The following is a 55,863-nucleotide window of genomic DNA, read 5'->3' as shown; positions in this document are numbered from 1 at the left end:
GCCGCGGTGAAGTCGATGAACACCGACTGGCGCGCGGTCAGCGCCGCGTCGAGACGGGCGCGCGAATAGCGCTCCCAGCCGTCGAATGTCATGGACGAGGCCGCGCCGCCCGACGAGGAGGCCGCGGTCGCCGGGCCGTCGTCGACCTTGAGCACCGCCGCGAACGCCAGAAGCACGGCGGAAGCGGCCACACCGCGGCGCAGCCAGCTGCCGACCGTCGCCGCCCCATCGAGGCGCAGCAGCCAGGCGGCGAAGGCGATCAGCACCATGCCGCCCAGCGCGTAGAGCACGCCGTCGGCGCCGGTCTGCTGGGTCAGGACCCAGATCATCCACACCGCTGAGGCGTACATCGGAAAGGCCAGGAACTGGCGCAGCCGGTCCATCCACGGACCGGGCCGGGGCATCAGGCGATGCAGGGCAGGCGTGAGCGTCAGGGCGAGATAGGGCAGGGCGAGGCCGAGCCCCATCGCCATCATCACCGCCACGGTCTGGGGCGCGGGCTGGCTGAGCGCGAAACCGACGGCAGCCGCCATGAAGGGCACGGTGCAGGGTGTCGCCACCACGACCGCCAGCACGCCGGTGAAGAACGCGCCCGTGGTGCCGCCGCGCGACGCCAACCCGTGGCCGACGCCGGCGAAGGCGCCACGCACCTCGAAGACGCCCGACAGGTTGAGGCCGACCGCGAAGAAGAGATAGGCGATCAGCAGCGAGAAGATCGGCGACTGGAACTGGAAGCCCCAGCTGACGTCGCCCAGGCTCGCCCGCACCGCCAGCACCACAGCGGCCATGGCACCGAAGGCGACCAGCACGCCGGCCGTGTAGGCAACGCCGTCGCGCGTCAACTCGGCGCGCTTGCGTCCGGCGAGCTTGGCGAAGGAGGCCGCCTTCATCGCCAGCACCGGGAAGACGCAGGGCATCAGGTTCAGGATCAGCCCGCCCAGCAGCGCGAAGGCCAGCGCTTCGAGCAGCGACAGCGACGGCGCGGCCGCAGGCAACGCGGCCGGCACGAAGGAGGGATCGAAGCGCGCCTGCAGGTCGAACGCCTGGCGATGCTCGCCGTCGGCCGTCTTCTCGGTCAGCACCAGGGTGCCGGCGAGCGCGTGCGGCGTGCCCGCCTTGCCCTCGCCCTTGCGCAACGGGATATGGATGCCGTCGCCGTCGATGCGCGCGTTCTGTCGCGCCATGTGAGCAACCGCGCCCCATTCGGCCGGGAAGAAATAGACGCCGCGAATCGTCTCGGGCTTCAGGCCTTTGGCCTCGACGATGAGCGTCGCGTCGCCCGACTTGGCGAGGCCGAAGCGCGCCGGCCACGGGCTCTCGGTCGGCACGTTGCGGCGCGCCGCGTCAAACAAGGCACGCGTCGGCGCATCGGCTGGAATCGCCGTGCCGGCGACCGGCAGGTCGAGCGCGAACGTGCCCTGCTCGGGAATGCACACATCCTCACAGACCAACCATTCGGCCTCGGCGACGAGCTTCAGCGACGGCGTCGCCAGATCGGCCGGCGGCGTGAGGCGCACCAGCAACAGGATGTCGCCGTGGTAGCCGTAATTGATGATGCCGCCGACATCGATCACCTCGGGCGCGGGCCAGACGATCGGATCGGCCGTGACGCCCGCCGGCAGCGTCCAGCGGATCTCGGTCGGCAGGCCCGAATCGCCGGCATTCTTCCAATAGGTGTGCCATTTCGGGCGGAGGGTCTGCCGCAGGCCCACCCAGAACGGCTCGCCGGGCTTGACGGTCGCCGTCTCCGAGACCAGCTCGGCGCGGACATTGTCCGTCGTCACCACGGACTGCGCGAGGACCGGACCGCCTAGCACCAGGGCGGACAGGAGGGTGAGCAGACGCAGCATGAGGCCTAGTAAGTGACCTTCCGGCCGGCGTCTGGCAAGGCAATCCGGATCAACGCGCCGTGATAGTCTAAACACCCGGTGCGATTGGGGAATTCGATGCCGCCACGTCTGTCCGACCGCCATCTTTTTGCCACGCTCGACGAGCTCGCGCGGGTCGGCGCCATCGAGGGCAGCGGCTGCGCGCGGCTGGCGCTCAGCGACGAGGACAAGGCCGGGCGCGACCTCGTCGTCGGCTGGATGAAGGAACTCGGTCTGGCCGTCCAGATCGACGCCATCGGCAACGTGATCGGCCTGCGCGCCGGCCGCGAGAAGCTGGCGCCCGTGATGACCGGCAGTCACATCGACACGGTCCGCACCGGCGGCCGCTACGACGGCAACTACGGCGTACTCGCCGGCCTCGAGGTCGTGCGCGCCCTCAACGAGGCCGGCGTCGTCACGCGCCGGCCGATCGCCGTCGCGTTCTTCACCAACGAAGAAGGCGCGCGCTTCCAGCCCGACATGATGGGCAGCCTGGTCTATGCCGGCGGCCTCGGGCTCGACGAGGCCTATGCCGCGATCGACAAGGACGGCATCCCGGTCGGCGACGAACTGCGGCGCATCGGCTATCTCGGCTCGGCGACACCCGGCGCGCTCAGGCCGCACGCCTTCGTCGAGCTGCATATCGAGCAGGGCCCGATCCTCGACGAGGAAAAGGTGCGGATCGGCGTGGTCGAAAGCGTGCAGGGCATCTCGTGGACCGAGTACGCGGTGACCGGCGTCTCCAACCATGCTGGCACCACGCCCATGCGGTTGCGTCGCGATGCGGGCTACCTTGCCGCGTCGGTCAACCTGTTCGCGCGGAAGCTCGCCTGGGAGATGGGCGGCAACCAGGTCGCGACGGTGGGTGCGCTGTCGCTCAGGCCCAACCTGATCAACGTCGTGCCGAACAGCGCCGTCTTCGCTGTCGATCTGCGCAACACCGACGAGCAGAAGCTTCGACAAGCCGAGGCGCATGTCGCCACGCATGTGGCCGAGGTCGCGGCGGCCGAACGCGTCGAGGTCGAAAGCAGGGTGCTGGCGCGCTTCGAGCCGGTGATCTTCGACGGCGGCCTCGTCGATCGCGTCGAGCATCATGCCCGCGCCCTCGGACTCAGCACGCGCCGCATGCCGTCGGGCGCCGGCCACGACGCCCAGATGATGCAGCGTCTCTGCCCGACGGCGATGATCTTCGTGCCATCCGTGGCGGGACTGAGCCACAACGTGAAGGAGCACACCGCGCCTGCCGATCTGGCGGCGGGCGCTCAGGTGTTGCTGAACTTGCTGATCGAACTGGCCGACGGCGCGTGACGGTCCGACATCGCCCGACCTCTACAGGCGCAACAACCAAGCCTCGACGCTGCCCTTGCCCTTGACCTCGACCGGACCACGCGCCTCGAAGGCGAACTGGTCCTTGAGCTGCTCGTAGACCGAGCGGGTGACCTGGATGGCGCCGGGTACACCTCCCGATTCCATGCGGCTCGCCAGGTTCACGGTGTCGCCCCACAGGTCGTAGATGTACTTGCTCTTGCCGATGACGCCGGCGACCACCGGCCCGCTGTTGATGCCGACGCGCAACTTCATGTCGACCTTGTTCTCGAGGGCGTGCTCGCGCGCGATATGGACCATGCGAATCGCCATTCGCAGGACGCGCACGGCATGGTCGGGAACCGGATCCGGCAGGCCGCAGACGGCCATGTAGGCATCGCCCACAGTCTTGATTTTCTCGATGCCGAGTTCGTGCGCCGCCTGGTCGAACCGCGTGAACAGCCCATTGAGCAGGGCCACGACGTTCTGCGGCGGCATCTCGGAGGAAAGTTGGGTGAAGCCGACGATGTCGGCGAACAGCACACTCACGTCTGCAAAGCCGTCCGCGATGCTCTGCTCGCCCTCGCGCAGCCGGTTGGCGATGGGAGCCGGCAGCACGTTCAACAGCAGGTCTTCGACCTGGCGGCTCTTGGCCTCGATCACGGCGTCCTTGGCATTGATGTCGTCGATCATGCCGTTGAAGGCGACGCAGAGTTGGCCAACCTCGTCCTGTGTGCGCACCCGCACGTGCGCCGCCCGATCTCCGCCCGCGAAGCGCCGCACGCCCGACGTCAGGTCGCGCAGTGGGCCGAGCAGGTGGCGCGAAAGCCAGGCACCGACACCGATCACCATCAGCAGGACGATGCCGCCGATGACCGCGAGCGTGCGTTCGAGCCGATAGACCGGAGCAAATGCCTCGGACGCGTCGATCTCCGCTACCAGCGCCCATTTGACCCCCGGGATGGCCAGCGGCCCCCAGGAGGCGAGCGTGAGCTCGCCGCGCGGCCCGATCACTTCTCCGGTTCCTTCGATGCCGGCCAGCGCCGCTCGGGTGGCCTGCGTGTCGATGCGGCGCACCAGGACGGGCGATCCGTGGCGGCGAATCGCCTCGATTTCCTCCGGCGGATGGCCGGTCTCCCGCAGCTCGGCGAAGTAGGAGTCGCGGTTCTCGTAGAACAGCCGCTCGCCTGACCGAACGCGCGAATCGGGACCGACCAGATAGGTCTCGCCGGTCGCGCCGAAGCCGTCGTGCTGCCAGCGGCGATCGCCGGTGACCACGCGGTCGATCTCGGTGATCGACAGCTGGGCGACCAGAACGGCGATCACTTTCCCTTGGTCGATCACGGGTGCCGCCATGAATGCCGACGGTTCGCCGTCGGCGGGAAGATAGGGGGAGAAGTCCTCCAGGCAGCTCGCCGAGGGATCGGCCTGGGCCGAGCACTGCGCCGCGGCTGCCGCGAAGTGCGATTGTCGATAGGGGCCGGTGCGCAGTGACGTCGCGAAGTCCGGCTCCTTGGTCATGCCATAGGTGTTTCGTCCGCTGTGTGCATCGACGAGCATGAAATCGAAGAAGCCGACGGTCGTCGCGGCGCTGCGCAACAGCGGGTGGAAGACGGCGTGGAGGGCGCTGTAGGCGCTGCCGTCGCCGGCATCGTCGAGCAGGTCGCGCCGCGCCGGCGGATTGGGGTTGGCGACGATGTAATGGTACTGCAGATAGATCGCGGCCGGCCCATCGGGCAGGTAGTCCGCCGCCACCGCCGCCGTTCCCGTCAGACGGCTCACGTCCGGCAGATAGTGCGCGGCGTACCACTGCTCGACCTTCTCGCGCAGGTCGTCGTTCACACCCTTATGCTCGAGTTCCTCGAAGGCCGTCCGAAAGCCCTTGGCGGCATCGACTACCATCCGGGTGCTGGCGAGCAGGCGAAGCTCGTTGCGCACGGTGCGGAAGTAAGCTTCGACCTGGCGGGCCTTGGTATGGCGAGCCGAGGTCAGCTGCCTGAAGATGGCATCTTCCAGCGCGGCACGCGAGCTCGTGTAGCTCAGGATCGCGGTGACGGCGACGGCGACCGTGCCCAATAGCGCCAGAATCGCGAAGAGCTTCGTCCCCAGGCCCCATCGAGAAGAGGGGACCGGGTCTGTCGGTGCGGTGGCGGCCATCGAGGCCGACTATAGCCGAGTGCCGCCGGGTCGGAGAACCGCATGGAAGATCAACTCTCCCCTCGGGCTGGTGCCGATCGCCTGCCATCCCGCCGCGCGATAGAAGCCCTCCGCCCGGGTACCGGGCGACGTCGTCAGCAGGGCGGTGCGATGGCCATTCTCAAGCAGCACGTCGCACGCCTTGTCGAACAGGGCACGGCCGATGCCGCGGCGCTCATGGCCCGGAGCAACGAACAGCGCCCAGATCGAGCCGTCGCGTGTATCGGCGGCGGAGAATCCCAGGATCGTGCCGTTCTCCTCCCATACCCAGACGCCGGGACTTTGCTCGAACCACCTGTAGTCCTCGACGGTCACCTGACCGGGATCGCTCAGGACATTTTCGCTCACGCTGTTGCGAATCGCGGTGATACGCGCATGGTCCTCGGGGCGGGCGCGACGGATGGAACCGGCCATGCCACAGTGTATCGCCGCAACCGACCGAGAGAGGCAACAATGACCGAGCCGCTGGACCCGTCGCGCCGCATCGTGTTGACCGGCGCCGCCGGCGGCATCGGCACGATGATACGACCCCTGCTCGCGCCACTCTATCCGGGGCTGGTGCTCAGCGATCGAGCGCGACCAGACGGCCTGCAGCCGCACGAAACGTTCGTTCCCTGCGATCTTGCCAGGCCCGACGAGGTTGCCCGCGCGGTCGAGGGCACCCACAGCATCCTGCATTTCGGCGGCTTTTCGGTCGAGGGACCATGGGACGCGATCCTGCAATCCAACATCGTCGGCTGCTACAATCTCTTCGAGGCGGCGCGGCTGGCCGGCGTGGCGCGCATCGTCTTCGCCTCGTCGAACCACGCCGTCGGCTTCTATCCACGGGCACGCCGTATCGGACCCGACGTCACGGTGCGGCCCGACAGCCGCTATGGGGTCAGCAAAGCCTTCGGCGAGGCATTGGCCGCACTCTATGCCGACAAGCACGGCCTCGTCGTGACCTGCCTCAGGATCGGCAACGTGGGGCCGAGGCCGATCGACAGGCGACGCCTCTCCATCTGGATATCGCCCGAGGATCTGGTCCAGCTTCTGCGCATCGGCCTCGAGCATCCCGACATCCGCTACGACATCCTCTACGGCGCCTCCGACAACGAAGCCTCGTGGTGGGACAATGCGCGCGCCTATCAGCTCGGCTACAGGCCGACCGGCCGCGGCGAGGAGCATCGCGCCCATGCCGAGGCCGAGCAGGCGAAAGTCGGGCCCGACCCGGTCGGCGATGTCTTTCAGGGCGGGGCCTTCTGCTCGATGGAGTTCACCAACGACGTTGAGCGGGCCGGGCCGTCGCGGCCATAATCGACGCCGTAGAGGTGACGATGTCCCGAGTACTGACGGTCGGCGCGGCCCAGATGGGCCCCATTCAACGCAACCACACGCGGCGCGACGTGGTCGAGCGGCTGATCGCGCATCTGCGCGAGGCCCGCCGCATGGGGTGCGACTTGGTCGTGTTCCCGGAGCTGACGCTGACCACGTTCTTCCCGCGCTGGTGGATGACCGACCAGGCCGAAATCGATTCCTTCTTCGAGCGCGAGATGCCCTCCAACGAAACGGCGCCGCTCTTCACCGAGGCGAAGCGGCTCGGACTCGGTTTCTGCCTGGGCTATGCCGAGCTCGCCAGCGAGGATGGCCGGATGCGGCGGTTCAACACCTCGATCCTGGTCGAGCGCGACGGCCGCATCGTCGGCAAGTACCGCAAGGTCCATCTGCCCGGCCATGCCGAGCACGAGCCGGCGCGGCCCTTCCAGCATCTCGAGAAGCGCTATTTCGAGGTCGGCAATCTCGGTTTCCCGGTCGCCAAGGCGTTCGGCGGCAACATGGGCATGTGCATCTGCAACGATCGGCGCTGGCCCGAGACCTACCGGGTCATGGGTCTGCAGAACGTCGAGATGGTCATGCTGGGCTACAACACGCCGCTGCACAACGCGCCGTCGCCCGACCACGACCAGCACTCGTGGTTCCACAACCAACTCTCCATGCAGGCCGGTGCCTACCAGAACGGCACCTGGGTGGTCGGCGTCGCCAAGGGAGGCACCGAGGAAGGCGTGCCGTCGCTGGCCGACAGCATGATCGTGGCGCCCTCCGGCAAGGTGGTGGCGCGCGCCCATTCCGACGACGACGAACTCATCGTACATCGCTGCGACCTCGATGCCGGGCAGAGCTACAAGCGCACGACCTTCAACTTCGCCGTCCATCGCCAGCCGGACCAGTACCGGCTGATCGTCGAGCGCAAGGGCGCGATCGATCCGTCCTAGGGCCCGCTGAAGGTTCCGTAGCTCTGGTCGGGCGTGCCGCGGAACAGCGACATGTGCGTGTGGGTGGCGACGAAAGACTCGCCGACCTTCCGGCGACCCAGCACGACCGTGGTGCGGCCCGGCCGATCGAATGGATCGCCGTTGGGATGGAAGCCGTCGGACTGCCATACCGCCATGCCGACGGCGGTCAGGCGGTCGGCCGAAACGATGGCCTCGACCTTCGACAGATCGTAGCGGAAGTTGCGGATGGTGCCCCACACGTTGCGCCACTGCTTCTGCTCGGCGAGTTCGCGGCCGATCATGAAGTCGGTGAAGGTGCCGAAGGCGATCATGTCGTCGGCGAAGATCGGCCGTGCGCCCTCGTAGTCGACGGCGCGGCAGTGCCGGGAGAGCGCGTCGAACCAGGTTCGCACGGCGGCGAGGTCGTCGGGATGAATGGGATCGCGCAGCTTCATGGTCGCTCCTAGAGTCCATAGCGCTGCCAGTGCAGCCGCTCCTCCACCGCCGCCAGCGCCGCCGGACCGACCGATTCGATCGAGGCGCCGAGACCGAGGCGTGAGAGCAGACGGCGGCGCGGCGCGATCACCGGCAGCCGCACCCTTGGCCCGTAGCGTGCCTGCAGGGTGGCACGGATCTCGCCGACGCCGTCGACCAGCCCAAGCTCCACGCCGCGGCGGCCGGTCCAGAACTCGCCAGTGAACAGCAACGCCGCGTCGGCCTTGAGCCGATCGCCGCGGCGCTGGCGCACCCACTCCTTGAAGCCCTCGTGGATTTCCGACTGCAGCCGCTCCAGCCGCTCGACGTCGTCGGGGTTCTCCGGCCGGAAGGGATCGAGCATGGACTTGCGTTCGCCCGACGTGTGCACGCGACGCTCGACGCCGAGTCGCGCCAACGCGTCGGGGAAGCCGAAACCTGCCGAGATCACGCCGATGGAGCCGACGATCGACGCGGCATCGACCAGGATCTCGTCGGCGGCGCAGGCGAGCCAGTAGCCGCCCGACGCCGCGACATCCTCGACGAAGGCGATTACCGGCAGATTCTTCTCGACTGCCAGCAGACGAATGCGCTGGGCGATCAGGGACGACTGCACCGGCGAGCCGCCGGGGGAGTTGAGGACGAGCGCGACCGCCCGGGCGCCGCGCAGGGCGAAGGCGCGCTGCAACAGCGGGGCGACCGTCTCGATCGACAGGCCGCGCGGCCCGAGCAGGCCCGACGAGGCGATCACGCCCGACAGGCGCACGACCGGCACCAGCGGCGTGCGCGCGAAGCGATCCTTCAACCAACCCAGCATGGCTTGCACTGTCGCGGTCGGACGTTCAGAAGGCAAGCGGCGCGGCGTGACGCAGGATCGCCTCGGCTTCGTCGGTGTAGCCGCCTCCCGCTCGATGCAGGACGAGAGGCGGCGAATCGTGCCGTCGCGCGGCGGTGGCCCTCCGGGCGCGCACCAGGACGCGGTTGGCGGGCGGCAGCTTCTTCGCCGCGACGTCGCGCCAGCCCAGCCGGTCGAGCCGTTCGACGATCTCGCACAGGCGGTCGGCGCGATGGATCAGGACCAGCGTGCCGTTCTCAGCGAGCGCCGAAACCGCGACCTTGAGCCAGCGGGCGAGATCGACGCTCGATTCGACGGTGGCGAGCGCCTTCACGGGATCGGGCGAGGGATCGGCGACCGCCGCCGCGAGGTACGGCGGGTTCGTCGCCACATGGTCGAACAAGCCGAGACTGCCGGGCAGCGGCCGGGCGAGATCGTGAACGATCGTTCGCACGCGCTCCTGCATCGCGTTCAAAGCGGCGTTGCGCTCGGCAAGCTCGGTGAGCGCCGGTTGGAGTTCGATGCCGACAATCCGGCATCCCGGTACGCGAGCAGCGAGGCACAATCCGACGGCGCCGACACCGGCGCCCAGGTCGAGCACGCGCTCGCGGGCCCGGGCGTCGACGGCGGCGGCCAACAGAAGCGCGTCGACGGCGACCCGATACCCGCGCTGTGGCTGCAAAAGCCTGAGCCGACCACCCAGCAACGCATCTTCGGTCGGGCTCGTTTCCGTGCTAGGGACGGCAGACATAGAACGACACCTCAAGTCGCAACAAGCAAACTGGATGGGGATCCGCTTCCGATCATGGCCACCGTCGTCTCCCTGGAAGACAAGCGCAAGACCCCTGGGCTCGAGCCGTTGCTCGCCTTGTGCGCCGAGGACATGGCGCGGGTCGATCGCGAGATCCTCCTGCGCATGCGTTCGCCGGTGTCGTTGATCCCGGAACTCGCCAATCACCTGGTCGGCGCCGGCGGCAAGCGCATGCGGCCGTTGATGACGGTGGCCGCGGCGCGCCTGTGCGGACACAATTCCGCCGACGACCGGCACATCAAGCTCGCGACCTGCGTCGAATTCATCCATTCGGCGACGCTGCTGCACGACGATGTGGTCGATGTCAGCGCGCTGCGCCGCGGCCGGCCGACCGCCAACACGGTGTGGGGCGACAAGGCGTCGGTGCTGGTCGGCGACTTCCTGTTCACGCGCGCTTTCGAGCTGATGGTCGAGGTCGGCTCGCTCGGCATCCTCGGCGTGCTGTCGCGCGCGTCCTCGACGATCGCCGAGGGGGAGGTGTTGCAGCTCGTCACCCAGCGCGACATCAGCACGCCCGAGGCGACCTATCTCGAGGTCATCAAGGCCAAGACCGCGCGCCTCTTCGCCGCCGCCGCCGAGGTCGGCGCCATGGTCGCGGGTCGAGGCGGCGCCGAGCGGGTGGCTCTCGAGAGCTTCGGCATGAATCTCGGCATCGCCTTTCAGCTGGTCGACGATGCGCTCGACTATGCCGGCCGCGAGGCCAAGCTCGGCAAGACCGTCGGCGACGATTTCAGCGAGGGCAAGATCACCCTGCCGGTCATCCTCGCCTTCCTGCGCGGCGGTGTGGTCGATCGCGAGTTCTGGAAGCGCACGATGCAGGCGCTCGACCAGAAACCCGGCGATCTCGAGCACGCCCAGACACTGATCGAGCGCCACGACGCGATCGCCGACACCTTCGAGCGGGCACGGCACTACGGCGCCATGGCGCGCGACGCGCTCGGCCTGTTCGGCGACAGTCCGCTGAAGGCGGCGCTGCTCGAGGCCGTCGACTTCGCCATCGACCGCGCGCATTGAGCGATGGCGACCAAACACGTCCTGGCCATCGATCAGGGCACGACCAGCACGCGCGCCATCGTTTTCGACAGATCCGGGCGGCCCGTCGCCTCGGCGCAGAAGGAACTGCCGCAGATCTTTCCCAAACCGGGCTGGGTCGAGCACGATCCGGAGGAGATCTGGCGGGCGACCGTCGAGGTGTGCCGCGGTGCGTTGGCCGACGCCAAGCTCGATGCCCGGGCGATCGCCGGCATCGGCATCACCAACCAGCGCGAGACCACGGTGGTGTGGGATCGCGCCACCGGAAGACCGGTCCACAACGCCATCGTGTGGCAGGACCGGCGCACCGCCGACCGCTGCGCCGAGCTGCGCCAGGCGGGCCACGAGAAGGCGATCGGCGAGCGCACCGGCCTGCTGCTCGACCCTTACTTCGCCGGAACCAAGATCGCCTGGATCCTCGATCACGTGGCCGGCAGCCGCGCGGCGGCGGAGAAGGGCGCCCTGGCTGCCGGTACCATCGAGAGCTTCCTGCTGTGGCGGCTGACCGGCGGCAAGGTGCATGCCAGCGACGCCACCAACGCCAGCCGCACCCTGCTGCTCGACATCCGCAAGGGCGCCTGGGACGGCGAGCTCGCGACCCTGCTCGGCGTGCCGCCATCGATGCTGCCCACCGTCGTCGATTGCGCCGGCGAGCTCGGCGTGACGACCGCCGATATCCTCGGCGCGCCAGTGCCGGTGCTCGGCATGGCGGGCGACCAGCAGGCCGCGACCATCGGCCAGGCCTGCGTGAAGCCCGGCATGATCAAGGCGACTTACGGCACGGGTTGCTTCGCGCTGCTCAACACGGGCACGCTTGCCGTGCATTCGCGCAGCCGGCTCCTGACCACCATCGCCTACCAGCTCGCCGGCCAGCGGACCTATGCCCTGGAAGGCAGCATCTTCATCGCCGGCGCGGCCGTGCAATGGCTGCGCGACGGGTTGCGCCTGATCGCCAAGTCGTCGGAGGTCGAAGCACTCGCGCGCTCCGCCAAGCCGGACCACGGCGTCTACATGGTGCCGGCTTTCGTCGGTCTCGGTGCGCCCTATTGGGATGCCGAGGCGCGCGGTGCGATCCTCGGCCTGACGCGCGACTCGGGACCGGGCGAGATCGCCGCCGCCACCCTCGATTCGGTGTGCTACCAGACGCGCGACCTGGTCGAGGCGATGCGCGGCGACGGCGCGCAGATCGACGAGTTGCGCGTGGACGGCGGCATGGTGGTGAACGACGCCCTGATGCAGCGCCTGGCCGATACGGCCGGCGCGCCCGTCGAGCGGCCGAAAGTCACCGAGACGACGGCGCTGGGGGCGGCCTTCCTCGCCGGCCTGCAGGCCGGCCTGTGGCCCTCGCTCGACGCCCTGGCCTCGACCTGGGCGCTCGACCGCGCCTTCCGGCCGACGGAGGACGCCGCCTCGCGCGACCGCCGCTACGCCGGCTGGCAGGACGCCGTGAGAAGGGTGCGCAGTTCCTGATTGCTGCCAATGGGGGCGCCCTTTAGGTTGCGCCCCGCATGCGGACCCGCGCCAATCCCGTCTATTGCGGCATCGACACCACCGATCTCGCCCAAGCCACCCGGCTGATTCAGTCCATCGCCGGGGGCCCCAGGCCGGCGGTCGGCGGCATCAAGCTCGGGCTGGAGTTCTTTCTGGCGCATGGCGCGCCGGGCGTGCGCTATGCCTTCCCGACGCCGGTGCGAGCAACGGGCGTCGGCTTCTTCCTCGATCTCAAGCTGCACGACATCCCCAACACGGTCGCGGGCGGCATCCGTGCCGTGGTCGAGCTGGCGCCCACCTACATCACCATCCATGCGAGCGGCGGCCGCGAGATGCTGAAGGCGGCAGTAGCCGAGGCGGCGGCGCAGGCGGCCAAGCTCAACCTGCCGCGACCCAAGCTGCTCGGCGTGACTGTGCTTACATCGCTCGACCGCTCGGATCTCGAAGCGACTGGCGTCAATGCCGATCCGTCGGATCAGGTGGTGCGTCTTGCCGGCCTCGCAAGGGAGAGCGGACTCGACGGCGTGATCTGCTCGCCGCTCGAGATTGCCGCCCTGCGCAAGCAATGCGGTCCCGATTTCGTGTTGATGGTGCCGGGCATCCGCCCCGTCGGTAGCGCGGCCAACGACCAGAAGCGCGCCATGACGCCGCGGCAGGCGGTCGATCTCGGCGCCACGCATCTGGTCGTGGGACGCCCGATCTACCAGGCAGCCGATCCGCGGGTCGCGGCCGAGGCCATCGCGCGCGAAGCCGGCGTCAACGACCTATGACGGTCGAAGTCAAAATCTGCGGGTTGTCGACGCCTGAAACGGTCGATGCCGCCGTCGAGGCGGGCGCCGACTACGTTGGCTTCGTTTCCTACCCCCCGTCGCCGCGCCATATCTCGGCGGACACCTTGAAGGCGCTGGGCAAGCGCGTGCCAAAACTCGTGGTCCGCGTCGGCCTGTTTGTCGATCCCGACGACGCACTGCTCGCCGAGCGCGTCGGCACCGGCGCGCTTGACATGCTGCAACTTCATGGCTCCGAAACGCCCGAGCGTGTCGCTGACATCAAGGCACGTACCCGCTTGCTGGTGATGAAGGTGATCAAGGTCGGCAAGGCGTCGGATGTGGAGCAGGGCATCAAGCGCTATGCCCGCGTGGTCGACCTCCTGATGTTCGACACGGACGGGGGCACGCTGCCCGGCGGCAACGCCAGGAGCTTCGACTGGAGGGTCCTGTCCGGCCGCAACGTGCCTGTCCCGTGGATGCTGGCCGGCGGTCTCACGCCCGACAACGTCGCCGAGGCCGTGCGTGTCACCGACGCACCCATCGTCGACGTTTCCTCTGGCGTCGAGGCGACGCGCGGTGTGAAATCCGTGAAGTTGATTCGCGCCTTTCTGGCGCGCGTGGGGGAGATCGCATGAAGACCGAACAACGGCTGAAGCAACTCGGCATCGAGCTCTCGGCGCCGACCTCGCCGGTGGCCAACTACGTCAATGCCGTGCGCACCGGCAACCTGCTGTTCCTCGCCGGCAAGGGCCCCGGCCTGCCCGGCAAGCCGCTGCCGGTCGGCAAGGTCGGCCGCGATTTCACCGTCGAGCAGGCCTACCAGTGCGCCCGCGAGACCGGGCTGAGCCTGATTGCAGTGATGAAGGCGGAGCTCGGCGACCTCGATCGCGTCAAGCGTGTCGTCAAGGTGCTGGGTATGGTCAACGGCACGCCCGAGTTCGGCCAGCAGCCCGAGGTCATCAACGGCTGCTCCGATCTCTTCGTCGAGGTGTTCGGCGCGCGCGGCAAGCACGCGCGGTCGGCGGTCGGCATGGGCTCGCTGCCGCGCGGCATCCCGGTCGAGATCGAGGTCATCGTCGAGGTCGAGGATGCACCGGCGCGCAAAGCGGCTGTGACGCGGCCGACAGCGAAGGCCAAGAAGAAGTCGGCCGCGAAAAAGAAGAGGTAGGGCTTTTGACCGCGCCCCGCCGGGACTGCTAAGTCCGGCCGATGGCAGCCTCACCCAACACCTTCCGCAGCGGACCCGACGAGCGCGGGCATTTCGGCATATTCGGCGGCCGCTACGTCGCCGAGACCCTGATGCCGCTGATCCTCGAGCTGGAGAAGGCCTACAGCGAGGCCAAGGCCGATCCGCAGTTCCAGGGCGAGCTGAAGTATCTCTTGACGCAGTATGCCGGCAGGCCGAGCCCGCTCTACTACGCCGAGCGCTTCACCCGCCGTCTCGGAGGCGCCAAAGTCTATTTCAAGCGCGAGGAGCTGAACCACACCGGCAGCCACAAGATCAACAACGTGCTCGGCCAGGTGCTGCTCGCCAAGCGCATGGGCAAGACGAGGGTCATCGCCGAGACGGGCGCCGGCCAGCACGGCGTGGCGACAGCGACGGCTTGCGCGCTGTTCGATATTCCCTGCGTGGTGTTCATGGGCGCGGTCGACGTCGCCCGGCAGGCGCCGAACGTGGCGCGCATGAACATGCTGGGCGCCGAGGTCCGGCCGGTGAAGGCCGGCGCGGCAACGCTCAAGGACGCGATGAACGAGGCGCTGCGCGACTGGGTCGCGACCTGCGAGACGACCTTCTACTGCATCGGCACCGTCGCCGGGCCGCATCCCTATCCGGCGATGGTGCGCGACTTCCAGTGCATCATCGGCGAGGAGGTGCGCCGGCAGATGATGGAGATGGAAGGCCGGCTTCCGGACACGCTGGTGGCCTGCATCGGCGGCGGCTCGAACGCCATGGGCCTGTTCCATCCCTTCCTCGACGACAAGGCGGTGCGCATCGTCGGTGTCGAGGCGGCCGGCAGGGGGCTCGACACGGACGAGCACGCCGCGTCGCTCACCGGCGGCCAGCCCGGCGTGCTGCACGGTAATCGTACCTACCTGCTGCAGGACGACGAGGGCCAGATCAAGGAGGCGCATTCGATCTCCGCCGGCCTCGACTATCCGGGCATCGGGCCGGAGCATTCGTGGCTGAAGGAACAGGGCCGCGTCGAATACGTCTCGGCGACCGACGATGAGGCGGTCGCGGCGTTCCAGCTCCTGTGCAGGCTCGAGGGCATCATTCCGGCGCTCGAATCGTCGCACGCGCTCGCCCATACCATCAGGCTCGCCCCGACCTTGCCCAAGGACAATCTCCTGGTGGTCAACCTCTCGGGACGCGGCGACAAGGATGTGCCGCAGATCGCCGAGCGCCTGGGCATGAAGGCCTGAACATGAGCCGCATCACCAAGCGCTTCGCCGATCTCAAGGCCGACAAGCGCGCCGGGCTGGTGGCCTACATCACCGCCGGCGACCCCAACGTCGAGGTCAGCTACCAGATCCTCAAGGGATTGCCAGCGGCCGGCGCCGACCTGATCGAGCTCGGCATGCCCTTCACCGATCCGATGGCCGACGGTCCGTCGGTCCAGCTCGCCGGCCAGCGCGCGCTCAAGGCCGGCATCAAGGTCGACGCGACCTTCGACATGGTTCGGCGCTTCCGCAAGGACACCGGCGACAACGATACGCCGATCCTGTTGATGGGCTACTTCAACCTGCTCTATCGCCGCGGCGTCGAGCGTTTCTGCAAGGAGGCGGCGGCGGCTGGTGTCGACGGATTCATCCTGGTCGATCTGCCGCCGGAAGAAGCCGACGAACTCAAGCCGCACGCATCGCGCGTCGGACTGGACACCGTGCTGCTGACCGCGCCGACGACCGACGACAAGCGCCTGCCGGCCGTCCTGAAATACGCCTCGGGCTTCGTCTATTTCGTGTCGGTGCTCGGCGTCACCGGCACCAAGTCGGCGACCGAGGAGGCGGTGCGCACGCATGTCGAGCGCATCAAGCGTCACACGAAGCTGCCGGTGAGCGTCGGCTTCGGCATCAAGACGCCCGATCAGGCAGCGGCCGTGGCGCGCCACGCCGACGCCGCCGTCGTCGGTTCCGCCATCGTCGATCGCGTCAAGGCCGGCCTCGACGAGCACGGGCGCGCCAAGCCGGATCTCGTTCCGGGCGTGCTGGCCTACGTCAAGGCGCTCGCCGACGGCGTGCGTGGCGTGCGCAAGGCATAGTCGTGCAGCAATAAGTTTCTGTGACATCGTCGGGCTGTCGCCGCGCGTTCCTTGCGCATCGGCAACGCCGCCCCCATCTGCGCGTTACCAACGTCGCAGGGAGTACGGGATGCCGGCACCATCCGACGAGCGGATACAGAAGATTCACGCCAAGTTCAGCGCGGCCCTCGATCTCCTCGACGAGGAGCGGCGGCAGCCGGATCGCTGGGAAGAGGAATCGCTCTTTTATGCGCTGGCAGCACTCGCCTGCGGGCTCCACCTGGTCGCCGATGTCGAACTCGAAGTGTTCGCACGCCTGCCGCAGGAACGCTCGAAGCATGCCGCGGCCGCCCTCGAGCAAAAGCCGGCCCGCTTCGACAAGGCCGCCTTGCGCGCCATCCATCGCCGCCTGATGGAGCTTGGCGCGTCGCCGGTGTTCGAGATGCTGCCGACCGCCGACCAGCTCGAGGCGCTAGGCCGGGCCCGCCTCTTCGTCCTCGAACAGCAGGTCGGCGACGAACGGGTTGGTCTTGCGCTCCCAGCCGAAGGTCGAGGTCTGGCCATGGCCCGGCACGAACTGGACGTCGTCGCCCAGCGGCCATAGCCGGCCGCGGATCGACCCCAGCAACTGATCGTGGTTGCCGCGCGGAAAGTCCGTGCGGCCGATCGAGCCCCGGAACAGAACGTCACCCACGAAGGCGATCTTCGACGGCTTGTGCACGAACACGACGTGGCCCGGCGTATGGCCGGGACAATGTACGACCTCGAAGACGAGGTTGCCGAGCGTCACCGCGTCGCCGTTCTCCAGCCAGCGGTCCGGTACGAACGGCTTGTAGAGCGGGAAGCCGTACTTGCGACCCGAGTCGGGCAGGCCCTCGATGAGGAAGAGGTCGTCGCGGTGCGGTCCCTCGATCTTGACGCCATAGTGCTCGGCCATCGTGCCCGCCGCCGAGGCATGGTCGACATGGCCGTGGGTGAGCAGGACCTTGGTCACCTTGATGCCTTGCTCGGCGATCGCCTCTTTCAGCAAGTCGAAGTCGCCGCCCGGATCGACCGCGGTGCCCTCCATGGTGTCGGTGCACCAGACGATCGAGCAATTCTGCTGGAACGGCGTGACGGGGGCGATCATGACCTTGAGCATGTTTCCGATCTAATGCCTCCCGCGGCCACGCGGAAGGGCGTATGCTGTCTTCCGGCCAATGAAACGTCGTCTTCTGTCGCTTGTCCTGGCTCTCGTGAGCCTCGCCGGTCCCGCCGCGGCGCAGATTGCCGCCGTCGCCTCGCCGTCGGGGCCGGTGATGACGGGGCCCTACATCGTGGTCGACGCCGCCACCGGCGAGACCTTGTTGCAACGCGACGCTGGCGCGGCCTGGTATCCGGCCTCGCTCACCAAGATGATGACGATCTTCCTGCTGTTCGAGGAGCTGAAGGCGGGACGGCTCACTTTGTCCTCGCCGGTCCCGTTCTCGCAGAACGCGGCGAAGGTGTCGCCGTCCAAGCTGGGTGTCGCCCCCGGCAATGCGATCACCGTGGAGCAGGCGGTGCAGGCACTGGTCGCGCGTTCGGCCAACGACGTGGCGGTCGCCGTCGCCGAACTATTGGGCGGTTCGGAGGCGGTCTTTGCTCAGCGAATGACGCAGACCGCACGCCGCCTCGGCATGACCGCCACGGAGTTCCGAAATCCCCACGGCTTGCCCGACCCCGCCCAGGTCAGCACGCCGCGCGACCTCGCGCTGCTGGCGCTGGCGCTGGTGCGCGAGTTCCCGCAGTACTACGGCTACTTCCACACCCAGGAGTTCATGTTCGGCAAGCAGCGCATCGGGCCGGGCGTGAAATTCCTCGAGCTCTACTCGCCCTATGCCGACGGCCTCAAGACCGGTTTCATCTGCTCCTCCGGCTTCAACATCATGGCGAGCGCCGTGCGCGATGGTCGCCGCCTCATTGCCGGTTCCTTCGGCTTCCGTCGCGGCGACCTGCGCGACGAGTTCATGGTGCGGCTGTTCGACGAGGCGTTCCTTCTCAAGACCGGTGGCAACAGGCCGAAACTCTGGCAGCTCCAGAACGAGGGCGGGCCGCCGCCTTTCGTCATTCCCTACGGCGAGTGCGGCACCATCCGCTACGACATGCCGGGCGACGCCGCCTGGCTCGGCACCTTCGCCGACTGGCGCACCGCCAAGCGGGTGTTCGACCAGGGTCAAGCCGAGCTGTCGTCGCTCGGCTTCAGCCATCTCGGCAAGGAGTGGATTCTTCCCGTCACCGGCGAGAAAGTGAAGAAGCAGGCGGCCATCGTCGCCGACCTTCAGCCCGAGGCGGCTCAGCAACTGTGCGCCGTCTACCAGGCGAAGCGGCAGTTCTGCCAGGTCCGCAAGGCCCAGGATATGAGGGCGCCATTCGCGGGCTTTTGGCGCTGATACGCCGGGCGAGGTGCGCCGGCTTGGCCTGACCGGTGGTTCGTGCGATACCGCGGCCATGAACTGGCTGACCAATTTCGTCCGCCCCAAGCTCCGGGCGCTGGTCGCGCGCAAGGAGGCGCCGGATAATCTCTGGCTCAAATGCCCCAAGTGCGAGCAGATGCTGTTCATGCGCGACTGGGAGGCCAACCAGGAAGTCTGCACCCATTGCGGCCATCACATGCGGCAGAGGCCGATCAAGCGCTTCCCGCACCTGTTTGACGACGGCAAGTACGAGCTCCATCCGCTGCCCAAGGTGGTCGCCGATCCGTTGAAGTTCCGTCACACCAAGCGCTACGATACGCAGCTCAAGGAAGCGCAGGGCAAGAACGACGGCTCGACCGAGGCGCTGGTCGTGGCGAGCGGCCTCATGGGCAACCGGCACACCGTCGTCGCCGCGCTGGATTTCACCTTCATGGGCGGGTCGATGGGCACCGCGGTGGGCGAGGGGCTCGTCATGGCGGCCGAGCTCGCCGTCGCGCGCAAGGCGCCGCTGATCGCCTTCTCCGCATCGGGCGGCGCGCGCATGCAGGAAGGCATCCTGTCGCTGATGCAACTCACGCGCACCACCATCGCGGTGCGCAAGGTCAAGGCGGCGGGTCTGCCTTATGTCGTCGTGCTGACCGATCCGACGACTGGCGGTGTCTCGGCCTCCTTCGCCATGCTGGGCGACGTCCATCTCGCCGAACCCGACGCCATCATCGGCTTTGCCGGGCCGCGCGTGATCCAGGACACGATCCGCCAGGAGCTGCCGGCGGGCTTCCAGCGGTCGGAATATCTGCTGGAGCACGGCATGATCGATGCCGTCGTCCATCGTCACAAGTTGCGCGAGACGCTGATCCGCATCGTGTCGCTGCTCATGGACCCGCTGGTGGCCGAGAGCCGCGACCTGGCCGTCGCCGGTCGCTGAAACAGCCATGATCGATCCCCTCCTGGAGCGCGTCATGCGGCTCCATCCGCGGTCGATCGATCTCGGTCTGGACCGCATCGAGCGCGTGCTCGCCGCCCTCGGGTCGCCTGAGAGGAAACTGCCGCCGACCGTTCATGTCGCCGGCACCAACGGCAAGGGATCGCTGGTCGCTTATTTGCGGGCGATGGCCGAGGCGGCCGGCTATCGCGTCCATGTCTACACCTCGCCCCATCTGGTGCGCTTCAACGAGCGCATTCGCGTGGCCGGCCGGCTGATCGGGGACGACGAGCTCGGAGACGTCATCACCGAGTGCGAGGTCGCCAACGGCGAGCAGCCCATCACCTTCTTCGAGATCACCACCGCCGCCGCCTATCTGGCGTTCGCGCGCGTGCCCGCCGACCTGGCGGTGATCGAGGTCGGCATGGGCGGCCGCTACGACGCCACCAACGTTATCGCGCCTGCGTTGTCGGCGATCACGCCCATCGGCTACGACCATACGGGTTTCCTGGGAGACACGCTCGAAGGCATCGCTGGAGAGAAGGCCGGCATTCTGAAGCGAGCGACGCCGGCTGTGACAGGCCGGCAGCGCGAGACGCCGGCTGCCGTTATCGCCGCCGAAGCGGCGCGGCTCGGCGCGCCGCTCTTCCGCATGGGCCGCGAATGGCAGATGACGCCGCAGGTGGGCGGGTTCCGATACGAAAGCGACCTGCTGGCGCTCGATCTGCCGGCGCCGGCGCTGGCGGGCCCGCACCAGCTCGACAATGCGGCGACGGCGGTCGCCTGCATCGAACGGCTGCGGGCCGCCCGCTTCGACATCGGCGATGCCGCGGTCCGCCAGGGGCTGGCCACCGTCGAGTGGCCGGCGCGCCTGCAGCGCCTGACGCGCGGGCCGCTGGTCGAGGCGCTCCCGCCGGGCTGCGAGCTGTGGCTCGACGGCGGGCACAACGAGGATTGCGGCCTGGCGCTCGCGCGGATGGCGGCCGATTGGGCAAAGGAGCCGGCGCCGCTGCCGCTCTACCTGGTCTTCGCCATGATGACGACCAAGGATGCGTCGGGCTTCCTGCGCCCGTTGGCACGGCACGCAAGGGCGGCTCGTGCGGTGCCGTTCCCCGAGGGACACAGCGCCTTCACGCCGCAGGAGGCCTGCGCCAAGGCCGACGAAGTCGGCCTCGACTGCGCTCCCGCCAACGACATCGGCGCGGCGCTGGAAGACCTCCTGGTCAGCCAGCCCGCGCCGATGCGTATCCTGATCTGCGGGTCGCTCTACCTCGCCGGCGCGGTGCTTGCGCGCAACGGCTGAGGCGTCAGCTCACGACGGTGTTGATCCAGCTCACCAGCTTCTGCTTGGGCTCGGCGCCGATCTTGGTGGCCGCCACCTGGCCGTTCTTGAACAGCAGCAAGGTCGGGATCGAGCGCACGCCGTAGCGGGTCGGCGACATCGGGTTTTCGTCGATATTGACCTTCACTACCTTCAGCTTGCCGTCCATCTCCTTGGAGATGTCCTCGAGCGAGGGGCCGATCATTTTGCAGGGGCCGCACCACTCGGCCCAGAAGTCGACGAGGACGGGGACGTCGGACTTGAGAACTTCCTGCTCGAAGGAAGCATCGGTTGCCTTCACGGTCATTCAGGTTCTCCCAAAAACACTACAGGCCGGTCGATCGACCGGCGCCGCCCTGCGCCGAAAGCTAGGAACCGGCCTCGTCCGAGTCAAGGTGCGGCGGCATAAGGCATTGACATATCTAGTGTTTTTCCGTCGATCTCCATGAGCGACGGGACGATCGTCCACAACAGGAAGGCCCGTACCGTTCGGTTCGGATAGAGGCCGGCAAGAAGCGTCCGATAGAGCGCGAGCTGTCGTCGATAAACGAGGGGAACCTCGGCGACCGACGCCGCCGGCGGCCGGTTGGTCTTGAAGTCGACGATCAGGATCTCGCGTTGGGTGACCGCCAGCCGGTCGACCTGACCGCTCACGGTGAAGGTGCCGCGCGCGGTTTGCAGCGTGCCGATCAATGGTACCTCGGCGCGCGAAGCCGGGCCGAACAAGGCCGCATGCTGCGGCGCCTCCGTGACCGCCAGGGCTTCCGCGGCCCACTGTTCGACCTCGCCGTCGGCCAGCCCGTGCGCCGGACGGCCGAGAAAGCGTCGGGCCGCTGCCGCGCGCTCGGGGGCCGCGATGTCGGGCAGCCGGTGCAGCAGCTCGTGCAGCAGCCGGCCGCGCTGCCAGCGTCGTGTATCGCCCGCTGCGAACGGGCTGAAGGCGCGGGACGCAGCGACGGCTTCATCGGGCAAAGGCTGGGAAGGCGCCAGCGGCGTCGGCGGGTCGGGTTCCGCCGGAGCGGGCACCGTCACCCACGGTGGCATGTCGACGGCCTGCGCGATCGCGAGTTCCTCCTGGTCCGGCACCTCGATCCGCCCCTCGTTGGTCAGCTCGAAGCCGTCGCCTGCCCAGGCATCGGCGCCGAGATAGGTCGCGAAGTCGAAGGTTCGCGCTCGCGCGCTATTGCGTCCGCCGTCGGCTTCCCCCGCGCTGGCCGCCAGCCCCTGGGCGATGCGCTCGTACCAGCAGCCACGATCCGGCGGGCGCGTTCCGACCCATCCGCCGACATAGAGGCGGTCCTCGGCGCGGGTCATGGCGACATAAAGCAAGCGGTTCTGCTCCTCCATCGCCCGATCCTTCGCCTGGGCGCGCCAGGCGCGGGCCGCCTCGTTGGCGTCCTCCGCGCGCGGCAGCCACAGCCGCGTCTTGCCGTCGCCGGCGGGCAGGAGGCGCTCGAGGTCGCCCGGTACGCGGGTCGTGTCGGGCAGATAGACGATCGGCGCCTGCAGGCCCTTCGAGGCGTGGACCGTCAGGATGCGGACCTCCCGACGCCGGTTCTGCTCGAGATCGCGCTTGATCTCGCCACCGCCGCTCTCGAACCAGCGCAGGAAGCCTTGCAGCGAGCCGGGCTCGTCGTGCTGGTATTGCAGTGCGCGCGCCAGCAATTCGTCGATCGGGTCCGATGCCTCGCGGCCGAGGCGCAGCAGCAGGCGCTCTCGACCGCGCTCTGGGCCGAGCACCTGGGCGAAGAAGTCGAACGGCGTGACGAAATCGGCGCGCGCCAGCCATGCCGCCAGTCGGGCATGGGCCTCGGCGAAGGCAGGCTCGCCGGCACGCTCGCGCAGCGCGCGCCACAACCGCCCCGGGCGTCGCCAGGCGAGCTCGAACAGCCGGTCCTCGTCGAGCCCGACCAGTGGCGACTTCAGGAGGCAAGCGAGGTTGAGGTCGTCCTGCGGCAGCAGCACGAAGCGGGCCAGCGCCAGCAGGTCCTGAATCGCCAGCTCCTCGATGAGGTCGAGCCGGTCGACGCCCGCCACCTCGAGCTGCTCGCGTTTGAGCGCACGCACCAGCGCGTTGACGAAGGCGTTGCGCCGCCGGACCAGCACCATGAAGTGGCCCTCGTGCAGCTTCTCGCCGCGTCGCGCCCGCCGTTCGCGGCCGATCAGGCTCTTGGCGTGTGCCGCGACCAGCCGCGCCAGCCGCTCGTGCGGCAGCTTCAGGGATGTGCGCTCGGCCGACAGGTCGGAGGTGTCGACTTCCTCCTTGTCCGACTGAACGAGCGGCCAGAGCTCGACCCGCCCCGGCTCCTCCTTGCGGCTTGCGAGGTGGACGATCGGGCCGGACGAGACGACCCCGCGTGCCGCCTCGTTCTGGGCGAAAACCCAGTCAACGGCGTCGAGAACCGCCGGCGTCGAGCGGAACGAAACAGTGAGGTCGACCGGTTGAAAGTGCTTGCGGGCGTCGTGGCTGCGCTCGTGGAACCAGTCGCGCATCTCGGCGAGCTTGCGCGGATCGGCGCGCTGGAAGCCGAAGATCGACTGCTTGGTGTCGCCGACGGCGAAAACGGTGCGGTTGCGGTCGACCGCGCCCTCGCCGGTGAAGAACTCCTCGGTGAGCCGGCGGATCACCTCCCATTGGTCGGGGTTGGTATCCTGCGCCTCGTCGACCAGCACGTGGTCGATGCCTCCGTCGAGCTTGAAGAGCACCCAGGCGGCACTGTCGGCACCCTCCAGCAGGTGCCGCGTGGCGACGATCAGGTCGTCGTAGTCGAGCGTCGCGCGCCGGCGCTTGGCGTTGGCATAGCGCCGGGCGATGTCGAGGCCGAGGCGCAGCAGGCCGACGGTGAGCTCGACGAGGGCGATGCCGCGCAGGCACTGCTGACGCTCGGCTTCGTCGGCGAGCACGTCCTCGATGTTCGGCATGGCCTTCGTGGCCGCCTTGGTCGCGAGCCTCGCGCGCAGCTCGCCCTTGTCGGTGAAGAAGACGGCGCGATAGTCGTCGCCCTCCTCGCCGGTCTCGAGCCGGCGGGCGATCGCCTCGCCGCGCGGCGGATCGGTCTTGCCGCCGGCCGCGATCAGCGCCCGTGCCGCGGCGCGCATCGACGCCTCGTCGAATGTCGGCACGACGTCGCAGCGCAGCCCCTGGGCGAGGCGCCGGCGCAGGGCGGCCAACCCGTCCTCGCCGCCGATCTCGGCCATGAGCCAGGCCCGCTCGCCGAGCAGCCTCGTCATCAACTCCTGGAACTCGGCGATGGAGATGCGGCCGGCCACCGCGGCCAGCGCTGCGGCGAGCGCGGCCGGAGCATCGGGACGGCTCAATGCTTCGACCTGTTCGTCCTGGGCGTGGCGCAGCAGCTTGGCCGCCTCGCCCTCGTCGAGCACCTCGAAGCCCGGCGCGACGGCGGCCTCGAGCGGAAAGCGCTTGAGCAGCGCCTGGCAAAAGGCGTGGATGGTGAGGATGTTGATGCCGCCCGGCGCATCGAGCACGCGCGCGAAGAGCCGGCGCGCCAGCACGCGCTCCGCGGCCTCGGGTGGCCGGTCGATCAGTGCCTCGATCTGCTCGTCGAGCATGGTCGGCTCGGCCATCGCCCAGCGGCCGAGCTGGAGGGCGAGGCGATTGCGCATCTCCGCCGCCGCCGCCTTGGTGAAGGTGAGGCAAAGGATGCGTTCGGGCGGAACACCGGCCAGCAGGAGGCGCGTCACCCGGTCGGTCAAGACCTTGGTCTTGCCGGTGCCGGCATTGGCCTCGACCCAGGCAGAGTGCGCGGGCGACGTGGCGCTGCGCTGGGCGTCGCTGGCGAGGGACAGCAGGTCGAGGACCTCGCTCATTCCTCGCCTCCGCCCGCGGTCGACCACTCCGCGACACGCTCGAGATGGGCGTAGTCGTTGAAGTGGGGAGTGAATTGCGGCCACGGCAGCGCGGCATAGGGCGTCCGCGGATCGCCGAAATGGGCCACCATCCGGGCCACCAGCGCCAGCATCTCGGGCACCAGCCGGTCGCTGTCCTTGATCTCCTTCTGCTGGCCGCCCTCGCCGAGGCCGTTGGCCTGCCAGTATGAGAGATGCACGGCGCGCGCCTTGCCCTCGATGTCGGCGAAGCCGCCGCGCTCGGCCATCGCCGCTTCGAGCAACAGCTGCGGCGCGAACAGCGCTTCGAGCTCACGCGGCGAGGGCACTCTTCCGGTCTTGTAGTCGATGACCTCCCAGCCACCCGGTTCGATTTCGTCGATGCGATCGGCGATGGCCTCGATGGTGAGCGAACCGACCTGCAACGATCCCCGCGTCTCGCTCGCGAGCAGCCGCGTGCCGGCGGCGCGCCGCGCGCGCTCGGCGCCGATGAACCAGCTGGCCAGGCGCTGGAAGCGCGGCCACCAGAAGGCACGCTCGGCCGGGGCCGTCAGCACCCCGGCGAGGTGCCGCTCGCCCAGGCGCTCGAAGCGCTCGAGCGCGTCGACCGGTAATGCGCCGGACGAGTGCGCCTTCAGGAACTCGTCGAGCGCCTTGTGAAGGGCCGATCCACGATCGGCGGCGCCGAGCTCGGCCTCCAGCGGATCGAGCGCCTCCAGGCGCAGGATGCGGCGCGCGTATAGGCCGTAGGGATCGCGCCGCCATTGCTCGACGCTCGACACCGAAAGCCGTGTTGGCCGGGCCTCGACGGGCGGCCGGGGCTCGGGACGCAACCACGGTTCATAGCGGCCGGCATCGTCGATCTTCTCGGCCCAGGCGAAGTAGGTGCGCCGGCCGCGCTGGATGTACTCGGGCGCGACGCCGGCCGCCGGGTCGTAACCGAACAAGGCGTCGAGACGCGCCAGCCAGCGCGACGGCACGGTCGGTGCGCCGCCTTCACGCTCGGCGCGCGTCAGCAGCACGCGCTCGGCGGCGAGTGCGGCGGCGAAGTCGTGCGCCGACTGGCCGATGCGCCGCTCCGGCTGAGGCAGGCCGAGCGCGGCGCGCATCGGCCGGTTGATCCATGGCCCCGTGTCGACCGACGGCGGCCAGGTCCCCTCGTTCAGGCCGCCCAGGATCAGGAGGTCGGCGCGCTGCAGGCGGGCTTCGAGCGGTCCCCAGATGGCGAGCCGCGGATGACGGCCGTAAGCGGGGCGCAGGGTGCGGCCGTCGAGCAGCACCGTCAGCAGCGCCGGCCATTCGCCCGGCCGCACGTCGGCCGCCGATCGCCAGGCCGCGGCCAGTTCCGCCAGCGCGTCGGCCAGCTCTTCGCCGGCCTCGCCCGACCACAACGTGTCGGCCGGTGCCAGCCGCTCGGCGGCTGCAACGGTCTCCCGCAGCAGGGTCTCGACCGGCGACGTCGTCGTCATCAGTTCCGCGAGCGGCGCGGTCGCTTCGGCGAGACGGTCGAGCATCGCGACGATCTCCGGTTCCTGCGCAGCCTTGCGGCGCAGGACGTCGAGGCCGGCCTGCGGCTTCAGTCCGCGCAGGTGCCTGCGGTCGAGGCGGCGCGCCGCGGCGAGCAGGAAGGCGCGCTCGAAGCCCAGGGTGCAGAGCGGGTGCTTGAGGAGCGACAGCAGGTCGACCGGTGCGAAGCCCGAATCGAGCGCCGCCAGCAGCGCGCGCAGCAGCGTCGCGGACGGCGCGTCGGCGAGCGGCCGGCCGGCCGAATCGTCGATCTCGATGTTCCAGCGCCGCAGCTCGGCGGCGACTCGGCGCGCGAGATCGCGGTCGGGCGTGACGAGGGCGGCGGTGCGCCGGCCGGTCTCGAGGGCCTCGCGCAGCGCCAGCGCGATCACGACGGCCTCCTGGTGCGGATGGGCGCAATCCACGCGCGTGACGTGCTCGAGTGCGGCGGCCTCGGGTTTCGACCACGAATCGCTCGTCGCCGCAGGCCGCATCAACTCGGTGATGAGATGGCGCCGCGCCGCGTCGCCGGGGCCGCCCGGCCATTCGGCTACCCCGCTGCGCTCCGCGCCGAGCGCCGCCAGCAACTCGCGCAGGCCGAATTGCGGATGCGAGGGTTCGAGCGCGCGCCAGCTCTCTTCGTCCATGGCGCGGTCGAGCCCCGGCAGGACGACGCAGCCGGCGGGCAGGCCGGCGACGACGCCCAGCAGTTCGCGCGTCGCCGGCTGCGAACCGGTCGAACCGGCGGCGATCACCGGGCCCGCCGGCGGGCTGGCCCGCCAGCGCTCGGCCTGCGCGCGGATCGATCGCGTGCGCCGCTCGAGCGCGTCGACCTGGCCGCGCTCAGCCAGCACGCGGGGCCAGTGCTCGCCGACGATGGCGAGGAACTCCAGCGTGCGCTGCCAGTGACGGGCGAAGTTGCCCTCGACCAGCGTCTCGAGCCTGTCGAACGGCACGCCGTCGATGGCGAGCTCGTCGAGCAGGCGCGCGAGCTCGCGCGCGAGCTTCAGCGCTTGCGCCGCCGTCCGGGCGGCCGGCTGGCCCTGGTCGTCCCGGAAGCGGGCAACGAGCGCGGCGAGCAGCGCCTCGCGCTCGGCGGGCGCGATGGCCGGCGGCAAGTCGACGGCCTCGCCCTCGCCCGGCAGGTCGCTCCATTCGTCCTCGTCGACGTCGCCCAGCGGCACCATGCGCGGCAGGATCGCGGGCTTGCCGCCCGAGGCGCGGAGGAAGGCTTCGCGGAGCGCACGCACCGAGCGGCGCGTCGGTACCAGGATCAGCATGTCGGCAAGGGCGAGCGGCTCGGCGCCGTGCTCGGCCAGCAGGCCGCGCGCCAGCTCGTCGGCGAAGCGCCGGTCGAGGCCGATCGTGTAGATGCCCCTCACGGCAATTCCCGCTCGGCCTCGGCCAGCGCCCGCGGCGTGCCGACATGGAACCACTTTCCGTCGTGCACGAGGCCGTAGAGATGGCCGGCAGCCTGGGCCCGGTGCCATAGCCGGACCAGCGAGAACGGGCCGTCGGGCGCGTTGTAGAGCAGGCGGCGGTCGCACACCGAGACGCTGGCGAACAGATAGGGCGCCGCCGCCGCGCCACCGCGATGGCGGGCGCGGCCGTCGGAATCGAGGAAATAGTCGCCGTGGTCGGTCGGCTCGCGACCGATCGCCCGATCGAGCGGATGGAGCAGCAGCAGCGCGTCCATGATGCGAGGGTCCCACATCGCCTCGAGGCGGCGCAGCATCGGAATGGCGCCATCGGTCCACAGCCCATCGCCGTTCAGCACGAAGAACGGCCCGTCACCCAGCAGCGGCAGGGCGTTCTTCAGGCTGCCGCCGGTCTCCAGCAGGCGGTCCTCGCGCACGACATGCGCGCGTCCACCGACATGGCTCGCGATCTGCTCGCCGAGATGGTGCACGTTGATCACCAGGTTGCGCACGCCATGCTCCGCCAGGCGATCCATGGCGCGGTCGAGCATCGACCGGCCGGCGACGGGAATGAGCGGCTTGGGCGTGGTGTCGGTCAAGGGCCGCATGCGCTCGCCGCGGCCGGCCGCCAGGATCATCGCCGAGCGAATCACGGGACCCATCACTCGGCGCCGATGCGCCGCCACTCGGGCGGCAGCACACGGTCGACCCAGTCGCGCAACGGCGCCAGCGCCTCGTGCCGCAGGTGCCGTTCGAACATGCGCCAGACGCGCGGCAGGTGTCGCAGGTACTCGGGCTTGCCGTCGCGTTCCAGCAACCGCACGAAGAGGCCGATGATGCGGGCGTGCCGCTGCGCCGCCATCAGCGCGAAGCCGGTGCGGAAGTCGGCCGAATCGAGGCCGGTGGCGGCGATGTAACGGTCGATGCACGCGGCTTGCACGTCGGGCAACACGTCGCGACGCGCATCCTCGACCAGCGAGACGAGATCGTACGACGGATGGCCCTGCTGGGCGTCCTGGAAGTCGAGCAGGCCACAGGCGCGCACGCCCGGCCGCTCGGGCAGCCACAGGAGGTTGTCCTTGTGGTAGTCGCGCAGCAGCAGCGCCTCTTCGGTCGTGGGCAGTTGGGCGAAGCACGCGCGCCAGGCATCGCGATAGGCCGCGACTTCGTCATCCGGCGCCGGACGGCCCGACGCGGCCGGCAGGTACCATTCGGGCAGCAGGATCGCCGCCTCGACCAGCGCCTCTCCGGCGTAGCTCCCGAGCCCGGGCAGCAGGCCGTGGTCCGGTGCCTGGTAGAGCGTCACCAGCACGTCGGTGGCGCGCAGATAGAGCTCCCGTTCGTCGCCGCCCCGCGCCAGAACGCGCGCGAAGGTGTCGTCGCCCAGGTCCTCGAGCAGCAGGAAGCCGTTGCCCAGATCCTCGGCATAGATCTCCGGCGCGCTGAGGCCGAGCGCGAGCAGGTGCCGGCCGACGCGCACGAAGGGTTCGACGGGTTCGTGCGCCGCGGGCGAGTCCATGACCACGACGGTGCCGCCGGCACGGGTCAGCCGGAAATATTTCCGGAACGAGGCATCGCCCGCCAGCAGGCGCTCCTCAGCGTCAGCCCAGCCGGAGCGCCTCACGAACTCGGCGCGCAGCACCGCCCGCTCAGACATCGATCGACGCCCGACGTCCATCGCCCTCGATCTCCAGGCTCACGTGCTTGTGCGGCGGCAGCAGCGCGCCCAGCCGCTCCGGCCATTCGATCAGAACGATGCCATCGGCCCGCGCCTCTTCCCAGCCGAGCTCGAAGACCTGCTCGGGCGCCTCGAGGCGGTAGAGGTCGAAATGCCAGAACGCGCCGCGCCGTGTGTCGTAGACCTCGACCAGGGTGAAGGTCGGGCTCGGCACGACCAGCGCCGGATCGCCCGCGGCGGCGCGCAGGATGGCGCGGGCGAGCGTCGTCTTGCCGGCGCCCAGCCCGCCGCGCAGCGCGAGGACATCGCGCGGCCGCAGCCGTTCGGCGAGTTCAGCACCCAGCCGCTCGGTCGCGGCCTCGTCGGGCAGAAACAGTGAAGTCGGCACCGGGTCTCCGATGCCGACTTCTATCACGACGACGCTGTGGGTCGATCAGTAGCGATACTGCTCGGCCTTGAAGGGGCCCGCCTCGGGTACGCCGATATATTTCGCCTGGTCGGCGCGCAGCTTGGTCAGCCGGGCGCCGACCTTCTCTAGGTGCAGCGCCGCCACCTTCTCGTCGAGCGTCTTGGGCAGGGTGTAGACCTTCTTCTCGTACTTGCCCGGGTTGGTCCAGATTTCGACCTGGGCCAAGGTCTGGTTGGAGAACGAGGCCGACATCACGAAGCTCGGATGGCCGGTGGCGTTGCCGAGATTGACGAGCCGGCCCTCGGACAGAACGATGATGCGCTTGCCGTCGGGGAACTCGATCTCGTCGACCTGCGGCTTGACGTGATGCCACTTGAAGTTCCGCAAGCTGGCGATCTGGATCTCGCTGTCGAAGTGGCCGATGTTGCAGACCACCGCGCGATGCTTCATCGCCTTCATGTGGTCGAGCGTGATGACATCGACGTTGCCGGTGGCGGTGACGAAGATGTCGGCCTTGGGCGCCGCGTCTTCCATGGTCACGACCTCGTAGCCCTCCATCGCCGCCTGCAGGGCGCAGATCGGATCGACCTCGGAGACCATGACGCGGCAGCCGGCCTGGCGCAGCGAGGCGGCCGAGCCTTTGCCGACGTCGCCGAAGCCCGCGACCATGGCGACCTTGCCGGCCATCATTACGTCGGTGCCGCGGCGGATGCCGTCGACCAGCGACTCGCGGCAGCCGTAGAGATTGTCGAACTTCGACTTGGTGACCGAGTCGTTGACGTTGATGGCGGGCCACAGCAGCCGGCCTTCCTTCTCCATCTGGTAGAGACGGTGCACGCCCGTGGTCGTCTCCTCGGTCACGCCCTTGATGCTGGCACCGAGCTTGGCGTACCAGCCGGGCTTTTCCTTGTTGGTCCTGGCGATCGCCTTGTAGAGGACCTCTTCCTCCTCGTTGGTCGGCTTGGCGATCAGCGACGGATCCTTCTCGGCGCGCATGCCGAGATGGACCAGCAGGGTGGCGTCGCCGCCGTCGTCGAGGATCATGTTCGGCGTGCCGCCGTCGCCCCATTCGAAAATCTTGTGGGTGTAGTCCCAGTACTCCTCGAGGCTCTCGCCCTTGACCGCGAACACCGGCGTGCCCGACTTGGCGATCGCCGCCGCGGCGTGATCCTGGGTCGAGTAGATGTTGCACGAGGCCCAGCGCACGTCGGCGCCCAGCGCCTTCAGGGTCTCGATCAGTACCGCCGTCTGGATGGTCATGTGCAGCGAGCCCGCGACGCGCGCGCCCTTCAACGGCTTCTTCGGGCCGAACTCCTTGCGGATCGCCATCAGGCCGGGCATCTCGGTCTCGGCCATGTCGATTTCCTTGCGGCCCCAGTCGGCCAGCCCGATATCCTTGACGACGTAATCCTGAGCCATTGAGGGCGCTCCTAGCGGGAAAGGTGCGGCGTGGAATATGGCCGTGTCTTATCAGCGCCCTCGCGCCGCCTCAACGCGTCCCATGCGCATATAAGCAAGAATTTATGGCGATATGCCCGGCGCTTTATCCCGTCGCTACGGCGGGCGACGAGCATCACCGCGCTCGAGGGCGAGCGTAACCGTCGCTTTGATCTTCTCGGTTGCCGGCTGCTCAGGAGAATGCTGGGAGAACGGGCATACGCATCACCTCCAAGGCGAAGCTACCAACCGGCGTTTCAACGGGTATCCGATCCTTTGAATAGTTGGGGAAGAAACGAGAAGCTGGAAGAGTCCCTTCGCATCGAGATGACTCAGATTGGTCTCGAGGGATTGATCGACAGATATCAGTTCCAGTGCACCGCCGATCCCCGGCAGGCCTCGTGCCCTGGTTGCCGTGTCTGTGACCGTACGATCCCCGTCAGGTACTATCGCATCAGTATCTTCCCCACCCTTGGAGGTCCGTGCGAGCAAGACGGCGACATCCGTATTCGAGCCTATGTCGGCCCCGGACCAACGGTGAACGCCATGACTTACTGGCGGAAATAGCCCGCCGCTCTGAGCCTCCGCCCGCAGAGACGACGCGGCGCTAGTCCTCCCCGAACTTCCCCTCGACCAGCGCCGACAGCGCGGCCATCGCCTCGGCGGCCTGGCGGCCCGCACAGGCGAGTTCGATCTGGCTGCCGATGCCGGCGGCCAGCATCATCAGGCCCATGATGGACAGGCCGGACACCTCCTGGCCTTTGAAGCCGACGCGGCTGGTGGCATCGAACTGCCCGGCGGTGCGCACGAACTTGGCGGCGGCGCGGGCATGCAGGCCGCGCCTGTTGGTGATGGTCAAGCGGCGGCGAATGGTTCCGACGGCGGCGTCGGCGGCCTCGCTCATGAAGCTTCCCTGGCGAGGAGACGCGAGGCGACGGTGATGTATTTTCGGCCCGCCTCCTGCGCGATGCGCACCGCCTCGGCGATCGGCCGGTTGCGCACGCCGGCCAGCTTCACCAGCATCGGCAGATTGACGCCGGCCAGCACCTCGACGCGCGCGTGATCGATGATCGAGATGGCGAGGTTGGACGGCGTGCCGCCGAACATGTCGGTCAGCAGGATCACGCCGTCGCCGCTGTCGCAGGCGCGGGCGCGCTCCAGGATCTCGGCCCGCCGCTTTTCCATGTCGTCTTCGGCGCCGATGCAGACGGCGGACACGCATTGCTGCGGGCCCACCACGTGTTCCAGCGCGGCCAGGAATTCGCGCGCCAGGTTGCCGTGCGTCACCAGTACGATACCGATCATTCTTCCACGCCCGTCTTGTTCCCCACCGTCGGCCCGCCCCGGACGTCGACGTCGCGATGCGTGAGAGTGACCGAGCGTCCGGCCGCGCGCAACCATGCCGCCAGCGCCTCGGCGACCGCCACCGAGCGGTGCCGGCCGCCCGTGCAGCCGACGGCGATGGTCAAATAGGACTTGCCCTCCGTGTCGAATCGCGGCAGCAGCGGCGTCAGCAACCCGCGCAGCCCGTCGAGGAAGGGACGATAGTCGGGATCCGACTCGATGAACGCGACGACCTCCGGATCGGCGCCCGTCATCGGCTTGAGCGGCGGCACGTAGTGCGGGTTCTTGAGGAAGCGCACGTCGAACACGAGGTCGGCCTCGCGCGGCAGGCCGCGCCGGAAGGAGAACGACGTCACGGCGATGCGCGTGCGCGGATGGTCGCCCAGCGCGAAATGGCCGGCGAGCAGCTGCTTGAGCTGGTGCGGCGTCAGGGTCGAGGTGTCGATCACGACATCGGCCGAGTCGCGCAGCCATTCGATCCGCTTGCGCTCGTCGACGATGGCGTCGACCACCGGCCGGTCGGGTGCCAGCGGGTGCGGCCGGCGCGATTCGGTGTAGCGCCGGCGCAACGTCTCTGTGTCGCAGTCGAGGTAGAGCAGCCGCGGCACGAGATCGGTGCGCAGGCGCAGCTCGCGCAGGCGGCGCAGCAGGTCCTGCGCGTCGAAGCCGTAGGTGCGCGTGTCGACGCCGAAGGCGAGAGGAGCGGCCATTTCGCCCGGGCTGCCCGCGGTCGACCGCATCAGGTCGCCGAGCAGCGGCAGCGGCACGTTGTCGACGGCGACGTAGCCCAAATCCTCGAGGGCGTGGAGCGCCGTGATCCGGCCGGCGCCGGACAGGCCGGTGACCAGGACGAAAGGGCGCCGGGTCTCAGCGATCTTGGTCGAAGGGCTCGTCGTCGGGCTGTCGGGCATGGCGACAACGGCGATCATGCGCGGGCGGTTCGGGCCAGCGCAAGGCGCAACTTGGCGGCGGCGGAGGCCTCGAAGGGAGCGAGCGCCAGGACCGGCAGGTCGACGCCCAGCAATGCCTCGTGGCGGGCCTCGGGAAGCCGATCGATACGATCCGCCGGGACCAGGTCGACGAGCAGGCCCACCGCCGCCCGGGACAGCAGCTTCATCCGGCCGAGGCGCACGATCCCCAGGCCCCGCACCTCGATCATGCCGGCCAGCGCCGCTGGCGGGGTGGCGATCAGGCCGCGTCCCTTGCGCGCCACGTGCGTCTGGTCGTCGGCCACCAGCCGGCCGCCCGCCTCGAGCGCACGCAAGGCCAGGTCCGACTTGCCGGATCCCGACGGTCCGCGCAGCAGGGCGGCTCGCCACGATCCGCCGGTGGACTTGAAGGCCACGGTGGTCGCGTGGATGAACATGGTGCCGCGCCTATTTCCGGTTGGCCGAGGGAATGCGGATGGTGAAACGCGCGCCCAGCACGCGGCCGTCGGCGGCGCGGCGGTTGGAGGCGGCGATCGAGCCGCCATAGGTCTCCATGATCTGCCGGCAGATCGACAATCCCAGCCCCGAATGCCGGCCGAAATGCTCGGTCGGCCGCTCGGAATAGAAGCGCTGGAAGATCGATTCGAGATTCTCCTCGGGAATGCCGGGGCCCTCGTCGTCGATGGTGACCACGAAGGGGCCGTTGCGCGGCTCGCGCATGAGCTCGATGACGATGCGCGAGTCGGGCGGGCTGAAGGACAGGGCGTTCTCGATCACGTTGCGGAACACCTGCCCGTAGCGGCCGTCGTGGCCGTGCGCGGTGAAGGGCGGGTTGGCGGCGATGCGCAGGTCGACGTCGACTGCCGCCCGCTGCGCCTCGGTCCGCACGTAGTGCCGGATCATGTCGTCGAGCAGCGCCTTCAGGTCGACCGGCTTTACCTCGCCGCGCATCAGTTCGGCGTCGAGCCGCGAGGCGTCGGAAATGTCGGAGATCAGCCGGTTCAGCCGGTTGATGTCGTCGATGACGATGGCCATCAGGCGGGCGCGGCGTTCCGGCTCGAGATCGGGACGGGCGGCGACCTCGATCGCCGAGCGCAGCGAGGTCAGCGGATTCTTGAGCTCGTGCGCCACGTCGGCGGCGAAGCTCTCGATGGCGTTGATGCGCTGCCACAGCGCCTCGGTCATCGAGCGCAGGGCGTCGTTGAGATCGCCGATCTCGTCGCCGCGCTTGCCGAGATCGGGAATCGTCGGCCGGCTCGCGCGCGCCAGCCGCACGTCGTCGGCGGCGCGTGCCAACCGCACGATCGGCTGGGTGATGGTTCCCGCGAGATAAAGCGAGAGCAGCACGGTGATGCCGAGTGCCGCCACGGCGATGGTCAGCATGTCGTAGCGCACCTCGCGCAGCGACGCGGCGATGGCGCGGTTGTCGCGCGTCAGCATCAGCGAACCCAGCACCTGCTTGTAGCGCTGAACGGGCACGGCGGCGCTGAGCAGCAGCCTGCCATCGCCCGCCACGCGGACGGCCGAGGCGTTGAAGCCGCGCAACGCGCTCGCCGCCTCGGGGAAGTCACGGATCGTGGGCACCGGGCGCTCGACATACTCGGAGTAGCGTTCGTGGCGGGACAGCTGGTGGCCGATCCAGTCGCTGATGCGATCGATCAGCGGGCGCGGTTCGTCGACCGGCTCCTCGGGTGGCGGCAGCGGGGCGCTGTGAATGCGCCCGGCCTCGGTCAGGACCGCCGAGTCGCCGAGCAGCTCGCCGGTCTCGCTGAACAGGCGTGCCCGCACGCCGGTCGGCCGGACGAGGCGCGTCAGGAGCTGGCGCGCCGCCTCGGCATCGAGGCGGTTGACGGTGGTCTCGCCGCCGACCACGGCGACCTCGCCGATGCCGGCGGCCACCATCTCGCCCTGCACCGACAGCGAGGCGAGCTCGGCATCGATCAGCTCCTCCTCGTAGTCGCTGAGATAGACCGCGCCGAGCGCCAACAGCGCGACCGGCACGATATTGAGCAGCAGGATGCGCCGGGTGAGCGGGGAATGGCGGCGATTGGGGCTGCGGCGGCGGCGCAGCAGCGACGGCGACTCGGCCCGCTCCGCCGCGGTCTCGGCCCGTCGGCGCGCGCCGGGCCACAGGCCGCGGATCGCGGATTTGAGGGGCGACGTCGCCGCGGTCGGAGTGTCTGCCGGAGTCTCCCGCCTAGGCGTCGCGGTATCTGTATCCAATGCCATAGAGCGTTTCGATCTGCTCGAACTCGCCGTCGACCTCGCGGAACTTGCGGCGCACGCGCTTGATGTGGCTGTCGATCGTGCGGTCGTCGACGTAGATCGTCTCGCCGTAGGCGGCATCCATCAACTGGTCGCGGTTCTTGACGTGGCCGGGCCGCTCCGCGAGCGATTTCAGCAACAGGAACTCGGTGACCGTGAGATGCACTTCCTTGCCCTTCCACGTGCACTGGTGCCGGCTCGGATCGAGCACCAGCTCGCCGCGCACGATCCGCTCCGTTCCGCCCTCGCCCTTGGCGCCGCCGCCGTCGGTCCGTCGCAGCACGGCGCGGATGCGCTCGAGCAGGAGTCGCTGCGAGAACGGCTTGCGGATGAAGTCGTCGGCGCCCATGCGCAGGCCCAGCACCTCGTCGATCTCCTCGTCCTTGGACGTCAGGAAGATCACCGGGAAGGTCTGGGTCTTGCGAATCCGGTTGAGCAGTTCCATGCCGTCCATGCGCGGCATCTTGATGTCGAAGATCGCCAGGTCGGGCGGTGCCTGGTTGAGGCCTTCGAGCGCGGAGGCGCCGTCGGGGTAGGATTTGACCTGGAACCCTTCGGCTTCGAGCAGCATCGACACGGAGGTCAAAATGTTGCGATCGTCGTCGACGAGGGCGATGTTCTTGCGCACGGCGTGACTTCTCCTGGCGGCCTGGTCCATAATGTTACCACAGACCGGGCGGTTGCTGCCGCCCGCCCGATCTGCCACCGATAACGTGCGAATTGCGGCTTTTTTGATCCCACCATGACGGATGACACATCCCGGGCGGTGCGCGACCTGCTTCGCGGGCTCGATCGCGCGGCCCTTGCGACGGCCTTGCCGACCGGTGCCGAGGGTGAGCCCGCCTGGCCCTACGCTTCGCTCGTCCTGGTGGCGGTGGATCACGATCTGTCGCCTCTCCTGTTGCTCAGCGACCTGGCCGAGCACAGCAAGGCGATCGCGGCCGATGCGCGGGTGTCTCTGCTGTTCGACGGCACCGCTGGCCTCGATCAGCCGCTGACCGGCGCGCGCGCCTCGGTGCTGGGGCGTGCCGCGCCGGTCGACGACGAACGTCTCACGCGACGATTCCTGGCGCGGCATCCCGATGCGGCCATGTATGCGGGCTTCAAGGATTTCCACCTCTATCGCGTCGTGCCGGAGCGCGTTCATCTTGTCGCCGGCTTCGGCAGGATCAAATGGCTCGATGCGACGGAGCTTCTGGCGGTGCCGCCGCTGCCCGAGTTGATGGAGAGCGAGGCCGGCATCGTCGCCCACATGAACGACGATCACGGCGATGCCGTCCAGCTCTATGCCGGCAAGCTGCTCGGCCTGCCGGGCAGCGACTGGAGGATGACGGGGGTCGATGCCGAGGGTATCGACCTGCGCCGCGCCGGCCGGGTGGCCCGCCTGCCGTTCGAGAGCCCGCTCGCGGCGGCAGGGCAGGCCCGTCAGGCCTTGATCGCGCTGGTCGCCAAGGCACGCGCCGCGTGATTCCGCGTCGCGGCATGCTGTTCGCGACTGCGAAAGTCGATCCACACTATTCCGCCCTTCGCCCTTGCCGCCCGGCGGCGGGCAACCTAAAGGGCGACGTGACGTTCAGGGCAACTCGGAGGGGCTTCGGCGCGCCGGGAATTGCCCAGGGAAGCAGGGAGAAGCGCTAGTGGCACAGACGGGCTTCGTCGTACCGAAAGTTGGCCTCGATGCACTCGGGTTGAAGAATCTCGAGAAGGTGAACTGGAACCTCTCCGTGCCGGCGCTTTACGAGGAAGCCGTCCGGCGCCGCGAGGGTGCGGTCGCCGACGGCGGGGCCTTCGTGGTGCGCACCGGCGTGCACACCGGCCGTTCACCCAACGACAAATTCTTCGTCGAGGACACGGGCACCAGGAGCCGCATCGACTGGGGCAAGACCAACAAGCCGATCTCGCCCGAACGCTATCGCGCCCTCTATAACCGGATGATGGCCTACGCCCAGCGCCGCGAGCTGTTCGCACGCGACTGCTGGGCCGGCGCCGACCCCGCCCATCGCATCGGCGTGCGCGTCGTGACTGAGACGGCGTGGCACAATCTCTTCGCCCGCAACATGTTCCTGCGGCCGCGCGCCGAGGAGCTTGAAGGGTTCAAACCCGATTTCACCATTCTCAACCTGCCCGGCTTCCAGGCCGATCCAGCGCTCGACGGCACCGCCTCGGATTGCGCCATCCTGGTGAATTTCAGCGAACGTGTCGTGGCGATCTGCGGCACCTGGTACGCCGGCGAGATCAAGAAATCGGTGTTCACCATCCTGAACTACCTGCTGCCCGACAAGAACGTGCTGCCGATGCACGCCTCGGCCAATATCGGATCGAAGGGCGACGTGGCGATCTTCTTCGGCCTGAGCGGCACCGGCAAGACGACGTTGTCGGCCGATCCGTCACGTACCCTGATCGGCGACGACGAGCATGGCTGGGCGGAGAACAGCCTCTTCAACTTCGAGGGCGGCTGCTATGCGAAGGTGATCAAGCTCAGCCGCGAGGCCGAGCCCGAGATCTACGCGACGACCGGCCGCTTCGGCACGGTGCTCGAGAACGTGGTGCACGATGCGCACACCGGCGCGCTCGATCTCGACGACGGCCGCTTCACCGAGAACACGCGCGCCTGCTATCCGCTGGACTTCATCCCGAACACGCTGGAAAGCGGCATCGCCGGCACGCCCGAGAACATCGTGATGCTGACCGCCGACGCCTTCGGCGTTCTGCCGCCGATCTCGCGGCTCAGCCCTGAGCAGGCGATGTATCACTTCCTCTCAGGCTACACGGCGCGCGTTGCCGGTACCGAAAAGGGCGTGACCGAACCGCAGGCGACCTTCTCGACCTGCTTCGGCGCGCCGTTCATGCCGCGTCATCCCACGGTCTACGCCAAGATGCTGGGCGAGAAGATGGCCCGCCAGAACGTCAAGTGCTGGCTGGTCAACACCGGCTGGTCTGGCGGCGGCTTCGGCGTCGGCCAGCGCATGTCGATCCGCCACACGCGGGCCATGGTGCGGGCGGCGCTCGACGGCACGCTGGCGTCGGTCGCCGCCACGCCGGATCCCCATTTCGGCATGCTGGTGCCGAGCGCCTGCCCGGACGTGCCGGGCGACGTGCTCAACCCCAAGAACACCTGGAAGGACAAGAAGGCCTACGACAGCGCGGCGCGCGACGTTGCCAAGCGCTTCGAAAGCAACTTCCAGCAGTTCGAGAGCCACGTCGACGGCAAGGTCAAGCAGGCGGCGATCCGCGCCGCCGCCTGATCCCTAGCGCGCGACGACGAGGACGACCGACTTCTCGTAGTCTTACACCAAGCTTTGCAGCGAACGGCCGCCGATGCGGCCGCGTGTCGCGATGTCGGCCAAAAGAGGCACCGCCTTGTCGACCTTGGCGACGAAGTTGACGTTCTGCGGAAGCAGCACGTCGAACTGGATGAAGTTGGGGTCGTCGGAGAGGCCTGACAGCGCATTCACCCGCCCGAAAGTGGCCTTCTGGGCGTTGCCTTACAGCGTGATCAGCGGATAGCCGAGAGTGAACACTTCATCGGCACGCACGACGGTGCTGGACGAGCCGATCGGCAGGGCGGCGAACCGGCCTTCGATCTTCAGCAGCGCCAGATCGTGCGCGGGGTCGTTGTGCACGGACTGCGCGGTGTGTTCGATCCCGCCGATCGGTACGGAGATTCTGGTCGACCCGTCGACGACGTGATGGTTGGTCATCAGGTAGCCGTCCGATGTGACGAAGAAGCCGGTGTCGACGGAGAATCCCTTCTCCTTGCGCACCTGGCGCGGCCGGTAGATCGGCAGATCGGGCTTCGACGCGGCTTCCTCCCGATGCTGGCCGAGCTTCGCCATGACCTCCTGTTCGGACATGCCGAAAGCGAACTCGAACCTGACGCCGCGATTGTCGTCGCCCTCGCCATGGCCCGACGTGCAGCTCGTCGCCGTCCAGTCGGCCAGCAGGTAACGGCCGTCGTCGCAGCGCAGCCGGGCGATGCCCTTCTGGCCGGCGCAGGTCGGCAGGAAATAGTTGCTGGCCGGGATGAAGAGCACCCTCGACGCGCCGCGGCAGCGCAGGCCGGTGTTCTTGCCTCATGCGTCGATGAAGCTCTCGCCCGACATCAGATCGGCGTTGACCGTGCCGAGGAACACTTCATTGTAGTCGCTGAACTTTCCCACCACCGGGTAGGTTGCCGTGCATCCGATCAATGCGGCGCCCACGATTGCCATCGAGATTGTGGTCCGACGAATCATTTCCCGCCCCATCCTCGCGGCAGGAACAATCCCACGGATGGCAAAAAATATCAATGATACACGCGTTAGTTGCTGTTTGGCTGATCGGCGCCGAGGGACATGGCTGAGTCCAAGGCCACTTTAGCGGCGGTCGCGAACGGCGAGCGGCGGCGGTGGCGGATGCCGCTGATCGTGGCGCTCGCCTTCGCCTTCGTCTCGCTGGCGCTGATCTCGGGCATCGCCTACATCGCCGTTCTGACGGGTGCCACGGGAACCGCTGAGCGCCTGCTGGTCGACCGTGCGCAGCGCGTTGTCGATGCCCAGGTGTCGCTGCTGCGCAATCGGCTCGACCCGGTGACCGAACAGCTCGAGTTCGTGGCCGCGCTGGTCGCCGCCGGACGCATCGACATCGTGCAGCCGGTGGCGGTGCGCGAGGCGCTGGCGGTGCTGATGACCAAGGTGCCGGGCGTCTCGGCCGTCGCCTTTGGCACACTCGACCTCCAGTTGCACCGCGCGCGGCGCGAGCCCGACGGCATGGTCATCCGCGACACGATCTCGCTCGCCGAGCAGCAGCGCGGGCTGGAGCGGTTCCGCGAGATGCAGACCGCGCACAGCACCTTCTGGGGCGCGTTGTTCTGGAGCGAGGCGCTGAAGCAGCCCGTGCTCAACGTGCGCACCCCGGTACGGCGTATCGACGACGCCTTCATCGGCGCCCTGATCGCCACCGTCGCCGTCGGCGATCTGTCCTATCTGATCGCCGACCGCACCCAGGCCGGCGGCGGCAACTACTTCATCCTGGTCGATCACGACCATGTGCTCGCCCATCGACATCTGATCGACCCGCGCGGCCTCGGCCTGTCCGAGGCCAAGCCGTTGCCGACCATCGCCGAGATCGGCGATCCGGTACTCGCGCACTTCTTCGGCAAGCCGGTGCGCAGCCCGCAAATCGACCGGACACTCGGCGAGCTCGGCCATGTCGTCGAGATCGACGGCAAGCGCTGGGTGTTCGTCTACCGCCGGGTGCTGCGCTTCGGCCCCGACCCGTGGCTGGTCGGCCAGTACTTTCCGTTCGAGGACGCCACCGCCGAGCTCGACCGTCTGACGAACGGCGCCATCGTCGGCGCCGTCACGCTCGCCGTCGCCGTCCTGCTGGCCCTGGTCATGGGCCTTCGCATGGCGACCGCGATCCGCACCATCACCACTGCCGCCGAGTCGATCCAGCGCCTGGAGTTCGAGCAACCCTTCCACAAGCACTCGCTGCTGCGCGAGATCGACGACGCCGCCCGCAGTCTCGACAAGGCGCGCGGTGCGCTCAAGTGGTTCGGCGCCTACGTACCGCGCCGTCTCGTCTTCCGGCTGATGGAGCTCGGCGAGGAGGCGATCGTCTCGCGGCGCCGCCAGGTCACGGTGATGTTCACCGACATCGTCGAGTTCACGCCCCAAGCCGAGGACCTGCCCGAGCAGGAGACGGCGGAGCTGCTCAACCAGCACTTCGCGCTGGTCGGCACCTGCATCGAGAACGAGCACGGCGTGATCGACAAGTATATCGGCGACGCGGTCATGGCGGTATGGGGCGGCCTGCAGCGCATGGAGGACCATGCCGATCGCGCGATCCGCACCGCGTTGGCCATCGCCCGGGCCGTTCACGACGACAACGAGCGTCGCCGCGCCGCCGGGCGGCCGCCGGTCCGCATGCGCATCGGCCTGCATTCCGGTCCGGTCGTGGTCGGCAACATCGGCGCGCCGGGCCGCGTCAACTTCACCGTGGTCGGCGACGCGGTGAACGTCGCCCAGCGCTTCGAGCAGCTCGGCAAGGAGTTCATGAAGGAGGGCGAGGAGATCGTGGTGCTGGCGAGCGGCGCCACCGTCGCCGCGGTCAAGGACCGCGCCTCGCTCGGCATCGCCCTGCCGGCGCCCGAGCCGCGCATGGTCAAGGGCCACGATCGGCCGGTCGAGGTCTATCGGCTGGCCTGAGCGCCGGTGTATCCTGCCGCCAAGCCGCCGCGAGGAACGGGGTTGGAGGAAGCCATGTGGGTCCGCAATGCCTGGTACGTCGCCGCCTGGGCGCAGGAGATCGAGCCCGGTCGCATCCATGCCCGTACCATCATCGACCAGCCTTTGGCGCTCTACCGGACCGGCGGCGGCGAGGTGGTGGCGCTCGAGGATCGTTGCCCACACCGCTTCGCGCCGCTCTCGATGGGCCGGCTCGAGGGCGATGCGCTGCGCTGCATGTATCACGGCCTGAAGTTCGCGCCCGACGGCAGTTGCATCGAGATCCCGGGCCAGAAGCTGATCCCCAACTCGGCCTGCGTGCGGCGCTATCCGGTCGAGCTGCGCGGCAGCTGGGTCTGGGTGTGGATGGGCGACGCGTCGCTCGCCGATCCGGCGGCCATCGCGTCGTCGCTGGCGCTCGACGATCCGGCGTGGCGCCTGCTGGCGAGCCATCTCGACTACGACGCGAACTATCTGCTGATCGACGACAATCTGCTCGACCTCTCGCACCTCTCCTTCGCGCACGAGAAGACCTTGGGCATGGACATGCCGCAATGGGCCGAGCTGCGCCCGCGCATCGTGCCGCTCGAGCGCGGCCTCCGGATGCAGCGCTGGCACACCGACCATCCGCCGCGCGGCTTCATGAAGAAGAAGCTCGGCGAGCGCGCCGACGTCTGGACGACCTACGATTTCCTCTTCCCTGGCCTGTTCCTGCAGCGCACCACCTTCTGGCCGGCCGGCACGGCGGCGCGCAGCGGCGGCGGAGAGCCGGCCGGCGAGCCGCTGTTCCATCGCGTCGACGAGCAGGCCGTCACGCCCGTCTCGGCCCGCACCTCGCGCTACTTCTACGCCGCTGGCGCCCGCCGCCAGGACATCGACGCGGACAAGCTCGAGCGGCTGTTCGCCGTCACCGCGGCGGCGTTCGGCGAGGACAAGGCGCTGATCGAGGCGCAGCAGAAGCTGATCGACCTCGATCCCGGTCGGCGCATGCTGCCGACCAGCCTCGATGCCGGGCCGACCCGGTTCCGCAAGTTGGTCGATACGTTGCTGGCGGGCGACGGCGCGCCGCCGACCTCCGCCGTCAGGTCAGCTTCACCATGACGTGCCGGGCGTAGGCCGGCCGGCTCGCCAGCCGCTCGTACCACGCCTTCACGTTCCCGAGCGTGGGCCGCGCCATGTCGAGCGCGTACCAGCGATGCACGAAGCAGCCGACCGGAATGTCGCCCACGGTGAAGTGCTGGCCGGCGACGTACTTGCGGCCCTCGAGCCAGCCGTCGAGCCGGGCGAACAGCTTGCCGGCGTCCTCGGCTGCCTTCTTGATGGCCGCCATGTCGCGCTTCTCCGGCGGCGTGCGGACGAGGCCCCAGAAGGCGATGCGCATCGGCTCGGAGATGGTCGAGAGCTGCCAGTCCATCCAGCGGTCGGCCTCGCTGCGCTCGCCCGGATCGGTCGGCCACAGGGTGCCCGAGGCGTAGCGCGCCGCGAGGTAGCGCACCGCCGAGTTGCTCTCCCAGACGATGCGCCCGCCGTCGTCGATGGTCGGCACGACTCCGTTGGGGTTCATCTTCAGGTACCAGGGCTCGTTGTTGCCGCCGAACTGGAGGCCGACATCGACGCGCTCGTAGGCGACACCGCACTCGTCGGCCGCCCACAGCACCTTCATCACGTTGATCGAGTTCGATCGGCCCCAGATCTTCATGTCCTCCGTCTCCTCCGTGGTCTCAATGCGCCGCCGCCCAGTTGTCGCCGACGCCGGTGTCGACCACCAGCGGCACGGAGAGCGTGGCGGCGCTTTCCATCACCGTGCGTGCCACGTCCCTGGTCCCGTCGATCTCCCTGTCCGGCACTTCGAACAGCAGCTCGTCGTGCACCTGCAGCAGCATCCTGGCCCTGAGGCCGGCGTCCGAGAGCGCGCCGGGCAGGCGGATCATGGCGCGCTTGATGATGTCGGCGGCGCCGCCCTGCAGCGGGGCGTTGATCGCCGCGCGCTCGGCGAAGGCGCGCATGCCCTGGCTCTTGTCGGAGATGAAGCGCAGGTGGATCTTGCGTCCGAACGGCGTCGTCACGTAGCCGTGCTTGCGCGCGTAGTCCTTGGTGCGCTCCATGTAGTCGCGAATGCCGGGATAGCGCTGAAAGTACCTGGCGATGTAGTCGCGCGCCTCGGGCTGGCCGATGCCGAGCTGGTTGGCGAGGCCGAATGCCGAGATGCCGTAGATGATGCCGAAATTGATCGCCTTGGCGCGCCGGCGCATCAGCGGGTCCATGCCCTTGACCGGCACGCCGAACATCTCGCTCGCGGTGATGGCGTGGATGTCGTCGCCGCGCTCGAAGGCGGCCTTGAGCTGCGGGATGTCGGCGACGTGGGCCAGCAGGCGGAGCTCGATCTGCGAATAGTCGGCCGACAGCAGCTTGTGGCCCTTCTCGGCGATGAAGGCCTCGCGGATCTTGCGGCCCTCCTCGGTGCGCACCGGGATGTTCTGCAGGTTGGGGTCGGTCGAGGCGAGCCGGCCCGTCGCCGCGCCCGTCATGTGATAGGAGGTGTGCACGCGGCCCGTCCTGGCGTCGAGCTCGCGCACCAGCGCGTCGGTGTAGGTGCCCTTGAGCTTGGCGAGCTGGCGGTGCTCCAGGATCTTGACCGGCAGCGGATGGCCTGAACCGGCCAGCTCCTCCAGCACCGAGGCGTCGGTCGACCAGGCGCCGGTCTTGCTGCGCTTGCCGCCCGGCAGCTTCTGCTCGTCGAACAGGATCTCGCCGAGCTGCTTGGGCGAGCCGACGTTGAACTCGCGGCCGGCGATCTTGTGGATCTCGCCCTCGAGCTCGCCCAGCCGCTTCTCGAAGTCGGCGCTGAGCCTGCGCAGCGCCGGCGCGTCGACCTTGATGCCCGCCGTCTCCATGTCGAGCAGCACCGGGATCAGCGGCCGCTCGATGGTCTCGTACATCGTCACCATGCGCTCGCGCACCAGCCGGGGCTTGAGCTGCGCCCACAGCTGCAGGGTCACGTCGGCGTCCTCGGCGGCGTAGTCGCGCGCGCGCTCGATCGGCACGCGATCGAAGCTCACCTGCTTGGCGCCGCTGCCGGCGACGTCGGAGAACTTGATGGTCTTCTGCCCGAGATGGCGCTCGGCGAGCTCGTCCATGCCGTGATTGTGACGGCCCGCGTCGAGCACGAAAGAGAGCAGCATCGTGTCGTCGACCGGGCCGACCTCGATGCCGTAGCGGCGCAGCACGCCGATGTCGTACTTGATGTTCTGGCCGACCTTCAGCACCGCCGGATCCTCGAGCAGCGGCTTCAGCTTCCCGATCGCCTTGGCGAGCGGCAGCTGACCGGGCAGCAGCTTTCCGTCGCCGCCGCCCGACGCACCGCCGTCGAGATCGAGGCTGGCCTGCGCCTCGCCGCCGGGCTCGCGATGGGCGAGCGGCAGGTAGGCCGCGCGCCGCCGCGTCGAATTGACGTTGCCCCACGGGCCCTCGAGCAGCGACAGCGAGACGCCGACCAGGCCGGCGTTGTTCGAATCGAGCGCATCGGTCTCGCAGTCGAAGCCGACGACGCCCGCCTTGGTCGCCTCGGCGACCCATTCGTCCAGGGCTTTCTCGTCACCGATCAGCTCGTAGTCGTCGGGCGTGAAGGGGCGGTTGGATTTCGGTCGTGCGACCGGCGCGGCGACGGCAGGCGCCGCGGCCGCGACGGGGGAGGGGACGGCTGGCGCGGGCGCGACCGGCGCCGTCGCCTCGCCGAGCTCGCCCTTGTAGCGCTGCAGCAGGCTCTTGAAGCCCTGCTGCTCGAGCCAGGGCAGCAGCACGTTGGGGTCGGGCTTGCGCTTGTCGAAGGCGTCGGGATCGGTGGCGACCGGCACGTCGTCCTTTAGGGTCACCAGCTGTTTGGAGATGCGGATCAGCGCGGCGTTCTGTTCCAGCGATTCGCGGCGCTTGGGCTGCTTGATCTCGGACGTGCGCCCGAGCAGCGTCTCGAGGTCGCCGTACTCGTTGATGAGCTGCGCCGCCGTCTTGACGCCGATGCCCGGCGCCCCCGGCACGTTGTCGGTCGAATCGCCGGCCAGCGCCTGCACGTCGACCACCTTGTCGGGCGTGACGCCGAACTTCTCCATCACCGCCTCGGGCCCGAGCTTGATCTTCTTGATCGGGTCCATCAGCTCGACGCCGGGGCGCACGAGCTGCATCAGGTCCTTGTCGGAGGAGACGATGGTGCAGGTGCCGCCCACCTCGAGCGCCAGCCGCGCATAGGTGGCGATCAGGTCGTCCGCCTCGTAGCCGTCGGATTCGCAGACCGTGACGTTGAACGCCCGGGCCGCCTCGCGGATCAGCGGGAACTGCGGGATCAGGTCCTCCGGCGGCGGCGGCCGGTTGGCCTTGTACTTGTTGTAGATCTTGTTGCGGAACGTGACCTCGCCGGCGTCGAGGATCATGGCGATGTGGTCGACCTCGGGATTGTCCAGGAGGTCGGCCACCAGCATGCGGCAGAAGCCGAACACGGCATTGATCGGCGTGCCGTCGGGCCGCGTCATCGGCGGCAGGGCGTGATAGGCGCGGAACAGGTAGCCCGAGCCGTCGACCAGATAGAGATGACGGATCGGCTTGTTGTCGCCGTCGGCCGGCCGGCCTGTCGCCGCCGCCTTCGGGGGAGCCTTGGATTTCGCCACTGCCTTCGCCATGGCCAAGGTCTAGCACGGGCCAAAGGGCCGCAGCGAGGCGGCTTGCCGCCACTTGCCCACCGCGCTAAAGCCCCCGCTGTCATAGGGGAGTAGCCGGCCTCGTTTCCCGAGGTGGATACGTCAACAGACTTGGTCCCGTGGGGCCATGGCGTGTCCGGCAAGAGCGATCCGCGGGCGGACCGCGAGCCTGGCGAGACCTTTGGCTTGCTTGGCGCCTTCACCTGCGGGATCGGGCGGCGCGAGCGGCCATTGGTATGTGCCCGGTCCCGCCGTGACGTTGCGATGGAAGTCTTTGCCGTTTCCGCGGGTCTGGTGGCCGTCGCCGAGATCGGCGACAAGACCCAGTTGCTCGCACTGCTGTTGGCCGCGCGCTATCGGCGGCCCGGCGCGGTGATCCTCGGCATCCTGGTCGCCACGCTCGCCAACCATGCGCTGGCCGCCTGGGCCGGCGCCGCCGCCGCCGCTTGGCTCGGTCCGGCGGCCCTGCGCTGGATCCTGGTCGGTTCCTTCCTCGCCATGGCCGCCTGGTGCCTCGTTCCCGACAAGCCGGAGCAGGGGTCGCGCGCCGTCGACCGCGCCGGCGCCTTCCTCGCCACGACCCTCGCCTTCTTCCTGGTCGAGATCGGCGACAAGACCCAGCTCGCCACCGTGGCGCTCGCCGCCCGCTTCGAGGCGCTGCTCGCCGTCACGCTCGGCACGACGGCGGGCATGATGCTGGCCAACGTGCCGGCGGTGCTGTTCGGCGAGGCGCTGACCCGCCGCGTGAGGCTCGGCGTGGTGCGCATCCTGTCGGCCGTTTCGTTCCTCGGTCTCGCCATCCTGGGGCTGATCGCGACCTGACCCGATCCTCACTACACTCGGCGCAACGATTCGAGCGGGGAGGACACGGTGACCGCCGCCGGACAGAGCATCGAGACGCGCGATTCCTGGCGGGCCGCCTGGATGACGCTCGGGCTGCTCTCGATCTCCTTCGGCACGCCGCTCCTGATCGTGGTCGGCATGAAGCCGATCCAGGAGGGGCTCGGCACCGAGCGCGCCACCATCGCGCTCGCGGGCTCGCTCGCCTGGATCGGCACCGGCGCCGGCGGCATCCTCATGGGCTGGCTGGCCGACCGCATCGGCCTGCGCGCCACCGTCGCGACCGGCGCCTGCATGATCGCGGTCGGACTGGCGCTCGCCTCGAGCGGGTCGCTCTGGGCGCTCTATGTCGGCTTCGGCCTGATGGCGGGGTTCCTCGGCAGCGGCGGCGTCTATCCACCGCTGCTGGTCTATGTCAGCCGCTGGTTCGACCGGCGGCGCGGCACGGCGATCGCCTTGATTTCCTCGGGCCAGTATCTCGCCGGCGTCACCTGGCCCGCCGTCTTCGAACGCGGCATGGCGCTGCTCGGCTGGCAGACCGTGCTGCTGGCCTACGGCGTGCTCGTCGCCGTGGTCCTGCTGCCCGGCACCCTGCTGCTGCGGCCGCCTCCCGGCCCGCCGCCGGCGGCGCAACGCGCCGCCGAGGCCTCGACCGCCGCCGGCCGGCGCGTCGCCGGATTGCGGCCCAACGCGGCGCAGGCGCTGCTCTGCGTGGCGGGCTTCTGCTGCTGCATCCCCATGTCGGTGCCGCAGGCGCATCTCGTCGCCTTCTGCACCGACATCGGCATCAGCCCGACGCGCAGCGCCACCATGCTGTCGGTCATGCTGGCCTGCGCCTTCCTCGCGCGCCAGGCCTGGGGTGCGCTGGCCGACCGCATCGGCGGCTTGCGCACCATCCTCGCCGGCTCGTCCTGCCAGATCGTCGCCATCGCGCTCTTCCTCACGACGCAGGACGAGGCGGGCCTGTTCGCCGTCTCCGCCGTCTTCGGCCTCGGCTTCGCCGGCATCATCCCGGCCTATTCGGTGGCGATCCGCGATCTCTTCCCGCCGTCCGAAGCCTCGTGGCGCATGCCGCTCACGCTGTTCACCGCCATGAGCGGCATGGCCTTCGGCGGCTGGTTCGCCGGCGCGCTCTACGATTCCTTCGGCTTCTACGCGCCGGCCTTCGCCATCGGCATCGCCTTCAACCTGCTGAACCTCGCCCTCATCGGCTTCCTGGTGTTCCGCACCGGCGGCTGGCGGCGCGCGCCGGCGTGGTCGGCTGTGGCGTGACGTTCAGCTTGGCATATATTCCCAGCGTATGCCCGAAACACCTAAGTAACGCTCTCCGAAGAACCACCGCAGACGCTTGCAGGACCGAGGCTTGTCTCGATTTGAGGTGGTTGCACCCGAGGCCGATCGAGAACTGCCCCGATCGCTGGCCAAGCGGCTTGCCGAGAAGGGACCGGACTCCTCGCTCATCCGCACGGCCGCCCGGCATGGCCCGACTGTCAGGGAATTACTGTCTCGATACAAACTAGCCGCCAGTTATTGCTGCTGCTGTTCCTGCTGGCCCCAGCCCCTCTTCTCGGCGTCGAAGAAGGTGGCGCAGACCTTGCGGATGGTGGTCACGCCGCTTCTTCCAATTCGAGCCGGACTCGTTTGCCGACCGCGTGGGCCGTCCTTACGAGACTAGCCAGCGATATCTGATCGTTCGCCGGATCGAGAATTCGGTCGAGTTGCGATCGACTCGTCTTCAGCCGCTTGGCCAGCGCCGCCTTCGACACCTTCCGAGCCTTCATGGCCTGCTGAAGCTGCCATGCCGTGACCCGCTTGATGGCCTTGGCCGTCGCTGCCTCGAGCTGGCCCTCCTCCTCGAGGAAGGACTCGAAGGTGGAACCGTGATGGGGATTGGGCTTGTTTCGCTTGCGTTTCATCCTTCCGACTCCAGGTATCGGGTGCGGTTGGCGCGTGCCAAGGCCATGTCGGCCGCCGGCAATTTCTGCGTCTTCTTGATGAAACCGTGCGACAACACCAATGATCCCCGACGACTGACGAAAAAGATCACTCGCGCAATCCGTCGACTTGGCAGCCGGGTTCGGACTTCATGGAGTCCGTCGCCGAGCGACCGAACCAGCGGCATTCCCAACGGCCAACCGAATTCCACGGCTCTGATGTCGTCGCCGATAGCTTTGCGATCCTCCGGCGGAAGACCACGCAGCCACTCCCGGACCGGTTCGCGCCCGCCGGCGGTTCGAAAGAAGACCGCGGGCACTCTCTTCAGCGACGGCACTTCGGTGTTGTGTACCGTAAGTGGTACGTGAAGTCAAGGCTCCGCTACTGCTGTTGCTGTTCCTGCTGGCCCCAGCCCTTTTTCTCGGCGTCGAAGAAGGAGGCGAAGACCTTGCGGATGGTGCTTTCGCCGATGTCGCGGGTGATGAAGACGACGCGGCTCTTGCGGTCGTCGCCCTCGGGCCAGGCCTCGAGCGTGGCCGGCGGATGGAAGACGTGCTGCACGCCGTGGATCACGACCGGCTTGTCGGTGTCCTTGACGTTCAGGATGCCCTTCATGCGCAGCAGGTCGGGGCCGCGATAGGTCACCAACGCGTCGAACGCCGCCGCCACCGTCGACCAGCTCATCGGCTCGTCGAAGGTCATGCAGAAGGCGCGGATGCGGTCGTCGTGGCGGTTGGGGTTGTGCGGATCCTGCTCGTCGTGGCTGTGGGTGTGGTCGTGACCATGATCGTGCCCATGCCCATGCCCGTGATGGTGGTGATGGCCACCGTGCCCGTAGGCCTCCTCGTGCAGCCAGCGCTTGACGTCGGCCGTCTTGGTCTCGGGATTGTAGAGCCCGGCGTTGAGGATCTCGTTGGGGTCGATCTCGCCGCTCGAGACGGTGTGGAAGGGTGCGCCCGGATTGAGATGGGCGAGGCGGTGCTTCAGGTCGGCGAGCTTCGGCGCCTCGGCGATGTCGACCTTGGTCAGCAGCAGCCGGTCGGCCACCGCGGCCTGCTTGACCGCCTCCTCGTGGTTGTCGAGCGTGCTCGCGCCGTTCACGCCGTCGATCGTCGTCACCACGCCGTCGAGCCGGTAGCGCGAGGCGAGCAGGGGATCGGTCATCAAGGTGTGCAGGATGGGCGCCGGATCGGCCAGCCCCGTGGTCTCCACCACCATGCGCTTGAACGGCGTCACCTCTCCCTTGGCGCGCTTGAGGAACAGCTCGCTCATGGTGCGCACCAGGTCGCCGCGCACCGTGCAGCACAGGCAGCCCGAGTTCAGCGTCACCATGCCGTCCTCGTTCGACTTCTCGACCAGCAGGTGGTCGAGCCCGATCTCGCCGAACTCGTTGATGATGACGGCGGTGTCGGAAAGCTCCGGCCGGCGCAACAATTTGTTGAGCAGGGTGGTCTTGCCGCTTCCCAGGAAGCCCGTCAGCACGGTGACGGGAATGCGTTCTTCGGCGGCGGTCTGGGTACTCATGATCGGTCTGCCCTTTCGTTGCCCTCCCCCTCCACCCCCATCGCACCCGAGGGGGCACCTCCCCCGGCGGACCGGGGAGGCAGGGAGGGGGTCACCCCCAGAACGGCTCGATCTTCCCGAACTTCTGCCAGGCCCGCTCCAGCTTGCGCCGGCGGCGCTTGTCGCCGGAGGCCGCCTGTTTGGCAAGCCGGCGCAAGCCCCGCGCGATGTCCTCGGTCGGGCGGGCAGCGGCCTCGAGGTCGGCGATCATGCGATGCGCCACCTCGCGGTCGTTCAGGGTGCCGAGCGCGCCCTGCAGGCGCGTGGTCGCCTGTATATAGGCCTTCGCCGGCCGGGAGGGAAAGGCGGGCCGCAGGAAGTCGGCGGCATAGCGCAGCTTCTTGATGGCGATGCGCAGCCGGTGCAGGCGTTCCGGATCGAACGACTGGAGCTTCCGCCCGCGCCGCAGCACCCGTCGGTGCCGCTCGGCGAGCGCCTGGCGCGCGAACGCGTCGAGCCGCCCCGTCGCGGCGGGCGCCGGCATGTCGACGAAGGCGGCGAGCTGGCTGACGAAGAGATCGAAGCGCGGACTGGCCAGCGCGTCGCGCGACCGCTGCAGGTGGCTGCGGGCGAGGCGGTTGGCGACGCGCCGCACCGTCACCGGCAGGTCGGCCGCGGTCTCCGTCAGGAAGACATGGAGGTCGCGCGACGGCGCGCATTCGCCGGCGAGCCACTTGGCCTCGCGGGCCAGCACGCGCATCTCCTCCCGCGCCTCCGTCGCGGCGACGGCGTCGCGGAACAGCGCCGTCGCCGCGCGCAGCCGGCGCAGCGCGACTCGGGTCTGATGGACTCCCTCGGCGCGGCGGCTCGCCATCACGACACGACGGTGCTTCAGCAGGTCGTCGTGACAGGCGGCGAGGACGCGGCGCAGCGCCCGCTCGGGCGCCGTCGCCGGGCCGAGCGGCCCGAAGGCGGCGGCGCGTTTCAGCGGCTGGTCCATGGCACGTCGAACGGTAGTCGGCGGGCGTCGACGGGCAACCGCAATCGGCGGCAATCTGATGAAGGTTTTATTGCAGTTCGCGCGGACCGTGCGTGGGCGAACGATCGGCACCGTGCGCGGCTTCCGCTTCGCCGACGCCGGATTTCGCTTCCCGGCCCGAGCCTTAGCGGCCGTTTCCGGTGGCGGCCGGCAAGCCGCTTGCCCTAGAGTTTGGACATGACCATCGATTCCGCTGCCTTCAAAAAGGGCATGCGCCATCTGGCGGCCAGCGTGACCCTGATCACGACCCGGCACCACGACCTGCGCGGTGGCCTGACCGCGACGGCGGTCTGTTCGGTGTCGGCCGAACCACCGCAGCTCCTCATCTGCGTCAACAAGACGGCCAGCGCCCACGATCCGATCGGCGAGGCCGGCTTCTTCTGCGTCAACATCCTCTGCCCGACGCATCGCAAGATCGCCGAGCGCTTCGCCGGCATGGACGGGGTCGAGGGCGACGATCGCTTTCGCGACATGGGCGACTGGGCGACGCTGACGACGGGCGCGCCCGTACTCAAGGGTTGTCCGGTGTCGTTCGACTGCCGCCTGGTCACGCAGCTCTCGGCCGGCACGCACACGATATATATAGGCGAGATCGTCGACATGGCGCTCGATCCCGCGGCCTGCGCGCTGCTCTACGCCGATGGCGCCTTCGTGCATGGCGATGCCCTGCGAAAGGCCGCCGAAGCAGCCCTGGCGCAGTAGCGCCGGCCCGCCGAACCCACTATGGTCCGCGCCGCCTGACACCGGAGCCTGCTGGGGCGTAGCCAAGTGGTAAGGCAGTGGATTTTGATTCCACCATTCCCAGGTTCGAATCCTGGCGCCCCAGCCAGTATTTGTCCGCTCGAAGAGAGTCAGATTCGCCCGTGACGCCGGAATCGGGGGGTCGAATCGCCTTCCGATGCAGATGCCATCGGCATCGGACGGAATCCATCGACCCGATTAGGTCCTCAAGGGCGCGTCGAGCTAAAATGCGCCCATGAGCACCAAGACCACTTCCGGCCGCGAGGGCCGCGCGGGATTTCCCGTATCGACGTTCTGCTTCGCCAATCGTCCGCCGACCCGTCCTCCCGACCCGTGACAGGAGGTTTCCGCAGTTCCCGCAGTTTGCGCAACGCATTCCGGCGGAGAGCAGGCACACCACCCTGAGGGCATCTCGGGCGGGTGCCCGCGACGTCGATTGTCCGGCGACACCCCACCGGAGGTTTGCGAGGTTTCCGAGGTTTCCGAGATCGATTTCCGCGATTTCCGCGATTTCCGCGACGGGGGTCGGGGTAGTGGTCCGAGGCGAAGCGAGGCGCAGTCGTCCCGTCAGGACGATTCCGCCCGGCTGCGCAGCGTGTTCAGCAGGTCCATGGGCAGGGGGAAGACGATGGTCGAGCTCTTCTCGCCGGCGATGTTGGCCAAGGTGCCGAGATAGCGCAGCTGCATGGATTCCGGCCGCGCCGCCATGATGGCGCCGGCCTGCACCAGCTTCTCCGCCGCCTGCAGCTCGCCCTCGGCGTCGATGATCTTGGCGCGGCGCAGGCGCTCGGCCTCGGCCTGGCGGGCGATCGCGCGCACCATCTTCTCGTCGAGGTCGATGTGCTTCAGCTCGACGTTCGAGACCTTGATGCCCCAGGCGTCGGTCTGCGCGTCGAGGATGCGCTGGACGTCGGTGTTGAGCTGTTCGCGCTCGGCCAGCATCTGGTCGAGCTCGTGCTGGCCGACCACCGAGCGCAGCGTCGTCTGGGCGAGCTCGCTGGTCGCCTGGTTGAAGGCCTCGACCTGGATGATCGCCCTCTCCGGATCCATGACGCGGAAATAGACCACGGCATTGACCCTCACCGAGACGTTGTCGCGCGAGATCACGTCCTGCGGCGGCACGTCGAGCACGCGGGTGCGCAGGTCGACACGCTCCATGGTCTGCACGGCCGGGATGACGAAGATCAGGCCGGGGCCCCTCACACCCTGCAGGCGGCCGAGCGTGAAGACGACGCCGCGTTCGTACTCGCGCAGGATGCGGATCGACATCGCCACGACGGCGACGATGGCGAGCACCGGCAGCAGCCAGGCGACCAACTCGAGATTGGGCATGTTCAGCCTCCGTGGGCGATGGATGATACTTGCAGGGTGAGCCCTTCGCGGGCGCCGACCTTGATGCGCGCGCCGGGTGCCAGCGCCTGCGGCGAGCGCGCGGCCCAGGTCTCGCCGTGCACGCGTACGCGGCCCCTGGCGCCGCTCCAGTCGATCACTTCGCCCTCGAGGCCGATCATCTCCTCGGCGCCGGTGCGCACGCGCTGTCGCCGCGCGCGCAGGGCCATGCCGAGAACGCCGACGATCATCAGGGCGTTGGTCGCCGCGGCGCCGATCAGCACCGGCCAGCCAAGGCCGAAGTCGATGCCGCTGTCGGCCGGGTCGAACAGGAAGAAGCCGCCGGCCAGGAAGGCGACGATGCCGCCGATGCCGAGCACGCCGATGCCCGGCGTCATCGCCTCGGCGACCAGCATGGCGAGGCCGGCGACGAGCAGCGCGACGCCGGCGAAGTTGAGCGGCATCACCGACAGCGCCATCAGGCCGACGATCAGGCAGATCGCGCCGACGATGCCGGGCCCGGCGAGGCCCGGGGTCCAGAACTCGAAGATGATGCCGTAGATGCCGATCATCAGCAGGATGAAGGCGATGTTGGGATCGGTGACGACCGCCAGCAGCTTGACCTTCCAGCTCGGCTCCACCTGGATCAGGCGCGCGTGGCGGGTCTGCAGCGTGCGTTCGCCGTCGCCCGCGCGGACCTGCCGCCCGTCGAGCTTGTCGAGCAGGTCGGGCACGCTCACCGCCACCAGGTCGACCACCTTCTCGCGCTCGGCATCCTCGGCGGTGAGGGTCGCGGCGTCGCGCACCGCCTTCTCGGCCCAGTCGGCGTTGCGGCCGCGCAGCTGGGCGAGGCTGCGGATATAGGCGATGGCGTCGTTCAGTACCTTGCGTTCCATCGCCGAGGCCTGGTCCTTGGCCGGCGACTTGTCGTCGCCCGGCCGTTGCGGCGCGGGCGCCGGAGTCCCCGGGGCGCCCATGGCGACCGGCGTCGCCGCCCCCAGATGGGTACCCGGCGCCATGGCGGCGATATGGGCGGCGTAGGCCATGTAGGTGCCGGCGCTGGCGGCCCGCGCGCCGCTCGGGCCGATGAAGATGGCGACCGGGATCGGCGAGGCGAGGATGCGCTGGATGATGTCGCGGGTGGCGTTGACCAGGCCGCCCGGCGTGTCGAGCCGCAGCACCAGCAGGCCCGCCTTCTCCTTCTCGGCCCGCGCGAAGCCCTCGTCGATCAGGTGCGCGGTGCCGACGCCGATGGCGCCCTTGACGTCGAGCACGACGACGGGTGGCGGGTCGCCGCGGCCGGTTTGCGCCCACGGGCGGGCGACCAGTACGATCGAACTCAGGAGCAGGAGAAGCACGCCGACGCGTCGGAAGCCCATGGTTGTCCTCCGCCATCGCCTCATCGGGAGCGATATCCGATGGTACGGGGTCGGACGGTGCTGCGGCAACCGGTTTGGGGGTAGGCTCGGCGCATGCGCGAAACGGACCTCCCTCTCGTCGGACTGGCGATCGCGCTCGGCATCGGCCTGCTGATCGGCGCCGATCGCGAGCGCCGCAAGGGCGAGGGGACGAATCGCGCGGCGGCGGGCCTGCGCACCTTCGCCGTCGCCTCGCTCGCCGGGGCGGTGAGCTTCCATGCCGGCGGCGAGATCCTGCTCGCCACCGTGACGGCGGGCACGATCGCCTTCGCCGCGCTGTCCTACTGGCGCAGCCGCGCCGACGATCCCGGCCTCACCACCGAGATCGCCCTGGTGCTGACCACCTTGCTGGGCGCGCTCGCCATGGCCGAGCCGATGCTT

General features: G+C 68.8%; 52 protein-coding genes and 1 tRNA gene (2 of these 53 running past the window's edge). 22 read left to right on the top strand and 31 right to left on the bottom strand.

Going from position 1 to position 55,863, the window contains the following annotated elements; all coding sequences use genetic code 11:
- Window positions 1–1,850, bottom strand: partial view of a thioredoxin family protein gene (locus KIT25_20920; protein ID UYN94467.1) — the 5' portion only. Its footprint begins 274 nt before the window's first position; 1,850 of the gene's 2,124 nt are visible here — the first part of the coding sequence; the start codon lies at window positions 1,848–1,850; its stop codon lies beyond the left edge, outside the window.
- Window positions 1,851–1,946: 96 nt separating this feature from the next.
- Between KIT25_20920 and KIT25_20915 the strand changes: the two genes are divergently transcribed.
- Window positions 1,947–3,176, top strand: coding sequence for a Zn-dependent hydrolase (locus KIT25_20915; protein UYN94466.1), 1,230 nt, complete (start codon window positions 1,947–1,949; stop codon window positions 3,174–3,176).
- A 21-nt stretch (window positions 3,177–3,197) separates the two neighbouring features.
- Here KIT25_20915 and KIT25_20910 read toward each other — a convergent pair whose 3' ends face one another.
- Window positions 3,198–5,330 carry a HAMP domain-containing protein gene (locus KIT25_20910; protein ID UYN94465.1) on the bottom strand — a complete coding sequence of 711 codons (2,133 nt, stop codon included), beginning with the start codon at window positions 5,328–5,330 and terminating at the stop codon, window positions 3,198–3,200.
- A gap of 9 nt (window positions 5,331–5,339) precedes the next feature.
- The gene (locus KIT25_20905) at window positions 5,340–5,783 is read right to left on the bottom strand and encodes a GNAT family N-acetyltransferase (GenBank protein UYN94464.1); all 444 of its coding nucleotides are present in this window, start codon (window positions 5,781–5,783) and stop codon (window positions 5,340–5,342) included.
- Window positions 5,784–5,822: 39 nt separating this feature from the next.
- Here KIT25_20905 and KIT25_20900 point away from each other — a divergent pair, with 39 nt between their 5' ends.
- Together KIT25_20900 and KIT25_20895 are read left to right on the top strand one after the other, a co-directional pair.
- A complete protein-coding gene (locus tag KIT25_20900) occupies window positions 5,823–6,665 on the top strand; it encodes an NAD(P)-dependent oxidoreductase (GenBank protein UYN94463.1) in 843 nt (280 codons plus the stop codon).
- Between the two features lie 20 nt (window positions 6,666–6,685).
- Window positions 6,686–7,621 carry an N-carbamoyl-D-amino-acid hydrolase gene (locus KIT25_20895; protein ID UYN94462.1) on the top strand — a complete coding sequence of 312 codons (936 nt, stop codon included), beginning with the start codon at window positions 6,686–6,688 and terminating at the stop codon, window positions 7,619–7,621.
- On the opposite strand, the gene KIT25_20890 is transcribed toward KIT25_20895, so the two are convergent.
- The 3 genes from KIT25_20890 to KIT25_20880 are packed head-to-tail and all read right to left on the bottom strand — an operon-like array spanning window position 7,618 to window position 9,681.
- Entirely contained in the window at window positions 7,618–8,076 is a 459-nt protein-coding gene (locus KIT25_20890; GenBank protein ID UYN94461.1) for a nuclear transport factor 2 family protein, read from the bottom strand. The genes KIT25_20895 and KIT25_20890 overlap by 4 nt on opposite strands.
- Before the next feature lie 8 nt (window positions 8,077–8,084).
- Window positions 8,085–8,912 carry a S49 family peptidase gene (locus KIT25_20885; GenBank protein UYN94460.1) on the bottom strand — a complete coding sequence of 276 codons (828 nt, stop codon included), beginning with the start codon at window positions 8,910–8,912 and terminating at the stop codon, window positions 8,085–8,087.
- Window positions 8,913–8,937: 25 nt separating this feature from the next.
- Window positions 8,938–9,681 (bottom strand): methyltransferase, encoded by a 744-nt coding sequence (locus KIT25_20880; protein ID UYN94459.1) that lies wholly within the window; start codon window positions 9,679–9,681, stop codon window positions 8,938–8,940.
- A 54-nt stretch (window positions 9,682–9,735) separates the two neighbouring features.
- Between KIT25_20880 and KIT25_20875 the strand changes: the two genes are divergently transcribed.
- From KIT25_20875 to trpA, 7 genes are read left to right on the top strand one after another with little or no spacing between them, the layout of a single operon-like run.
- Window positions 9,736–10,755: a polyprenyl synthetase family protein gene (locus tag KIT25_20875; protein UYN94458.1), complete on the top strand. Its 1,020-nt coding sequence runs from the start codon at window positions 9,736–9,738 to the stop codon at window positions 10,753–10,755.
- A gap of 3 nt (window positions 10,756–10,758) precedes the next feature.
- Entirely contained in the window at window positions 10,759–12,243 is a 1,485-nt protein-coding gene (gene glpK / locus KIT25_20870) for a glycerol kinase GlpK (protein ID UYN94457.1), read from the top strand.
- Window positions 12,244–12,281: 38 nt separating this feature from the next.
- Window positions 12,282–13,034 (top strand): orotidine-5'-phosphate decarboxylase, encoded by a 753-nt coding sequence (pyrF, locus tag KIT25_20865; GenBank protein UYN94456.1) that lies wholly within the window; start codon window positions 12,282–12,284, stop codon window positions 13,032–13,034.
- Window positions 13,031–13,669, top strand: a complete 639-nt coding sequence (locus KIT25_20860) for a phosphoribosylanthranilate isomerase (protein UYN94455.1) — start codon at window positions 13,031–13,033, stop codon at window positions 13,667–13,669. Before pyrF ends, KIT25_20860 begins: the two co-directional genes overlap by 4 nt.
- On the top strand, window positions 13,666–14,202 hold the full coding sequence (locus KIT25_20855) for a RidA family protein (GenBank protein UYN94454.1): 537 nt from the start codon (window positions 13,666–13,668) through the stop codon (window positions 14,200–14,202). Before KIT25_20860 ends, KIT25_20855 begins: the two co-directional genes overlap by 4 nt.
- Before the next feature lie 41 nt (window positions 14,203–14,243).
- Window positions 14,244–15,458 carry a tryptophan synthase subunit beta gene (trpB, locus tag KIT25_20850; protein ID UYN94453.1) on the top strand — a complete coding sequence of 405 codons (1,215 nt, stop codon included), beginning with the start codon at window positions 14,244–14,246 and terminating at the stop codon, window positions 15,456–15,458.
- 2 nt (window positions 15,459–15,460) lie between these two features.
- On the top strand, window positions 15,461–16,294 hold the full coding sequence (gene trpA, locus KIT25_20845; protein UYN94452.1) for a tryptophan synthase subunit alpha: 834 nt from the start codon (window positions 15,461–15,463) through the stop codon (window positions 16,292–16,294).
- A 451-nt stretch (window positions 16,295–16,745) separates the two neighbouring features.
- On the opposite strand, the gene KIT25_20840 is transcribed toward trpA, so the two are convergent.
- Window positions 16,746–17,414 (bottom strand): MBL fold metallo-hydrolase, encoded by a 669-nt coding sequence (locus KIT25_20840; GenBank protein UYN94451.1) that lies wholly within the window; start codon window positions 17,412–17,414, stop codon window positions 16,746–16,748.
- Window positions 17,415–17,472: 58 nt separating this feature from the next.
- On the opposite strand from KIT25_20840, the gene KIT25_20835 reads away from it, so the two are divergent.
- Genes KIT25_20835 through KIT25_20825 form a run of 3 tightly spaced genes read left to right on the top strand, consistent with a single transcriptional unit; the run spans window position 17,473 to window position 20,933 of the window.
- On the top strand, window positions 17,473–18,684 hold the full coding sequence (locus KIT25_20835) for a D-alanyl-D-alanine carboxypeptidase (protein ID UYN94450.1): 1,212 nt from the start codon (window positions 17,473–17,475) through the stop codon (window positions 18,682–18,684).
- A gap of 58 nt (window positions 18,685–18,742) precedes the next feature.
- Complete coding sequence (gene accD / locus KIT25_20830) at window positions 18,743–19,633, top strand: acetyl-CoA carboxylase, carboxyltransferase subunit beta (GenBank protein UYN94449.1); 891 nt, start codon at window positions 18,743–18,745, stop codon at window positions 19,631–19,633.
- 7 nt (window positions 19,634–19,640) lie between these two features.
- Entirely contained in the window at window positions 19,641–20,933 is a 1,293-nt protein-coding gene (locus tag KIT25_20825; protein UYN94448.1) for a bifunctional folylpolyglutamate synthase/dihydrofolate synthase, read from the top strand.
- 4 nt (window positions 20,934–20,937) lie between these two features.
- Here the strand turns inward: KIT25_20825 and trxA are convergent, their stop codons facing one another.
- The 13 genes from trxA to KIT25_20760 form a co-directional block, all read right to left on the bottom strand.
- On the bottom strand, window positions 20,938–21,258 hold the full coding sequence (gene trxA, locus KIT25_20820) for a thioredoxin (protein ID UYN94447.1): 321 nt from the start codon (window positions 21,256–21,258) through the stop codon (window positions 20,938–20,940).
- Window positions 21,259–21,341: 83 nt separating this feature from the next.
- Window positions 21,342–24,779, bottom strand: coding sequence for a double-strand break repair helicase AddA (gene addA / locus KIT25_20815; GenBank protein ID UYN94446.1), 3,438 nt, complete (start codon window positions 24,777–24,779; stop codon window positions 21,342–21,344).
- Complete coding sequence (gene addB / locus KIT25_20810) at window positions 24,776–27,793, bottom strand: double-strand break repair protein AddB (protein ID UYN94445.1); 3,018 nt, start codon at window positions 27,791–27,793, stop codon at window positions 24,776–24,778. The genes addA and addB overlap by 4 nt, the downstream gene beginning before the upstream one ends.
- Complete coding sequence (locus KIT25_20805; GenBank protein UYN94444.1) at window positions 27,682–28,383, bottom strand: nucleotidyltransferase family protein; 702 nt, start codon at window positions 28,381–28,383, stop codon at window positions 27,682–27,684. The genes addB and KIT25_20805 overlap by 112 nt, the downstream gene beginning before the upstream one ends.
- The gene (locus KIT25_20800) at window positions 28,383–29,378 is read right to left on the bottom strand and encodes a phosphotransferase (GenBank protein UYN94443.1); all 996 of its coding nucleotides are present in this window, start codon (window positions 29,376–29,378) and stop codon (window positions 28,383–28,385) included. The genes KIT25_20805 and KIT25_20800 overlap by 1 nt, the downstream gene beginning before the upstream one ends.
- Entirely contained in the window at window positions 29,371–29,787 is a 417-nt protein-coding gene (gene tsaE / locus KIT25_20795) for a tRNA (adenosine(37)-N6)-threonylcarbamoyltransferase complex ATPase subunit type 1 TsaE (protein UYN94442.1), read from the bottom strand. The genes KIT25_20800 and tsaE overlap by 8 nt, the downstream gene beginning before the upstream one ends.
- Before the next feature lie 45 nt (window positions 29,788–29,832).
- Complete coding sequence (gene ahcY / locus KIT25_20790) at window positions 29,833–31,227, bottom strand: adenosylhomocysteinase (GenBank protein UYN94441.1); 1,395 nt, start codon at window positions 31,225–31,227, stop codon at window positions 29,833–29,835.
- 625 nt (window positions 31,228–31,852) lie between these two features.
- A complete protein-coding gene (locus KIT25_20785; protein ID UYN94440.1) occupies window positions 31,853–32,149 on the bottom strand; it encodes an HPr family phosphocarrier protein in 297 nt (98 codons plus the stop codon).
- Entirely contained in the window at window positions 32,146–32,550 is a 405-nt protein-coding gene (locus KIT25_20780) for a PTS sugar transporter subunit IIA (GenBank protein UYN94439.1), read from the bottom strand. Before KIT25_20780 ends, KIT25_20785 begins: the two co-directional genes overlap by 4 nt.
- On the bottom strand, window positions 32,547–33,500 hold the full coding sequence (gene rapZ, locus KIT25_20775) for an RNase adapter RapZ (GenBank protein UYN98008.1): 954 nt from the start codon (window positions 33,498–33,500) through the stop codon (window positions 32,547–32,549). The genes KIT25_20780 and rapZ overlap by 4 nt, the downstream gene beginning before the upstream one ends.
- Before the next feature lie 14 nt (window positions 33,501–33,514).
- The gene (locus tag KIT25_20770; GenBank protein UYN94438.1) at window positions 33,515–33,955 is read right to left on the bottom strand and encodes an HPr kinase/phosphatase C-terminal domain-containing protein; all 441 of its coding nucleotides are present in this window, start codon (window positions 33,953–33,955) and stop codon (window positions 33,515–33,517) included.
- Between the two features lie 10 nt (window positions 33,956–33,965).
- Complete coding sequence (locus KIT25_20765; protein UYN94437.1) at window positions 33,966–35,747, bottom strand: stimulus-sensing domain-containing protein; 1,782 nt, start codon at window positions 35,745–35,747, stop codon at window positions 33,966–33,968.
- Complete coding sequence (locus KIT25_20760) at window positions 35,716–36,441, bottom strand: response regulator transcription factor (GenBank protein ID UYN94436.1); 726 nt, start codon at window positions 36,439–36,441, stop codon at window positions 35,716–35,718. The genes KIT25_20765 and KIT25_20760 overlap by 32 nt, the downstream gene beginning before the upstream one ends.
- Window positions 36,442–36,525: 84 nt before the next feature.
- Here KIT25_20760 and KIT25_20755 point away from each other — a divergent pair, with 84 nt between their 5' ends.
- Entirely contained in the window at window positions 36,526–37,251 is a 726-nt protein-coding gene (locus KIT25_20755; protein UYN94435.1) for a DUF2470 domain-containing protein, read from the top strand.
- 169 nt (window positions 37,252–37,420) lie between these two features.
- Window positions 37,421–39,028: a phosphoenolpyruvate carboxykinase gene (locus tag KIT25_20750; protein UYN94434.1), complete on the top strand. Its 1,608-nt coding sequence runs from the start codon at window positions 37,421–37,423 to the stop codon at window positions 39,026–39,028.
- Between the two features lie 42 nt (window positions 39,029–39,070).
- On the opposite strand, the gene KIT25_20745 is transcribed toward KIT25_20750, so the two are convergent.
- From KIT25_20745 to KIT25_20735, 3 genes are read right to left on the bottom strand one after another with little or no spacing between them, the layout of a single operon-like run.
- A complete protein-coding gene (locus KIT25_20745; protein ID UYN94433.1) occupies window positions 39,071–39,238 on the bottom strand; it encodes a hypothetical protein in 168 nt (55 codons plus the stop codon).
- A 30-nt stretch (window positions 39,239–39,268) separates the two neighbouring features.
- Window positions 39,269–39,817, bottom strand: a complete 549-nt coding sequence (locus KIT25_20740) for a trypsin-like peptidase domain-containing protein (protein UYN94432.1) — start codon at window positions 39,815–39,817, stop codon at window positions 39,269–39,271.
- 39 nt (window positions 39,818–39,856) lie between these two features.
- A complete protein-coding gene (locus tag KIT25_20735; protein UYN94431.1) occupies window positions 39,857–39,994 on the bottom strand; it encodes a hypothetical protein in 138 nt (45 codons plus the stop codon).
- A gap of 123 nt (window positions 39,995–40,117) precedes the next feature.
- Between KIT25_20735 and KIT25_20730 the strand changes: the two genes are divergently transcribed.
- Together KIT25_20730 and KIT25_20725 are read left to right on the top strand one after the other, a co-directional pair.
- On the top strand, window positions 40,118–41,971 hold the full coding sequence (locus tag KIT25_20730; GenBank protein UYN94430.1) for a hypothetical protein: 1,854 nt from the start codon (window positions 40,118–40,120) through the stop codon (window positions 41,969–41,971).
- Between the two features lie 54 nt (window positions 41,972–42,025).
- Window positions 42,026–43,090, top strand: a complete 1,065-nt coding sequence (locus KIT25_20725) for an aromatic ring-hydroxylating dioxygenase subunit alpha (GenBank protein UYN94429.1) — start codon at window positions 42,026–42,028, stop codon at window positions 43,088–43,090.
- Here KIT25_20725 and KIT25_20720 read toward each other — a convergent pair.
- Together KIT25_20720 and polA are read right to left on the bottom strand one after the other, a co-directional pair.
- Complete coding sequence (locus tag KIT25_20720) at window positions 43,071–43,688, bottom strand: glutathione S-transferase family protein (GenBank protein ID UYN94428.1); 618 nt, start codon at window positions 43,686–43,688, stop codon at window positions 43,071–43,073. The two genes, KIT25_20725 and KIT25_20720, sit on opposite strands and share 20 nt — an antisense overlap.
- A gap of 22 nt (window positions 43,689–43,710) precedes the next feature.
- Window positions 43,711–46,659, bottom strand: coding sequence for a DNA polymerase I (gene polA, locus KIT25_20715; protein ID UYN94427.1), 2,949 nt, complete (start codon window positions 46,657–46,659; stop codon window positions 43,711–43,713).
- 282 nt (window positions 46,660–46,941) lie between these two features.
- Here polA and KIT25_20710 point away from each other — a divergent pair, with 282 nt between their 5' ends.
- On the top strand, window positions 46,942–47,499 hold the full coding sequence (locus KIT25_20710) for a TMEM165/GDT1 family protein (protein ID UYN94426.1): 558 nt from the start codon (window positions 46,942–46,944) through the stop codon (window positions 47,497–47,499).
- Between the two features lie 48 nt (window positions 47,500–47,547).
- On the top strand, window positions 47,548–48,789 hold the full coding sequence (locus tag KIT25_20705) for an MFS transporter (GenBank protein ID UYN94425.1): 1,242 nt from the start codon (window positions 47,548–47,550) through the stop codon (window positions 48,787–48,789).
- 335 nt (window positions 48,790–49,124) lie between these two features.
- Here KIT25_20705 and KIT25_20700 read toward each other — a convergent pair whose 3' ends face one another.
- The 4 genes from KIT25_20700 to KIT25_20685 form a co-directional block, all read right to left on the bottom strand.
- Entirely contained in the window at window positions 49,125–49,433 is a 309-nt protein-coding gene (locus KIT25_20700) for an XRE family transcriptional regulator (GenBank protein ID UYN94424.1), read from the bottom strand.
- A complete protein-coding gene (locus tag KIT25_20695) occupies window positions 49,430–49,780 on the bottom strand; it encodes a type II toxin-antitoxin system RelE/ParE family toxin (GenBank protein UYN98007.1) in 351 nt (116 codons plus the stop codon). Before KIT25_20695 ends, KIT25_20700 begins: the two co-directional genes overlap by 4 nt.
- 53 nt (window positions 49,781–49,833) lie before the next feature.
- Entirely contained in the window at window positions 49,834–50,976 is a 1,143-nt protein-coding gene (locus tag KIT25_20690; GenBank protein ID UYN94423.1) for a GTP-binding protein, read from the bottom strand.
- 91 nt (window positions 50,977–51,067) lie between these two features.
- Window positions 51,068–51,955, bottom strand: coding sequence for a CHAD domain-containing protein (locus tag KIT25_20685; protein UYN94422.1), 888 nt, complete (start codon window positions 51,953–51,955; stop codon window positions 51,068–51,070).
- 216 nt (window positions 51,956–52,171) lie between these two features.
- Here KIT25_20685 and KIT25_20680 point away from each other — a divergent pair, with 216 nt between their 5' ends.
- The gene (locus KIT25_20680) at window positions 52,172–52,696 is read left to right on the top strand and encodes a flavin reductase family protein (GenBank protein ID UYN94421.1); all 525 of its coding nucleotides are present in this window, start codon (window positions 52,172–52,174) and stop codon (window positions 52,694–52,696) included.
- A gap of 52 nt (window positions 52,697–52,748) precedes the next feature.
- Window positions 52,749–52,823, top strand: a tRNA-Gln gene (locus tag KIT25_20675).
- Window positions 52,824–53,302: 479 nt separating this feature from the next.
- Here KIT25_20675 and KIT25_20670 read toward each other — a convergent pair.
- Window positions 53,303–54,052, bottom strand: coding sequence for a slipin family protein (locus KIT25_20670; GenBank protein UYN98006.1), 750 nt, complete (start codon window positions 54,050–54,052; stop codon window positions 53,303–53,305).
- A 17-nt stretch (window positions 54,053–54,069) separates the two neighbouring features.
- Window positions 54,070–55,443, bottom strand: coding sequence for a nodulation protein NfeD (locus tag KIT25_20665; protein ID UYN94420.1), 1,374 nt, complete (start codon window positions 55,441–55,443; stop codon window positions 54,070–54,072).
- A 93-nt stretch (window positions 55,444–55,536) separates the two neighbouring features.
- Here KIT25_20665 and KIT25_20660 point away from each other — a divergent pair, with 93 nt between their 5' ends.
- Window positions 55,537–55,863, top strand: the start of a protein-coding gene (locus KIT25_20660) for an MgtC/SapB family protein (protein UYN94419.1). The gene runs 909 nt beyond the window's last position; only the first 327 of its 1,236 coding nucleotides appear in the window; it begins with the start codon at window positions 55,537–55,539; the stop codon falls past the right edge of the window.

Origin of the sequence: Enhydrobacter sp. (assembly GCA_025808875.1) — a bacterium.
Taxonomy (GTDB): Bacteria; Pseudomonadota; Alphaproteobacteria; order Reyranellales; family Reyranellaceae; genus Reyranella.
Note: the sequence above shows the minus strand (reverse complement) of the source record. Positions and strands in the feature narration are given on the sequence as shown.

Excerpts from the sequence above, each read along its gene's own strand:
- KIT25_20915 (UYN94466.1), top strand. The coding sequence starts at position 1,947 with ATGCCGCCACGTCTGTCCGACCGCCATCTTTTTGCCACGCTCGACGAG.
- KIT25_20910 (UYN94465.1), bottom strand. The coding sequence starts at position 5,330 with ATGGCCGCCACCGCACCGACAGACCCGGTCCCCTCTTCTCGATGGGGC.
- KIT25_20905 (UYN94464.1), bottom strand. The coding sequence starts at position 5,783 with ATGGCCGGTTCCATCCGTCGCGCCCGCCCCGAGGACCATGCGCGTATC.
- KIT25_20900 (UYN94463.1), top strand. The coding sequence starts at position 5,823 with ATGACCGAGCCGCTGGACCCGTCGCGCCGCATCGTGTTGACCGGCGCC.
- KIT25_20895 (UYN94462.1), top strand. The coding sequence starts at position 6,686 with ATGTCCCGAGTACTGACGGTCGGCGCGGCCCAGATGGGCCCCATTCAA.
- KIT25_20890 (UYN94461.1), bottom strand. The coding sequence starts at position 8,076 with ATGAAGCTGCGCGATCCCATTCATCCCGACGACCTCGCCGCCGTGCGA.
- KIT25_20885 (UYN94460.1), bottom strand. The coding sequence starts at position 8,912 with ATGCTGGGTTGGTTGAAGGATCGCTTCGCGCGCACGCCGCTGGTGCCG.
- KIT25_20880 (UYN94459.1), bottom strand. The coding sequence starts at position 9,681 with ATGTCTGCCGTCCCTAGCACGGAAACGAGCCCGACCGAAGATGCGTTG.
- KIT25_20875 (UYN94458.1), top strand. The coding sequence starts at position 9,736 with ATGGCCACCGTCGTCTCCCTGGAAGACAAGCGCAAGACCCCTGGGCTC.
- glpK (UYN94457.1), top strand. The coding sequence starts at position 10,759 with ATGGCGACCAAACACGTCCTGGCCATCGATCAGGGCACGACCAGCACG.
- pyrF (UYN94456.1), top strand. The coding sequence starts at position 12,282 with ATGCGGACCCGCGCCAATCCCGTCTATTGCGGCATCGACACCACCGAT.
- KIT25_20860 (UYN94455.1), top strand. The coding sequence starts at position 13,031 with ATGACGGTCGAAGTCAAAATCTGCGGGTTGTCGACGCCTGAAACGGTC.
- KIT25_20855 (UYN94454.1), top strand. The coding sequence starts at position 13,666 with ATGAAGACCGAACAACGGCTGAAGCAACTCGGCATCGAGCTCTCGGCG.
- trpB (UYN94453.1), top strand. The coding sequence starts at position 14,244 with ATGGCAGCCTCACCCAACACCTTCCGCAGCGGACCCGACGAGCGCGGG.
- trpA (UYN94452.1), top strand. The coding sequence starts at position 15,461 with ATGAGCCGCATCACCAAGCGCTTCGCCGATCTCAAGGCCGACAAGCGC.
- KIT25_20840 (UYN94451.1), bottom strand. The coding sequence starts at position 17,414 with ATGCTCAAGGTCATGATCGCCCCCGTCACGCCGTTCCAGCAGAATTGC.
- KIT25_20835 (UYN94450.1), top strand. The coding sequence starts at position 17,473 with ATGAAACGTCGTCTTCTGTCGCTTGTCCTGGCTCTCGTGAGCCTCGCC.
- accD (UYN94449.1), top strand. The coding sequence starts at position 18,743 with ATGAACTGGCTGACCAATTTCGTCCGCCCCAAGCTCCGGGCGCTGGTC.
- KIT25_20825 (UYN94448.1), top strand. The coding sequence starts at position 19,641 with ATGATCGATCCCCTCCTGGAGCGCGTCATGCGGCTCCATCCGCGGTCG.
- trxA (UYN94447.1), bottom strand. The coding sequence starts at position 21,258 with ATGACCGTGAAGGCAACCGATGCTTCCTTCGAGCAGGAAGTTCTCAAG.
- addA (UYN94446.1), bottom strand. The coding sequence starts at position 24,779 with ATGAGCGAGGTCCTCGACCTGCTGTCCCTCGCCAGCGACGCCCAGCGC.
- addB (UYN94445.1), bottom strand. The coding sequence starts at position 27,793 with ATGGCACCGGGCCCAGGCTGCCGGCCATCTCTACGGCCTCGTGCACGA.
- KIT25_20805 (UYN94444.1), bottom strand. The coding sequence starts at position 28,383 with ATGGGTCCCGTGATTCGCTCGGCGATGATCCTGGCGGCCGGCCGCGGC.
- KIT25_20800 (UYN94443.1), bottom strand. The coding sequence starts at position 29,378 with ATGTCTGAGCGGGCGGTGCTGCGCGCCGAGTTCGTGAGGCGCTCCGGC.
- ahcY (UYN94441.1), bottom strand. The coding sequence starts at position 31,227 with ATGGCTCAGGATTACGTCGTCAAGGATATCGGGCTGGCCGACTGGGGC.
- KIT25_20785 (UYN94440.1), bottom strand. The coding sequence starts at position 32,149 with ATGAGCGAGGCCGCCGACGCCGCCGTCGGAACCATTCGCCGCCGCTTG.
- KIT25_20780 (UYN94439.1), bottom strand. The coding sequence starts at position 32,550 with ATGATCGGTATCGTACTGGTGACGCACGGCAACCTGGCGCGCGAATTC.
- rapZ (UYN98008.1), bottom strand. The coding sequence starts at position 33,500 with ATGCCCGACAGCCCGACGACGAGCCCTTCGACCAAGATCGCTGAGACC.
- KIT25_20770 (UYN94438.1), bottom strand. The coding sequence starts at position 33,955 with ATGTTCATCCACGCGACCACCGTGGCCTTCAAGTCCACCGGCGGATCG.
- KIT25_20765 (UYN94437.1), bottom strand. The coding sequence starts at position 35,747 with ATGGCATTGGATACAGATACCGCGACGCCTAGGCGGGAGACTCCGGCA.
- KIT25_20760 (UYN94436.1), bottom strand. The coding sequence starts at position 36,441 with ATGGACCAGGCCGCCAGGAGAAGTCACGCCGTGCGCAAGAACATCGCC.
- KIT25_20755 (UYN94435.1), top strand. The coding sequence starts at position 36,526 with ATGACGGATGACACATCCCGGGCGGTGCGCGACCTGCTTCGCGGGCTC.
- KIT25_20735 (UYN94431.1), bottom strand. The coding sequence starts at position 39,994 with ATGGCAATCGTGGGCGCCGCATTGATCGGATGCACGGCAACCTACCCG.
- KIT25_20730 (UYN94430.1), top strand. The coding sequence starts at position 40,118 with ATGGCTGAGTCCAAGGCCACTTTAGCGGCGGTCGCGAACGGCGAGCGG.
- KIT25_20725 (UYN94429.1), top strand. The coding sequence starts at position 42,026 with ATGTGGGTCCGCAATGCCTGGTACGTCGCCGCCTGGGCGCAGGAGATC.
- KIT25_20720 (UYN94428.1), bottom strand. The coding sequence starts at position 43,688 with ATGAAGATCTGGGGCCGATCGAACTCGATCAACGTGATGAAGGTGCTG.
- polA (UYN94427.1), bottom strand. The coding sequence starts at position 46,659 with ATGGCGAAGGCAGTGGCGAAATCCAAGGCTCCCCCGAAGGCGGCGGCG.
- KIT25_20710 (UYN94426.1), top strand. The coding sequence starts at position 46,942 with ATGGAAGTCTTTGCCGTTTCCGCGGGTCTGGTGGCCGTCGCCGAGATC.
- KIT25_20700 (UYN94424.1), bottom strand. The coding sequence starts at position 49,433 with ATGAAACGCAAGCGAAACAAGCCCAATCCCCATCACGGTTCCACCTTC.
- KIT25_20690 (UYN94423.1), bottom strand. The coding sequence starts at position 50,976 with ATGAGTACCCAGACCGCCGCCGAAGAACGCATTCCCGTCACCGTGCTG.
- KIT25_20685 (UYN94422.1), bottom strand. The coding sequence starts at position 51,955 with ATGGACCAGCCGCTGAAACGCGCCGCCGCCTTCGGGCCGCTCGGCCCG.
- KIT25_20680 (UYN94421.1), top strand. The coding sequence starts at position 52,172 with ATGACCATCGATTCCGCTGCCTTCAAAAAGGGCATGCGCCATCTGGCG.
- KIT25_20665 (UYN94420.1), bottom strand. The coding sequence starts at position 55,443 with ATGGGCTTCCGACGCGTCGGCGTGCTTCTCCTGCTCCTGAGTTCGATC.